This window comes from Halomicrobium zhouii, from assembly GCF_900114435.1.
GTDB classification, from domain to species: Archaea; Halobacteriota; Halobacteria; order Halobacteriales; family Haloarculaceae; genus Halomicrobium; species Halomicrobium zhouii.
Genome location: NZ_FOZK01000003.1, coordinates 496,357 through 552,882 on the forward strand (window position 1 = coordinate 496,357; position 56,526 = coordinate 552,882).

General features: G+C 67.4%; 51 protein-coding genes and 2 pseudogenes (2 of these 53 cut by a window edge). 24 read left to right on the plus strand and 29 right to left on the minus strand.

Annotation, left to right across the window (positions count from 1 at the left end; all coding sequences use genetic code 11):
- Positions 1–574, plus strand: the 3' end of a protein-coding gene (gene glyA / locus BM337_RS16220) for a serine hydroxymethyltransferase (protein WP_089817809.1). The gene continues 674 nt to the left of window position 1, outside the view; 574 of the gene's 1,248 nt are visible here — the last part of the coding sequence; its start codon lies off the left edge, out of view; it ends in the stop codon at positions 572–574.
- A 128-nt stretch (positions 575–702) separates the two neighbouring features.
- On the opposite strand, the gene BM337_RS16225 is transcribed toward glyA, so the two are convergent.
- Together BM337_RS16225 and BM337_RS16230 are read right to left on the minus strand one after the other, a co-directional pair.
- Positions 703–972: a HalOD1 output domain-containing protein gene (locus BM337_RS16225; RefSeq protein WP_089817811.1), complete on the minus strand. Its 270-nt coding sequence runs from the start codon at positions 970–972 to the stop codon at positions 703–705.
- A 211-nt stretch (positions 973–1,183) separates the two neighbouring features.
- The gene (locus BM337_RS16230; protein ID WP_089817813.1) at positions 1,184–3,370 is read right to left on the minus strand and encodes a bacterio-opsin activator domain-containing protein; all 2,187 of its coding nucleotides are present in this window, start codon (positions 3,368–3,370) and stop codon (positions 1,184–1,186) included.
- A gap of 268 nt (positions 3,371–3,638) precedes the next feature.
- Here BM337_RS16230 and BM337_RS16235 point away from each other — a divergent pair, with 268 nt between their 5' ends.
- The gene (locus BM337_RS16235; protein WP_089817815.1) at positions 3,639–4,532 is read left to right on the plus strand and encodes a bifunctional methylenetetrahydrofolate dehydrogenase/methenyltetrahydrofolate cyclohydrolase; all 894 of its coding nucleotides are present in this window, start codon (positions 3,639–3,641) and stop codon (positions 4,530–4,532) included.
- A 17-nt stretch (positions 4,533–4,549) separates the two neighbouring features.
- On the opposite strand, the gene BM337_RS16240 is transcribed toward BM337_RS16235, so the two are convergent.
- Positions 4,550–5,260 (minus strand): DUF7117 family protein, encoded by a 711-nt coding sequence (locus BM337_RS16240; RefSeq protein ID WP_089817817.1) that lies wholly within the window; start codon positions 5,258–5,260, stop codon positions 4,550–4,552.
- A gap of 59 nt (positions 5,261–5,319) precedes the next feature.
- Here BM337_RS16240 and BM337_RS21245 point away from each other — a divergent pair, with 59 nt between their 5' ends.
- The gene (locus BM337_RS21245) at positions 5,320–5,466 is read left to right on the plus strand and encodes a hypothetical protein (RefSeq protein WP_177227575.1); all 147 of its coding nucleotides are present in this window, start codon (positions 5,320–5,322) and stop codon (positions 5,464–5,466) included.
- A gap of 255 nt (positions 5,467–5,721) precedes the next feature.
- On the opposite strand, the gene BM337_RS16245 is transcribed toward BM337_RS21245, so the two are convergent.
- Positions 5,722–6,012 (minus strand): amphi-Trp domain-containing protein, encoded by a 291-nt coding sequence (locus BM337_RS16245; RefSeq protein WP_089817819.1) that lies wholly within the window; start codon positions 6,010–6,012, stop codon positions 5,722–5,724.
- 214 nt (positions 6,013–6,226) lie between these two features.
- Between BM337_RS16245 and BM337_RS16250 the strand changes: the two genes are divergently transcribed.
- Positions 6,227–6,502, plus strand: a complete 276-nt coding sequence (locus BM337_RS16250) for a PadR family transcriptional regulator (RefSeq protein ID WP_089817821.1) — start codon at positions 6,227–6,229, stop codon at positions 6,500–6,502.
- Between the two features lie 54 nt (positions 6,503–6,556).
- Here the strand turns inward: BM337_RS16250 and BM337_RS16255 are convergent, their stop codons facing one another.
- On the minus strand, positions 6,557–7,783 hold the full coding sequence (locus BM337_RS16255; RefSeq protein ID WP_089817823.1) for an AI-2E family transporter: 1,227 nt from the start codon (positions 7,781–7,783) through the stop codon (positions 6,557–6,559).
- An 85-nt stretch (positions 7,784–7,868) separates the two neighbouring features.
- On the opposite strand from BM337_RS16255, the gene BM337_RS16260 reads away from it, so the two are divergent.
- Positions 7,869–9,137 (plus strand): MgtC/SapB family protein, encoded by a 1,269-nt coding sequence (locus tag BM337_RS16260; protein ID WP_245778685.1) that lies wholly within the window; start codon positions 7,869–7,871, stop codon positions 9,135–9,137.
- Positions 9,138–9,253: 116 nt separating this feature from the next.
- Here the strand turns inward: BM337_RS16260 and BM337_RS16265 are convergent, their stop codons facing one another.
- The 7 genes from BM337_RS16265 to BM337_RS16295 all read right to left on the minus strand — a co-directional run bounded on the left by BM337_RS16265 (position 9,254) and on the right by BM337_RS16295 (position 17,124).
- Positions 9,254–10,111 carry a DUF58 domain-containing protein gene (locus tag BM337_RS16265; protein WP_089817827.1) on the minus strand — a complete coding sequence of 286 codons (858 nt, stop codon included), beginning with the start codon at positions 10,109–10,111 and terminating at the stop codon, positions 9,254–9,256.
- A complete protein-coding gene (locus BM337_RS16270; RefSeq protein WP_089817829.1) occupies positions 10,108–11,061 on the minus strand; it encodes an AAA family ATPase in 954 nt (317 codons plus the stop codon). The genes BM337_RS16265 and BM337_RS16270 overlap by 4 nt, the downstream gene beginning before the upstream one ends.
- Positions 11,054–11,911, minus strand: a complete 858-nt coding sequence (locus BM337_RS16275; protein ID WP_089817831.1) for a DUF7502 family protein — start codon at positions 11,909–11,911, stop codon at positions 11,054–11,056. Before BM337_RS16275 ends, BM337_RS16270 begins: the two co-directional genes overlap by 8 nt.
- Complete coding sequence (locus BM337_RS16280) at positions 11,908–12,507, minus strand: hypothetical protein (RefSeq protein WP_089817833.1); 600 nt, start codon at positions 12,505–12,507, stop codon at positions 11,908–11,910. The genes BM337_RS16275 and BM337_RS16280 overlap by 4 nt, the downstream gene beginning before the upstream one ends.
- Entirely contained in the window at positions 12,504–14,852 is a 2,349-nt protein-coding gene (locus tag BM337_RS16285; RefSeq protein ID WP_089817835.1) for a VWA domain-containing protein, read from the minus strand. The genes BM337_RS16280 and BM337_RS16285 overlap by 4 nt, the downstream gene beginning before the upstream one ends.
- Positions 14,852–16,663, minus strand: coding sequence for a DUF7408 domain-containing protein (locus tag BM337_RS16290; RefSeq protein ID WP_089817837.1), 1,812 nt, complete (start codon positions 16,661–16,663; stop codon positions 14,852–14,854). The genes BM337_RS16285 and BM337_RS16290 overlap by 1 nt, the downstream gene beginning before the upstream one ends.
- 131 nt (positions 16,664–16,794) lie before the next feature.
- A complete protein-coding gene (locus BM337_RS16295; RefSeq protein WP_089817839.1) occupies positions 16,795–17,124 on the minus strand; it encodes a ribbon-helix-helix protein in 330 nt (109 codons plus the stop codon).
- 793 nt (positions 17,125–17,917) lie between these two features.
- On the opposite strand from BM337_RS16295, the gene BM337_RS16300 reads away from it, so the two are divergent.
- A complete protein-coding gene (locus BM337_RS16300) occupies positions 17,918–18,853 on the plus strand; it encodes an HhH-GPD family protein (protein WP_089817841.1) in 936 nt (311 codons plus the stop codon).
- Between the two features lie 100 nt (positions 18,854–18,953).
- Entirely contained in the window at positions 18,954–19,961 is a 1,008-nt protein-coding gene (locus tag BM337_RS16305; RefSeq protein WP_089817843.1) for a sodium:calcium antiporter, read from the plus strand.
- Between the two features lie 61 nt (positions 19,962–20,022).
- Here BM337_RS16305 and BM337_RS16310 read toward each other — a convergent pair whose 3' ends face one another.
- Positions 20,023–20,304, minus strand: coding sequence for a DUF7521 family protein (locus tag BM337_RS16310; RefSeq protein WP_089817845.1), 282 nt, complete (start codon positions 20,302–20,304; stop codon positions 20,023–20,025).
- Positions 20,305–20,664 (minus strand): helix-turn-helix domain-containing protein, encoded by a 360-nt coding sequence (locus tag BM337_RS16315; RefSeq protein WP_143117733.1) that lies wholly within the window; start codon positions 20,662–20,664, stop codon positions 20,305–20,307.
- Positions 20,665–20,921: 257 nt separating this feature from the next.
- On the opposite strand from BM337_RS16315, the gene BM337_RS16320 reads away from it, so the two are divergent.
- A complete protein-coding gene (locus tag BM337_RS16320) occupies positions 20,922–22,694 on the plus strand; it encodes a carbamoyltransferase family protein (RefSeq protein ID WP_089817847.1) in 1,773 nt (590 codons plus the stop codon).
- A gap of 132 nt (positions 22,695–22,826) precedes the next feature.
- Positions 22,827–24,566, plus strand: coding sequence for a sensor histidine kinase (locus tag BM337_RS16325; protein ID WP_177227577.1), 1,740 nt, complete (start codon positions 22,827–22,829; stop codon positions 24,564–24,566).
- A 25-nt stretch (positions 24,567–24,591) separates the two neighbouring features.
- Here BM337_RS16325 and mnhG read toward each other — a convergent pair whose 3' ends face one another.
- The 7 genes and pseudogenes from mnhG to mbhE form a co-directional block, all read right to left on the minus strand.
- Positions 24,592–24,927, minus strand: a complete 336-nt coding sequence (gene mnhG, locus BM337_RS16330; RefSeq protein WP_089817851.1) for a monovalent cation/H(+) antiporter subunit G — start codon at positions 24,925–24,927, stop codon at positions 24,592–24,594.
- 115 nt (positions 24,928–25,042) lie between these two features.
- Complete coding sequence (locus BM337_RS16335; protein WP_089817853.1) at positions 25,043–25,339, minus strand: MrpF/PhaF family protein; 297 nt, start codon at positions 25,337–25,339, stop codon at positions 25,043–25,045.
- Between the two features lie 142 nt (positions 25,340–25,481).
- A pseudogene (locus BM337_RS16340) lies at positions 25,482–26,078 on the minus strand (Na+/H+ antiporter subunit E); the annotation flags it as partial.
- Complete coding sequence (locus BM337_RS16345) at positions 26,075–27,676, minus strand: complex I subunit 5 family protein (RefSeq protein WP_089817857.1); 1,602 nt, start codon at positions 27,674–27,676, stop codon at positions 26,075–26,077. The pseudogene BM337_RS16340 and the gene BM337_RS16345, both read right to left, overlap by 4 nt.
- Positions 27,673–28,023, minus strand: coding sequence for a sodium:proton antiporter (locus BM337_RS16350; RefSeq protein ID WP_089817859.1), 351 nt, complete (start codon positions 28,021–28,023; stop codon positions 27,673–27,675). The genes BM337_RS16345 and BM337_RS16350 overlap by 4 nt, the downstream gene beginning before the upstream one ends.
- Positions 28,020–28,484, minus strand: coding sequence for an MnhB domain-containing protein (locus BM337_RS16355; protein ID WP_089817860.1), 465 nt, complete (start codon positions 28,482–28,484; stop codon positions 28,020–28,022). The genes BM337_RS16350 and BM337_RS16355 overlap by 4 nt, the downstream gene beginning before the upstream one ends.
- The gene (gene mbhE / locus BM337_RS16360; RefSeq protein WP_089817862.1) at positions 28,484–30,835 is read right to left on the minus strand and encodes a hydrogen gas-evolving membrane-bound hydrogenase subunit E; all 2,352 of its coding nucleotides are present in this window, start codon (positions 30,833–30,835) and stop codon (positions 28,484–28,486) included. Before mbhE ends, BM337_RS16355 begins: the two co-directional genes overlap by 1 nt.
- A 247-nt stretch (positions 30,836–31,082) precedes the next feature.
- Between mbhE and BM337_RS16365 the strand changes: the two genes are divergently transcribed.
- From BM337_RS16365 to BM337_RS16385, 5 genes are all read left to right on the plus strand, one after another.
- Complete coding sequence (locus BM337_RS16365; RefSeq protein ID WP_089817864.1) at positions 31,083–31,661, plus strand: NADPH-dependent FMN reductase; 579 nt, start codon at positions 31,083–31,085, stop codon at positions 31,659–31,661.
- 21 nt (positions 31,662–31,682) lie between these two features.
- Complete coding sequence (locus BM337_RS16370) at positions 31,683–32,300, plus strand: YIP1 family protein (protein ID WP_089817866.1); 618 nt, start codon at positions 31,683–31,685, stop codon at positions 32,298–32,300.
- A gap of 82 nt (positions 32,301–32,382) precedes the next feature.
- Complete coding sequence (locus BM337_RS16375) at positions 32,383–32,646, plus strand: hypothetical protein (RefSeq protein ID WP_089817868.1); 264 nt, start codon at positions 32,383–32,385, stop codon at positions 32,644–32,646.
- A 120-nt stretch (positions 32,647–32,766) separates the two neighbouring features.
- Positions 32,767–35,013: an OB-fold nucleic acid binding domain-containing protein gene (locus BM337_RS16380; RefSeq protein ID WP_089817870.1), complete on the plus strand. Its 2,247-nt coding sequence runs from the start codon at positions 32,767–32,769 to the stop codon at positions 35,011–35,013.
- A 120-nt stretch (positions 35,014–35,133) separates the two neighbouring features.
- Positions 35,134–35,628 (plus strand): cupin domain-containing protein, encoded by a 495-nt coding sequence (locus BM337_RS16385; protein ID WP_089817872.1) that lies wholly within the window; start codon positions 35,134–35,136, stop codon positions 35,626–35,628.
- Between the two features lie 176 nt (positions 35,629–35,804).
- Here the strand turns inward: BM337_RS16385 and BM337_RS20730 are convergent.
- Positions 35,805–35,900, minus strand: a pseudogene (locus BM337_RS20730) (IS6 family transposase); the annotation flags it as partial.
- Positions 35,901–35,997: 97 nt separating this feature from the next.
- The gene (gene dgoD, locus BM337_RS16390; RefSeq protein WP_089817874.1) at positions 35,998–37,125 is read right to left on the minus strand and encodes a galactonate dehydratase; all 1,128 of its coding nucleotides are present in this window, start codon (positions 37,123–37,125) and stop codon (positions 35,998–36,000) included.
- Positions 37,126–37,662: 537 nt separating this feature from the next.
- Here dgoD and BM337_RS16395 point away from each other — a divergent pair.
- A complete protein-coding gene (locus BM337_RS16395) occupies positions 37,663–39,354 on the plus strand; it encodes a tRNA uridine(34) 5-carboxymethylaminomethyl modification radical SAM/GNAT enzyme Elp3 (RefSeq protein ID WP_089817876.1) in 1,692 nt (563 codons plus the stop codon).
- 175 nt (positions 39,355–39,529) lie between these two features.
- Here the strand turns inward: BM337_RS16395 and BM337_RS16400 are convergent, their stop codons facing one another.
- A complete protein-coding gene (locus BM337_RS16400) occupies positions 39,530–39,970 on the minus strand; it encodes a DUF6653 family protein (RefSeq protein ID WP_089817878.1) in 441 nt (146 codons plus the stop codon).
- Between the two features lie 129 nt (positions 39,971–40,099).
- Between BM337_RS16400 and BM337_RS21925 the strand changes: the two genes are divergently transcribed.
- Together BM337_RS21925 and BM337_RS16405 are read left to right on the plus strand one after the other, a co-directional pair.
- The gene (locus tag BM337_RS21925; protein WP_177227579.1) at positions 40,100–40,462 is read left to right on the plus strand and encodes a DUF5615 family PIN-like protein; all 363 of its coding nucleotides are present in this window, start codon (positions 40,100–40,102) and stop codon (positions 40,460–40,462) included.
- Between the two features lie 64 nt (positions 40,463–40,526).
- Positions 40,527–41,216, plus strand: coding sequence for an MBL fold metallo-hydrolase (locus BM337_RS16405; protein WP_089817880.1), 690 nt, complete (start codon positions 40,527–40,529; stop codon positions 41,214–41,216).
- 52 nt (positions 41,217–41,268) lie between these two features.
- Here the strand turns inward: BM337_RS16405 and BM337_RS16410 are convergent, their stop codons facing one another.
- Positions 41,269–41,898 (minus strand): dTMP kinase, encoded by a 630-nt coding sequence (locus BM337_RS16410; RefSeq protein WP_089817883.1) that lies wholly within the window; start codon positions 41,896–41,898, stop codon positions 41,269–41,271.
- A gap of 186 nt (positions 41,899–42,084) precedes the next feature.
- Between BM337_RS16410 and BM337_RS16415 the strand changes: the two genes are divergently transcribed.
- Both BM337_RS16415 and rqcH read left to right on the plus strand, forming a co-directional pair.
- A complete protein-coding gene (locus BM337_RS16415; RefSeq protein ID WP_089817885.1) occupies positions 42,085–43,137 on the plus strand; it encodes an NAD(P)/FAD-dependent oxidoreductase in 1,053 nt (350 codons plus the stop codon).
- A gap of 58 nt (positions 43,138–43,195) precedes the next feature.
- The gene (gene rqcH / locus BM337_RS16420) at positions 43,196–45,400 is read left to right on the plus strand and encodes a ribosome rescue protein RqcH (protein WP_089817886.1); all 2,205 of its coding nucleotides are present in this window, start codon (positions 43,196–43,198) and stop codon (positions 45,398–45,400) included.
- A 30-nt stretch (positions 45,401–45,430) separates the two neighbouring features.
- On the opposite strand, the gene BM337_RS16425 is transcribed toward rqcH, so the two are convergent.
- The gene (locus BM337_RS16425) at positions 45,431–45,796 is read right to left on the minus strand and encodes a 1,4-dihydroxy-2-naphthoate octaprenyltransferase (protein WP_089817888.1); all 366 of its coding nucleotides are present in this window, start codon (positions 45,794–45,796) and stop codon (positions 45,431–45,433) included.
- A 254-nt stretch (positions 45,797–46,050) separates the two neighbouring features.
- On the opposite strand from BM337_RS16425, the gene BM337_RS16430 reads away from it, so the two are divergent.
- The 4 genes from BM337_RS16430 (at position 46,051) to BM337_RS16445 (ending at position 51,488) form a co-directional block, all read left to right on the plus strand.
- Positions 46,051–46,764: a DUF4013 domain-containing protein gene (locus tag BM337_RS16430; RefSeq protein ID WP_089817890.1), complete on the plus strand. Its 714-nt coding sequence runs from the start codon at positions 46,051–46,053 to the stop codon at positions 46,762–46,764.
- Positions 46,765–46,817: 53 nt separating this feature from the next.
- Complete coding sequence (locus tag BM337_RS16435) at positions 46,818–47,882, plus strand: mRNA surveillance protein pelota (RefSeq protein ID WP_089817892.1); 1,065 nt, start codon at positions 46,818–46,820, stop codon at positions 47,880–47,882.
- Positions 47,883–47,970: 88 nt separating this feature from the next.
- Positions 47,971–49,128: a sensor histidine kinase gene (locus tag BM337_RS16440; RefSeq protein ID WP_089817894.1), complete on the plus strand. Its 1,158-nt coding sequence runs from the start codon at positions 47,971–47,973 to the stop codon at positions 49,126–49,128.
- A gap of 167 nt (positions 49,129–49,295) precedes the next feature.
- Positions 49,296–51,488, plus strand: a complete 2,193-nt coding sequence (locus tag BM337_RS16445) for a sensor histidine kinase (RefSeq protein ID WP_089817896.1) — start codon at positions 49,296–49,298, stop codon at positions 51,486–51,488.
- Here BM337_RS16445 and BM337_RS16450 read toward each other — a convergent pair.
- The 3 genes from BM337_RS16450 to BM337_RS16460 all read right to left on the minus strand — a co-directional run bounded on the left by BM337_RS16450 (position 51,473) and on the right by BM337_RS16460 (position 54,447).
- Positions 51,473–52,264 carry an MBL fold metallo-hydrolase gene (locus BM337_RS16450; RefSeq protein WP_089817898.1) on the minus strand — a complete coding sequence of 264 codons (792 nt, stop codon included), beginning with the start codon at positions 52,262–52,264 and terminating at the stop codon, positions 51,473–51,475. The two genes, BM337_RS16445 and BM337_RS16450, sit on opposite strands and share 16 nt — an antisense overlap.
- Positions 52,265–52,547: 283 nt before the next feature.
- On the minus strand, positions 52,548–53,378 hold the full coding sequence (locus tag BM337_RS16455; protein WP_089817900.1) for an ArsR/SmtB family transcription factor: 831 nt from the start codon (positions 53,376–53,378) through the stop codon (positions 52,548–52,550).
- A gap of 193 nt (positions 53,379–53,571) precedes the next feature.
- Positions 53,572–54,447, minus strand: a complete 876-nt coding sequence (locus BM337_RS16460) for a dihydrodipicolinate synthase family protein (RefSeq protein ID WP_089817902.1) — start codon at positions 54,445–54,447, stop codon at positions 53,572–53,574.
- An 89-nt stretch (positions 54,448–54,536) separates the two neighbouring features.
- On the opposite strand from BM337_RS16460, the gene BM337_RS16465 reads away from it, so the two are divergent.
- Positions 54,537–56,526, plus strand: the 5' portion of a protein-coding gene (locus tag BM337_RS16465; RefSeq protein WP_089817904.1) for an ATP-dependent helicase. It continues 764 nt past the right edge of the window; 1,990 of the gene's 2,754 nt are visible here — the first part of the coding sequence; it begins with the start codon at positions 54,537–54,539; the stop codon falls past the right edge of the window.

A 56,526-nucleotide genomic window follows, 5' to 3' on the forward strand; every position in this document is an offset into this window, starting at 1 on the left:
GACGCACAAGACCATCCGCGCCGGCCGCGGCGGCATCATCATGTGCGACGAGCAATTCGCCGACGATATCGACTCCGCCGTCTTCCCGGGCATGCAGGGCGGTCCACTCATGCACAACGTCGCCGGCAAGGCCGTCGGCTTCGGTGAAGCCCTCGAACCCGAGTTCGAGGCGTACGCCGAACAGACCGTCGCCAACGCGAAGGCCCTGGCCGACCAGCTCCATGAGCGCGGCCTCGAGCTCGTCTCCGGCGGCACCGACAACCACCTCGTGCTCGTCGACCTGCGCCCCTCCCACCCGGATACGACCGGCAAGGAGGTCGAGGAATCGCTCGAAGACGCCGGCATCGTCCTCAACGCCAACACCGTCCCCGGCGAGACGCGCTCGGCGTTCAACCCCTCGGGCATCCGCGCCGGCACGCCCGGCCTGACGACGCGAGGCTTCGACGAGGACGCCTGCCGCGAGGTGGCGGACCTCATCGCCGAAGTCGTCGACTCCCCCGACGACCAGGACGTCTTCGCCGAGGTCGCAGAACGCGTCGACGAGCTCACCGACACCTACCCGCTGTACGACTGACGCGCGACGGCGCGCGCTTCCGGGAGACCCGTGCGGGGCCGGTCGCCGTTTCTACCGGTACGCTTACCCGGAGACCGCCGAGCGAGGTCGCTGTCTGCGCCCAGCTGAGGAGGCATTCGTCCTCGCGTTCACTCGGTATCCTGCCGGTCCTCGACGACGAGCCGGTCGCCCTCGACGGTGACCGCGTAGGACTCGAACGTGAAGGAGACGCCAACGTCGGCGTCGCCGCCCCACTCCGTCAGGCTGTCGAGCGCGTCCGGGTCGACGACGTCGTGCAGGCACTGTTCGAAGTCGAGCGGGTCTACGTCGGAGAGCCTCGAGACCGCCATAATGACGTCTTCGCTCGGCTGGTTCGAGAGTTGCTGCTGGACGAATCCGTGTGTTGCGGGGGAACTCATCGTGACAACCGTTCGATTGCGGACACGCCAGCATAGCGTTACCTTCGATACACGTAACCGCCAGCCGGCACGCACTTATCATGCTAGAAGCCCTCGTGAAGCGGTTCCACGGCACACGGTGCCTCGCACCCATCCGCTCGACTCCGCTCATCGTCTTCCTCCCATCCCGCCAACCTCGGCCCTACCCACTGCTCCCTGGCCGCGACGACGGTCACTCCTCGCCGAACAGCAGCGAGAGCAGCGTCCCCTGTCCGGCGCGGAGGTGGTGACTGATAGTCGGCTGGGAGACACCGAGCGCGTCCGCGACGTCCTGCCCGGTCGCGTCGCGAGGGGACTGGAAGAACCCCTGGTCGTGGGCCGTCCGGAGGACCTCCAGCTGGCGGTCGGTCAGCGACGATTCGAGCCGCTGCAGGAAGCTCCCTCGTGCCATCGACGCGCTCTCGCGCTCGCGCCGCGCGAGGAGTTCGGTGTCCGGATACCGTCGCGCCAGTCGGTCGAGGAACGTGCGGACGTCGAGACTGTCCGGAACGGTCACGGTCACGACGAGGGACCGACCGTCGGCGGTCACCGTCTGCGTGACGCCGCCCGACGCGGCGACGACCGACCCGACCATCTCGCCGCCGACCACGGCGTCGAAGCAATGGGCGCCGTTCCCGCCGACGTGGGTCACGCTGTGGACGGCGACGAGGCCCGACGTCGCCGACAGGACCGACTCGACGGAGACGTCCGGGGCCGAGAACCGTATCGCCGTCGAACCGTCCGGCCACGGCCGGAGTTCGAGACAGTCGACCGTGGTCCCGACGCTCTCGGCGACGACGTTGAGCACGTCGTCGACGCCCTCGATACGGAGTTCGAGCTCCGTTACGCCCTCCGACAGCATCGAGAGCCGTCGTTCGATGGTGTTGATCGCGTAGGCCGTCGTCTTCCCGACGCCGTCGAGGACCGACGCGAGTGGCTCGGTAGGGCCACCGGGTCGGTTCGCGTAGACCGAGAGGACGCCGTACTGGACACCCTCGTACACCAGCGGAACGCTCAGGACCGAGTGGAAATCGGCCGCGAGGGCGTCCCGTTCCCAGCCGTCGCCGTCGAGCGTCTCCGCGACGTTCCGTTCGGCGACTGGCTGCCACTGTCGTGCCGTTCGACACGACGGTTCGTCGCAGTCGTCGACGGCCAGCGAAAGATCGTCCAGGTACTGCCCCCCACCGTCGGTCCACTCCCGCGGCGTGAGTTCGCCGGTCCTGGCGTCGACGCCGCCGATCCACGCGAAGTCGAACTCGCCGTCCTCGACCAGGCACTCCAGCACGGCCGCCTCGGCGGCCTCGCGCGACTCGGCGTCGACGAGCGCCCGGTCGACCGACGCGACCAGGTCGACAGTCCGTTCGAGGTGCGCCAGGCGCGTCTCCCGTTCGCGGCGACGGCGGTCGCGTCGTCGCAGGTTCTCGGCGCTCTCGACCCGATCGAGCGTCGCCTCGGCGGTCGTCGTGAGCAGTTCTATCACCTCGAGCGAGCGCTCGCTGAACGTCCCGACGGCGTCCGTGGACGCGACCACGACGCCGTGTTCGCCGAAGGGAACGAAGACGCTGCTCCTGGCGTCGGTGTCCTCGTTGACGCAGGCCTCCGACTCCCTGAGGTCGTCGAACAGCAGCGAGTCGCCCGTGACGAACACCCGCCACGTGATGGAGTCGGGCTTGCCGGGGCCGAAGACCGTCTCGCCGCCGTAGTACTCGCACATCTCGTCCGTCATCGCCGCCGGGCGCAGGAGGTTGTCGCGGTCGTCGAACAGGAAGACCGCGACGCCGGGTGCGTCGAGGATTCCCCTCACCGCGTCCGAGATGACCGTCGCGATGGCGTCCCGTTCCTCGGCGTGGCGTATCTCCCGGACGGCCCCGGAGAGAACCGAGATGTGGTCGTCCGTGGGCGCGTCCTCACTACTGGTCTGGTCGTTCGATTCGGCCCCTGACGCGTCGTTCGGCGAGCCACCGGCGCTATCGGCAGGCCGGACGAACTGCCGGATCCGGTTGGCGAGCACCGACGGCGAGACAGACGACGGTGGCGCCTGGACGACGTCGGTCGCGCCTGCCGCCAGCGCCCCTTCGACAAACTCCGGTGATCCGTCGCCCGGCAGCAGTATCACCGGTAACTCGCGGTGACGCTTCCGGAGGGTCGTGACGAACTCGACGGCGTCGACTGCCGGCGGGTCGTGTCCGCAGACGACCGCGTCGATCCGGTCGTCCTCGGCGTCGTTCGCTTCGATCCGTTCGAGTGCCCCGTCGGCCGAGTCGGAGCGTTCGGCGTCGATCATCGGGTCGGCGGCGTCCAGCGACCGATCGCTTCCCGGTAGCAGCCCGCTCGACGACACGAGGAGGACCGTCAGTGGCTGCAGTTGTGGTGAAGACATGGATAGTGTCCGGCGTCCACGGCAGCGCCGGGGCAGTTTGCGACGGGTAATAGCCCGAGAGCCAAATACCCGGTTTGCGTGGTACGGGTCACTTGGTTCCGGCGGGTTGCCGTCTTGGCTGTCGGATAGATGGTGGTTCGGTACCAGTCGGTCACAAGGGCCAGACTCAGTCGGCAGGTTCAGTCTGGCCGTCGCCCGCAGCCGACCGCGGACTGTGTCGACAGTGTCATAGTGACGCTTTTACCCCGCGGGCATCCCGGTGTACGTAATGACCGACATCATCGACGGTGACGCGGTGGCCCAGGACGTGCGCGACGGTCTCGGCGACGCGATCGAGACGCTCGACGACGCCGGCGTCCGGCCCTCGCTCGCGACGGTGCTGATGAGCGACGACCCAGCCAGCGAGACGTACGTCTCGATGAAACAGCGCGACTGCGAGGAGGTCGGCATCGACGCCGTCGACGTCGACATCGACCCCGACGCCCCCGCCGAGGAACTGTACGACACTATCGACGAGCTGAACGCGGACGACTCCGTCCACGGCATCCTCGTCCAGATGCCCGTCCCTGACCACGTCGACGACCGGGACGTGCTCGAACGCATCGACCCCGAGAAGGACGTCGACGGGTTCCACCCGACGAACGTCGGTCGACTCGTCGCCGGCGACGCCCGCTACAAACCCTGTACGCCCCACGGCATCCAGAAGCTGCTCGAATCGGCGGGCGTTGACACCGAGGGCAAAGACGCCGTCGTCGTCGGCCGCTCGAACATCGTCGGCAAGCCGATGGCGAACCTCCTGCTCCAGAAGGCCGACGGCGGGAACGCGACGGTGACGGTCTGTCACTCCCGCACGGCCGACACGGCCGAGAAGACGCGGGACGCTGACATCGTGATCGCCGCGGCCGGCGTCCCCGAACTCATCGACGGCGACATGATCGGCGAGGGCGCCACCGTCATCGACGTCGGCGTCAACCGCGTCGACGCGGACAACGAGAAGGGGTACGAACTGGTCGGCGACGTCGACTTCGAGAGCGCGAAGGAGACGGCCGGCGCCATCACGCCCGTCCCCGGCGGCGTCGGCCCGATGACCCGGGCGATGTTGCTCTATAATACGGTCAAGGCCGCCGGCCTGCAATCCGGCGTCGACGTCGAACTGCCCTGAGAAGCAGACCGGCTCTTTTATTCGATTCCCTGGAGCCAGTTGTCCGCCGTGACGAGCGCGCTCTCCTCGCCCGAGATCAGGTACTTGCCCAGATCGCGGGTCGCGTGCAGGAGGCGCTCGGCGTCCTTCGGGTCGACGTCGCCGTCCAGCGCCTCGATTCGCTTCCGGTGGTCGCGGACGCTCCCGGAGACCGAGCGAGCATCGGGGTGGGGATGCTCGTCCAGGTACGTTCGCAGGTCACGCTGGTAGTCCCCCACGGCGTCGGCCATCGCGAGGCCGTGCGCACTCCGGAAGGCCTCGGGAACTTCTTCGGCCGGCGGGCGCTCGCCCTCGTCGGCGCCGGCCAGCAGGTCCAGGAAGTACAGCTCCTCGGCCTCGGTCCGGCGGAGTTCGCGAGAGAGTTCCGCGCCGACGTGGCGCAGTTCCGTCGCTGCCACGAAGGTGTCGTCGAGTGGGAGCAACTCGCCGGCGTCGACGAAGCCGCGCTCGCGGACGTACTCCCTGGCCAGGTCCACCGCCGCGCTGGCGACGTCGCGCAGGGGGTCCTCGTCGATCCGGTTCCGGACCGGCGTCAGGTCGAGGCTGGTCGGCGAGTCGGTGTGTCGCGTCCGGTCGTCGAGGCCGACGCTCTTCATCGACCCGCAGTTCGGACAGTGGACGCTCGCCGTCTCGAAGTAGGACCACCGCGTCTCACACTCCTTGCACTCCCGGCGGCCGCGAACTTTCATAGGTGAACCTGTGGGCCAGCGCCTCAAGATAGTTCTGTCGCCGGCTCGAATCTGGGCCCATGCGCACGGAAGCCGAGATACGCGACCAGTACGAGTACCTCTGTGAGCAACTGGAGAGCGAGGAGATGCGCCACGACCGCGTCCGGATGCTGTTCACGCACTACCGGCGCGCCCTGGGATGGGTCCTCGAAGAGGAGCACATCTGAAGAGCGTACCACGTACAGTTCAGCTGTTCGACCGTTGCTGTCTGCTGCCGGTACTTTTAAGTGACTCACATACCACCGATCAACTGACGCTTCGCTTGGAGGGCCGAAGCGTCAGCGGGGACCAATTCAGGGCGGCAAGCGGTCGCGTGGGCTTTTCCCCACGCGACTCGCTTACCACTTTCGAGGAACTATCGACCGTGAGTCGATTCTCCGTCTGTTTCTGCACGTCGAGCCGAAACGGCTCGGGCCACGGGACTACTCGATACTGAGTCCACCACTGCGCTCGTCGCGCTCCCCGCTGGCGTTCTCGTCCCACTCCATCTCGAGTTCGAACCCGAGATCCGTCGGCCCGTCGGCGGGCCCCTCTCGTTCGACCTTGACCTCGAACTCGACGGTCGGCGGGACCGTCACGGAGAGGGAGTCCGCACCCGACTCCAGCGAGACGGGATCGCCGCCCTCGAGCCGGTCGGCGATCGTCCGGAGGTACGAGGCCACTGCGTCGCGGTCCAGCTGCTGTTCGCTCTCGAAGAGAATTTCTTCGGGCATACCCTCCGTTCGATCGGTACGATGATACGTTTTTCGACGTGAACTCCAGCGGTTATGACTGGTCAATGATGTGACGGAACGCGCACTATCATCAGCATAGTTATCTATTCAGTAACCAGTTTCTGCGGGACGTACTGGTTCAGCCGCCGGAATCTCCCCACCAATCCGACATACTTATGCAATTCCGACAGTAACGGGCGTGTAGACATTACCGATGTACGACTTGACAGGTTTCCAGCGTGACTTGCTGTACGTCATCGCTGGCGAAGAAGAACCCCACGGGCTCGCCATCAAGGAAGAACTCGAAGACTACTACGAGAAGGAGATCCACCACGGCCGACTGTATCCCAACCTCGACACGCTCGTGGACAAGGGACTCGTGGAGAAGGGCCAGCGCGACCGCCGGACGAACTTCTACAGCATGACCCGTCGGGGGAGCCGTGAGATCGAGGCTCGTCGGGACTGGGAGAACCAGTACGTCGAGGCGTAACCGCTCGATCGCCGGTCGAGCGCACCGATCCCGCATCCTTCAGTTCTATCCGTCCTAATCCGTCGCCGGCCCGGCGTCGTCGGCGGGCATCCCGTCACCGGCCGCCGCCCCGGGCGGCGAGACGTCGGCGGACCCCGACGAAGCAGGTCCCGGATCGTCGACGGTCCCGTCGACGACGTGCGTCGGATCCACCGAGTACGGTTCTATCGGCGTCCCGGTCAGGAGTTCCGGCAGGACGATTCTGACGAAGTGGACGACCAGCACGAGGAGCATCGGCCCCAGGAAGATGCCGTACCAGCCGAACAGCAGCGGGCCGAGGATGTACGCGAACATGAGCGCGCCGACGTGGAGGCTCCCCCCGGAGACGTACGGGCGGACGACCAGGTCGGGAATGACGTCCACGACGGCGAAGGCGACGGCGACGAACAGACCCACGAACCACCAGCCCTCGCCGTTCACTGCGGCGAGGCCGGCGAGGTAGATCGCGAGCGGGACGTAGACCAGTTTCATCCCGACGATTGGGATCAGGCTAGCGATGCCAGCCAGAAGTCCGGTCAGCGCCGGGTAGGGGACGTTGAACGGGGCCGGCGCGAGGTTCAGCAGGCTGAACGCGATGGCGCCGACAGTCCCGGTGATGACCGCGTTGAGGATGTTGCCGTAGAACACCTTGTCGAGGCTCCTGTCAACTTCGCGGAAGTAGTGGTCGAGGACGCCGCGTCTGTCGGTGAAGGTCGTTCCCCACCGCGCGAGTTGCGGCCCGTCACGCAGCAGGTAGAACGCGAGCGCGCACATGACGAACAGGTGGAGGAGTCCGGTCCCGACGATTCCGATGTAGCCCAGCGCCGCAGTCAGCGTCTCGGAGAGTGCGCCGAGGCCGCCGGCGTCGGTCAGGACCGCCGTCGGGTCCTGGACGACCGCCGAGAGTTCGAGGTAGGGCTCCACGACGTCGAGGTAGGGACCGATCTGGGCCTGCGTCTCCACGTCGTTCAGCCGGTCCGTTGCTCTGGCGAGTTCCTCCAGGGCGATGGCCGCGGTGTAGTAGAGCAGGACGAGCGCCGGCAACGCGAGCAACGTGAGTGAGACGCCGGCCGCCAGACTCGCCGGCCGGACCCGGCGGCGGACCTTGCGGTGGAGCCGACGGGTCGCGTAGTAGAGGAAGAGTCCGAAGACGAACGTGCCGACGAACGAGTGGAGGACGAAGACGACCGCTCCGGCCAGCACGAGTCCGAAGACGATCCAGACCGTTCGTGGCCAGTTGATATCCAGTTCGAACTGGACCATACCCCGAACAGTCCAGCGGGATACAAAAATGTTCCCGCTACGAAATGACGGAACGATTTATGCCGGGGCCGCCTACTGTCCACCAGTGACCGTTCTCGGCCAACTCGGCTCCCTGGCGCTCGAATCCGCCGTCGAGCGCATCGTCCTCGCCGGTGCCCTGGGTCTCTTCCTCGGCCTCGAACGCGAGTGGTCCCAGAAGTCCGCCGGCATCCGAACCTTCTCGCTCGTGAGCCTCCTCGCGGCCGTCTTCACGACGGTCGGCAGCGAGCTGCTGCTCGCCGTCGGCGGGTTGCTGGTCGTCGTACTCGGCGTGTTCCTCGGCGTCGAGGGGCTCATCGACGAGGAGGAAGGGCTCTCACTGACGACGTCCGTCTCGATGCTCGTCGCCTACGGCGTCGGTGCGCTCGTCGCCGACGGCTACGTCCTCGAGGGCGTCACCGTCGCCGTGCTCTCCTCGCTGTTGCTCGTCCTCAAGCGGGAGCTCCACAGTTTCGCGTGGGACCTCACACACGAGGAACTGCGGTCGGCGACGGAGTTCGCCATCCTCGCGTTCGTCGTCTACCCGCTGTTGCCCGCCGAGCCCCTGGACGTCTCCGTCGCCTCGCTCTCGCTCGCGCTCGAACTCCGCATCGTCTGGCTGCTGGTCGTCACCGTCGCTGGCATCGGTATCGTCAACTACGCCGTCGTCCAGTCCTACGGGGGTCGCGGCGTCGCCGTCACGGGCTTTTTCGGCGGGCTGGCGTCCTCGACGGCCGTCGTCGGGACGATGCTGGACCAGGTCGAACAGCGACCGGAGGCCGTCTCGTACGCCGTCGCGGCCATCCTGCTGGCCGACGCGGCGATGGCACTCCGGAACCTCGCCATCGCCGTCGCGTTCACGGTCCAGCGGGGCGTCCTCTTCGAGGCCGTCGTCCCGCTCGGCGCCGTCATCGTCGGGAGCTTCGCCGTCGCCGCCTACACCGCGGACTGGTCCCAGGAGGTCGACATCGACCTCGATAGCCCGTTCTCGCTCCGGAACGCCCTCGTCTTCGGGGCCATCTTCCTCGTCGTGCTCGTCGCCGGCACCGTCGCGCGGGCCGAGTTCGGCTCCGCCGGCCTCTACGTGACGTCGGCGCTGTCCGGGCTGGTCTCCAGCGCGGGCGCGACTACCACCGCGGTCGTGCTCTACCGCGGCGGCGCCATCGGTGCCGACGAGGCGACCATCGCCGTCCTCCTCGCCACGGCCGCGAGCATCGTCGTCAAGGCCGGGCTGACGCTCGCGAGCCCCAACCGCGGGTTCGCCTACCGCGTCGCCGTCTGGAGTCTGGCACTACTGGGTGCCGCGACTGCGGTGACGGTCGTCGTCACGGTCTGACCCCGATTACAGTCCAGCGGGCACGTCGTCGCACCGCTTAAGCAACGGTGTGAAAACGTGCGAGTGGGTCCAGACAGGTCGGCGCGATGCCGCTCGGGGACGACGACTCGAAGAGATTACTCGACCCACGTCCGGGCGAAGGCGTCGAAGAACTCGGCATCGCTCTCGACACGGACGTGGCGAGCGTCCACGTTCCGGGCGCTCTGTGACACCTGCTCGACGTGGCTCTCGAGTCGCTCGGCGTACGTCCGACGCTGTGGCGAACCGAAGTACGTTCGCAACTCCAGGTCCCGCTCCAGTCCGCGGAATATCGTGTCGCCCCTCGTCGGCGGGTCGACCTCCTCGGGTGCGAACACCTGCGCGAGGACGACGTCGTTCCGGGCCAGTGCCTCGACGCCCGCCTCGACGTCGTCGACGTCCGCCAGGAAGTCGCTCGCGACGAGCACGAGCGACCGCGAGTCGATGGTGGCGGCGTACTCGACGAGTGCGTGGTCGAAGTCCGCTTCTCCGACGGGGTCGACGTCGTTCAGCCGGTCGATCAGCGCCAGCACCTCCCCGCGGTTCGACCGGCCGGCGTCGATGCGGTCGAAGCGGTCCGTGAACACGGAAAACCGGAAGTCGTTGTGCTCCGCGGCCGCGAGCGCACAGAAGCCCAGCCCGAGTTTGGCGGCGAAATCGAACTTGTGCGTCTCCTCCCCGCCGACGTCCATCGACGCACTGGCGTCCAGCAGGACGTGGACGGTCAGGTCACGCTCGGCCTCGAACTGCTTGACGTAGCGCTCGCCAGTGCGGGCGTAGAGCTTCCAGTCGACGAGTCGCGTGTCGTCGCCGGGGACGTACGACCGGTAGTCGGCGAAGCGCTGGCCTTCGCCGAGTTCCGTCGACCGCTGCTCGCCGCGCTGGCGGGCGTCGGTCACCTGCGAGAGCGAGCCGTCGAACCGGTCCAGTTCGTCGAGGAACGCGGCGTCGATCATAGCAGGTCGCCGACCACGTCGTCCGGACGCACGCCCTCGCGTTCGGCCCGGAAGTCGACGACGACGCGGTGGCGCAGGACTGGGCGAGCCATCGCCTCCACGTCGTCGGGCGCGACGTGGCTCCGCCCCGCGAGGAACGCCCTGGCCTTCGACGCGAGCACGAGGTCCATGCTCGCTCTCGGGCTGGCACCGTAGTTCAGCCGGTCGGCCTGCCGCGTCTCGCGGACGACGCCGACCGCCCGGTCACGGACGTCGTCGGCGATCGGCAGCTGACGGACGAGTCGCTGGGCGTCCCGGAACGACTCCGGGGTGAGCACCGGCTCGACCGGGATGTCGTCGTCGAGGCGGCGGGTGTAGCGGTCGACGATTTCGGTCTCCGCCTCGTCGTCCGGGTAGTCCAGCAGTATCTTCATCGTGAAGCGGTCGCGCTGAGCCTCCGGGAGCGGGTAGGTCCCTTCCTGCTCGATGGGGTTCTGCGTCGCCAGCACGAAAAAGGGCTCAGGCAGGTCGTAGGTGTCGCCGGTGACGGTGACCTGTTGTTCCTGCATCGCCTCCAGCAGCGCGGCCTGGGTCTTCGGCGTCGCGCGGTTGATCTCGTCGGCGAGCACCACGTTCGCGAAGATGGGCCCAGGGTCGAAGACGAACTCCTGGCCCTCCGCCGTGTCCCGGACGATGTCGGTGCCGGTGACGTCCGACGGCATCAGGTCCGGCGTGTTCTGGACCCGACTGAACGAAAGCGACGTCGCGTCGGCCAGTGTCTGGACGAGCAGCGTCTTGCCCAGGCCGGGCGTGCTCTCCAGCAGGGCGTTACCGTCACAGAGCATGCACGCGAGCAACTGGTCGACGACGGCCTCCTGGCCGACGATCCGTTTTCGCACTTCGTCCCGGACGGCGTCGAGCGCGTCCTGGAGTCGCTGTACCGCCTCGTCGTCGAATTGGTTCTCAGTCATCGTCGTTTGCCTCGTTCATACGGAGCGTGTACTCCCTGACCAGTTCCGGGTCCTCGACCGACCCCGGGTCGTCGTAGCCCGCTCGCTCGGGCGAGATATCCCCGGCCGACGGGTGGCCCGCGTTCTCGTACCGGGCCCGCTCGTCGCCAGCTCCGGACCCCGACCGGTCCGACAGATTCGCCGTCAGCGCCTCGTCGCCTCGCGCGACCTCGCCGGGGTCGCCGAGGACGTCGCTGCCGTCGGTGTTCGAAATCGGGTCCGAGTCGAGGCTCTCGCTCGAATCCGGTTGCGGATCGTCGGGTCCCTGGTCGCTATCGGAACCGTCCGACCCGCCGACGGTTGGGGAATCGGCCAGCGGGTCGAGGGCGACGCCGGCGACCGTGACGTGGATGGATCCCACCGCGAGGACGAAGACGACCGCCATCCGGAGCGCCAGCCGTCGTTCGTCCAGCAGGCGGCCGCTTGAAGCGTCTTTCAGCCGGTCGAGCGCGTCGGCGTAGAGCCGCCGGGCCATCGTGTCGTCGTGCGCCGAGTGGGCCGCATCGCGGGCCGACCGGAGCGCGGCCCCGAGTTCGGGGTTGGCCGCCTCGAAGCGTTCGACCCCGTACCGGCGGGCCCGGACGACGCCGCTCGCCACCCCGACTGCGAGCCCGACGACGGCCGAGATGAGGGCTTCCGTCCCCACGGGGAGAGCCGAGATCGAGGGCACGTCCACGGCGACGACGGTCAGCCCGACGTTGACGACCAGCAGCGCGAGGACGGCGTCCGCCGTCGCGAACACGGCGGCGGCCTTGTACCCCTCCCTGCGGACCTCGTCGACGGCCGCGTCGAGCGTCTCGGGGTCGGTCACGATCCGCCCTCCACTTGCGATTCGAGTTCGTCGATCCGGTCTCTGAGGTCCTCGTTCTCCTGTTCGAGCTGGGTGATCTGTTCTTCCAGCGTCGCGACCTGCGTCTCCAGTTCGGCGTTGCGGGTCTCGACCTCGGTGGCTCGGTCACGCAACTCCTCGTTCTCGGTCTCGAGCGTCCGGCGCTCTTCGCGTTCCGTGACGACGGTCCGCTCCAGTTCGGACACCTCGTCGTCCAGTTCCTCGACTCGGTCCTGGGACTCTTCGAGGTCATCCTGGGCCTCACGTAGCTCTGCGCGAGTGGTGTTCAGCTCCCCTTCGGTCTCGTTGAGCTGCGTGATCAACGTCTGGAGGTCGTCCTGGCGCGTCGACAGGCTCTGATCGAGGTTCTCCAGCCGGGTCTGTAACTCGGTACTGTTCTCGCGCGCGGTGGCGAGTTCGGTCCGGAGCTGTGCGTTCTCCGTCCGGAGTTCCTGGTTCTGTGCCGTCACGTCGCCGACCGACGACTGGTAGTACAGCGTCGATCCGCCGATGGTCGCGGTGGTGAGGACGGCCACCACGACGAGTCCGAGGTTGAGTTTGGTTCCGACGTAGCTCATGAGTCCTGTCTCCTGTGTCTGATCGTCTGGACGCGCCGGGCGCCGACTTCGAGGACGAACAGCGCGAGCGCGGCGGCCAGGAAGAGCCACCCCCACTCGCGCTCGACGGCGCGTTCGCGAACCGAGCGCTGCCGGGCGTACTCGGCGACGGCCGCCGCGTCGTCCGCGTCGAACGTCCGGCCGCCCGTCGTCTGGACGGCGGCAGTCAGTGCCGGCGACTTGCCGAAACCGGCGTGCTCGCGCGGGTAGTCGACGGCGTAGGTCGCCTCCCGCACCGTCTGGTACCCGGCGTCGTCGTGGGTGACCGTCGCCCGGTACTCCCGCGGGCCGGTGCGGACGAACGACGGGTCGTCCGTGCCCGGGCGCTCGGACCCGCGGTAGGTGATGGTCGTCCGCTCGCCGACGCGCGTGTCCGAGACGTCGGTCACGTCCGTCGCGAGGCGCTCCGGGTCGCCGACGGCCCAGTTCACCGAGCGTGTGACGGCGAGTGAGTCCGGGCTGGTCAGGAGCCCGCCGAGGCGGCCGCTCCCGTCGTGGGCCGTGATGGCCACCGACCGGCCGAGCCCGTAGCGCCAGGCCGACATCGCCGGCGTCCCCTCCCCGCTGGCGACGAGGTAGCTCGCGCGGTCGCGAACCGAGACGTCGTTGGCCGACCCCGGCGCGGCAGTGAACCGGACGCCCTCGGTGACGAAGTGAGTCCCGTCGACGACGGTCAGCCCGTCGCCCGAGTACTGGCGCTGGTCGTCGCCGAAGAACAGCCGGAGCCGGTTGGTCTCGCTGGCGCGGAGGTAGGTGCCCCCACCCGCCCGCGCGATAGCGGTCAGCCGCCCCTCTCGAACGTTCCCGCCGACGCCGACGGTGACGACCTCGATCCCTCGTTCGGAGAGCGCCGCCGCTCTCGCCACCGCAGGCTCTCTGTTCGAGTGTCCGTCGGTGACGAGGACGACGGTCGCGTCGCCGTCGTCGACCATCGCCGCACTGCCCGCCAGGCCGACGTCGATGCTCGTCGCACCGCCGCTCTGCAGCCGGCGGATTCTGTCGCGGAGGACGTCCCGGGATCCCCCGAGCTGTCGGGGCTGTGCTATGGCGTGGGAGTTGTGGTTGAACGCGACGACGCCCACCTGGTTCTGGTCGCCCAGTTGCGAGAGGACGTCGAGCGCGAGGCCGCGCTGGACGGCCATCGACTGCTCGGAACTGCCCGAGACGTCGACGGCCAGGATGACCGTCGACTGCCGGTCCCGGTCGTCGTAATCGACCGGCGTCAGGTCGCCGATCGGCGCGTCGCCGTATCCGCCTGCCTCGAACGCCTGCGGGCCGCCGACAGTGACCAGCCCGGTGCCGTTCACGACGGCCCGCTGGAGCGCTGCCTGGTCGCCCAGTTCGTCGGCCGGCACGTCCTGGACGACGACGGCGTAGTAGCCGTCGAGGTCCGAGGGCACCGACTCGGCGCGCTCGACCGTGTATAGCTCCGAGAGGAAGGTTTCGAGCGGATAGGACCCGCGCGAGACGTAGAGGATACGCGGTGGCTCGACGACGCGGACCGTCTTCCGGGCGACGTCGTTGCGCGCGAACCGGTCGTCGCCGTCGATTCTCGCGGTCACCCGGTGGCTCCCCGTCTCGGCGAAGGTGTGTTCGAACTCGACCGACCCCGCGCCGGTGACGGTACGTTCGACGACCGTCTCGCCGTCGACGGTGACTTCGAGCGTCGTCTCGGTGCCGTTCAACTGCGTCCCGTCGACGGTGACGAGGAAACTCTCGTTCACCCCGGCGCTGACCTTGGACGGACCGGTGACGCCGACGTACCGTTCAGTCTCGGCGGCGGTCACGTCCACGCTACTGATCGTGGCGTCGACCTGCCGGCCGAGTTCGGCGGCCTCGCCGAGCGACTGCCCGCCGGTTACCTGCCCGTCCGAGGCGACGACGACCGTCGCGTTCGGGGCGAGCGAACTCGCGACGGCGTCGCCGACCCGCGACTCGGTCGCCGAGCCGACGGTCGTGGTGTCGACGTCGACGCCGCGCTGTTCGAGGGCCCTCGCGAGTTCGCCCGTCTCGTTGTCCGTGACGGCCATGCTCGCCGACCGGTCGACGACAAGCCGGACGGATGGCTCCTCGGAGACGGTCCGGCTCTGGACAGTGTAGGGGCCGGCCAGCGAGACGACGAGGACTGTGACGAGGAACACCCGCGAGCCGAAGAGCAGCCAGCGACGGCGTGAGCGAACCCACCCGGCTTCCGAAGTACGGAGGACGAGCGCGGCGACGACTGCGACGAGCAGTGGGGTGACGACCAGTGCGAGCGGTCGCACCAGCCCGACGCGGACGCCGCCGAGAGTGGTCTCGACGGCCATCAGAGGTCACCCCGCCGGCGGAGGTACGCCAGTTCGAGCAGGACGAGCAGCGTCGCCAGGGCGACGACCGCCGGCGTCAGTTCGACCGGGACCGACGCAGTACCAGTGGAGCCGCCCGACTGTCCGGCCGACCGGACCTCGTCGATTGAGGGCGCCGTCACGTTGGACTCCGCGGGGTCCGCGAGCGCGGCGGCGTAGCGCCGGTCGTCGACGTCGTACGTTCCGACGGCGTCGAGGGTCACGACCGTCGTGGTCCAGTCGCCGCGTGGCCCACTGACCGTCCGCTCGGACTGAAACTGCAACTTCGCGCCCGTCTCGCGGTTCAACTCGGCGACTGTCGGCCGGTCGGCGAGGTGGAACACCGCGCGCTTCCAGAATATCGGGTAGCGGACGCCCCGCTGGAACGACGAGTGGTCGGGGACGTAGCCGTAGTACAGCACCCTCCCCTCGCCGTGGGAAGCAGTGGCCAGGAGCGGCGAGCCGTCGGTGTAGTTCACGAGCGCCCGACCGCGCGTCAGGTTCGCCGCCAGCGCGCGCTCCGGCCGGGGGAACTCGAAGTCCCGGGTGAGGTCGTGGTCCGCCGGCGATTCGACGCCTGGCTGGGCGGTCATCCGCCGTGGCTCGACCGGTGAGACGGGACCCAGTCCGAGGTCGGCGAGGGCTGGCTGGGCGACGACGGCGACGCCGCCGCCGTCGGCTGCGATGGCTCGAACGGTCTCGACCGTGCTGTCGAGCACTTCGCCGGCGTCGACCTGACCCACGATCGCGACGTCGTAGTCGCCGTCGACGGACGCCGGGGGCTGGGCGACGGTGAGGTCGACGCTCCCGATGACGTCCAGCGCCGTCGCGAGGTTGGAGTCGGGTTCGTTCGTCACCAGCAGCACCTCGACGGTGGGGTCCGCCGGTGCCGCGACGGGCGCCGTGTCGTCGGCGGGGAACGAGTCCCCGGGAGAGAGCTCCACGGTGCCGCCGCCGGCCGGTACGCCGAAGGAGAGTTCGCGGACGTCGCCGGGTTCGAGGGTCACCGCCGTCGACTGGTCGCCGAGGCTGACCGTGCGCTCGGCTCGTTCGGTACCGGTGTTGCGGACGGTGACCGACGCGCCGCGCTCGGTGACGTCGTGGCCGACGATCCCGACGTTCGCCGCGCCACCACCGTCGAACTGCCTGAGCCGGACGTCGACGCCGCTTGCCCGGGCCGTCCGCACCGCAGACCGCCAGCCGCTCTCGTCGACGAAGTCGCTGAGAACGACGACGCGGGCGCCGTCGTCGGCCGACGTGGCCGCCGTGGCTGCCCGGGAGATGGCGCCCCGCAGGTCGCCCGACGCGTCGGTGACGGGCACCGTCCGGAGCGCGTCCCGCGCGTCGGCCGGGCCACCGGCGTCGACCAGCGTCCCCGCCGCCGGCGCAGTGGTCACGACGGTCGTCTCGCCGGCGACGGCGTCGCGCGCCGCCGCCCGAGCAGCGTCGAACCGGGTTCCCTCGCCCGTCTCGGTCGCCATGCTCGCACTGGTGTCGAGCACGACGACGGTCGATTCCCCGGCAGTCTGGCGGTCGACCGTCACGTACGGCGAGGCCAGCGAAACCGCCAGCGCCAGCACGACGAGCACCTGGAGCACGAAGAGCAGGTCCCGCGTCAGCCGCCGCAACACGGGGTGGGCGCCGCCGTCGTCGCGCTCCTCGGCGAGGAACTGGACCGTCGGCAGCGACAGCTCCCGCGGGTCGGGCCGCACGAGGTAGAGAATCACGAGCGGCACCAGCGCTACCAGACCGGCGAGTCCGATCGGATCGACGAATCCGAGCTGGAGGGGCATTGGCTGTCGGGACCTGTTAATTCCCCTTGAGATCCACCTACGAATAAAATAAGGGGATGATAAATTCCCGATTTACGCTACCGCAAGCCGGGTGGTCGTCGATTACGCGCCAGTCGTCCGGACGCCAGCGCTCAGAACTGGTAGCGCCGGTCGTCCTTCTCCTGGGCCTGCGGGAACTGGTTCGCCCCCGTCATCTCGTCGAATGTCATCCCCGAGAGGTACTCGTCGTAGGTGCAGTCGTAGCCCGACCGGAGGTGGAAGTCCATGTTTCCGGTCTCGATGGCCGTCTGGAACAGCATGTGCACCGCCCGCCGGACGAGTTCGTCCGTGCTCTCGGGTTCCAGCGCCGTCGTCAGGAGCGCCAGTTCGTTCCGCGTCTCGCGGTCGAGCGAGACGGCGAGTTCGTCGCCGAGGTCCGAGTACTGGTCCGAGACGTCGTCCGAGAGGTCGTCGAGTGTCATACCCGTGGTATTCGCGAGAGCGCGGAAACGAGTTTCGACTGGGAATGTCTGGTTACCACTCCGGTTGTTTGGTGGCGGCGGCGTCGTGGATCTGTCGTAGCCCAGCGACATTTCGTACTCCGCGGTCACTCTGGTTGTGAGTTGAACAGGTGGTTCGTCGCGATCTCGATGGAAGAAACAAGACCGCTACCACCCAGAAAGCCCTCGGCGCGCTCCGGTCCCGGGGCTCGCTGCGCTCCAGTAGGTGCTTGTTCCGGAAGACTCGCTTCGCTCGTCTTCCGACGTTCGCCTCGTTTCACTCGGCTCACCTTCGCCCGGGTTCCCGGACCCCGCCTCGCCCTTTCAGTCCGCCAGGCTCAGCACAGCACTGCAGCCCTGCCCTTCCCCTGGTCGCGCGATGAAACGCGCTCCCGGCCGACCGCCGCGCGGTTGCGGAGCGGGCAGGACGCGTGATTCGCGCCGTCCGGCGCGAATCCGGGGAGGGTTGGCGGACTCAATCGCGAGCGTGTTTTATCGCGCGAGCAAGGTTGTTCCTGGTGGAATGAAAGGGCGAGGTGCGCTGGCCGAAGCACGGACCCGCAAGCACGCGAGGGACGAGCGCGCGCAGCGTGGTCCGCGCGAGGCGAGCGCGCCGAGGGCTTTCTGATTGTTGTCGTCTCCTACTCCGTCACTAACTCGAACCCATCAGATCGCTCACTACACACACTGTACTGATCAGAGCGCACTCTTCGGACCTCGAAACGACCGGAACGAATCGCTAGACCCAAACCGTCCAAACGCCACCTTCCGTTCGATGAGCGAGCTGGCGGGGGAGGTGCCCGACGACGTCGAGGCGGTCCGGGACGCCCTGATCGAGTGGTACGAGGACGACCACCGCGAGTTCCCGTGGCGGGTGACCGAGGACCCCTACGAGATACTGGTCTCGGAGGTGATGAGCCAGCAGACCCAGCTGGGCCGCGTCGTCGAGGCCTGGAACGACTTCCTGGAGCGGTGGCCGACGGCCGCCGACCTGGCCGAAGCGGACCGGGCCGACGTCGTCGGCTTCTGGACAAGCCACTCGCTGGGGTACAACAACCGGGCGAAGTACCTCCACGAGGCGGCGCGACAGGTGACGGAGGAGTACGACGGCGAGTTCCCCGATACCCCCGACGAACTCCAGGAGCTGATGGGCGTGGGTCCGTACACCGCCAACGCCGTCGCGTCGTTCGCGTTCAACAACGGCGATGCCGTGGTCGACACCAACGTCAAACGGGTGCTGTACCGCGCATTCGACGTCCCGGACGACGACGCGGCCTTCGAGCAGGTGGCCCAGGCGCTCATGCCCGCGGGCGAGTCGCGCGTCTGGAACAACGCCGTCATGGAACTCGGCGGCGTGGCCTGCGAGAAGACGCCGGCCTGCGACGGGGCGCAGTGTCCCTGGCGCGAGTGGTGTCACGCCTACGAGACGGGCGATTTCACCGCGCCGGACGTCCCCACCCAGCCGAGTTTCGAGGGGAGCCGCCGGCAGATGCGCGGCAAGGTCGTCTCGGTACTCAAGGAGTACGACAAGCAGGCCCTCGACGACCTGGGGCCGCGGATACGCGTCGACTACGCTCCCGACGGTGAGTACGGCCGCGAGTGGCTTCGGGGGCTACTCTCGGACCTGTCGGACGACGGTCTCGTCGACGTCGAGGAGCGCGACAGCGAAGGCGACGGCGAGGGCGAGGTCGTCGCCCGCCTCCGGCGCTGACCGCCGCCGACCTTCGCCTCCCTGCCGGTCGCGCCGGGTGCGGCGAACGACGGATTCCGGAAGTGAACACGCCTTTCACTGGTCCCGACAACACGAGGCCGTGAACGGTCTTCTCGTCTCTCTCGGGCTGGCGGTCGTCGGCACCGCCGTGATCTGGAAGGGGAGCGTGCTCCTCGAACGCGCCGCCGAGCGGCTCAGCAAGCACTACGGACTCCCGGTGGCCGTCCACGGCGCCATCGTCGTCGCGGTGGGGTCGAGCTTCCCCGAACTCAGTTCCGTCGTCATCAGCACGGTGGTCCACGAGGAGTTCTCGCTCGGCGTCGGCGCCATCGTCGGGAGCGCCATCTTCAACCTGCTGGTCATCCCGGCGCTGTCGGCGCTGGTCAGCGACCGCTTGCGGGCAACCCGGGACATCGTCCACAAGGACGCCCAGTTCTACATCATCAGCGTGCTCGTCCTGTTCATCGTCTTCGCGCTCGGGGCGACGTACGTCCCCGGCGGGACGAACGAGGCGGCGATACTGACCCCGCCGCTCGCCATCCTCCCGCTGGCGACCTACGGCATCTACGTCTTCCTCCACCAGCAGGACGCCAGCGAACACGTGGCCGACGAGTCCGTCGACGTCCGGCCGGGTCGCGAGTGGGCGGCGCTCGTCGTCGCTCTGGTGCTCATCGCCGGCGGCGTCGAGGGCATCGTCCGCGCTGCGCTCTCCCTCGGCGAGATATTCGACACGCCGAGTTTCTTGTGGGGGCTGACCGTCATCGCCGCCGCGACGAGTCTCCCGGACGCCATCGTCAGCGTCCGCGCCGCGCGCAACGACGAGGACGTCACCAGCATCACGAACGTACTCGGGAGCAACACGTTCAACCTCCTCGTCGCCATCCCCGTCGGCGTCCTCCTGGCCGGGTCGGCGACCATCAACTTCCTCGCCGCCATCCCGACGATGGGCTTTCTCGCGTTCGCGACGCTCGTCTTCATCGTCTTCACCAGGACGGACCTGGAACTGACCAACCTCGAGGCCTACGGCTTCCTGGGACTGTACGCGCTGTTTCTCGTCTGGATGACCCTGGAGTCGCTCGGCCTCATCGAGACCGTCCAGGGTATCTAGCTGGCACGGACCGTGAACCTGCTGCCGTCGCTCGAACGCCGTCCGACGGACGACAGTGGACTCACTGCGGCGACGACCCGGGGAGGAACACCGAGAGGAAGATGAGGACCATCCCGACGCCCACGACGCCGCTCTGGACCGTCCCGGAGAGCGGGCGCGACAGCTGAAAAGCGTCGTAGCAGACGCCGCCGAGGACGGACCCGACGCTGAGGAAGGTGAACCCACCGGCGGTGAGCAACATCCGCTGGCTCCGTTCGCGCCGCGCCGCGCGAAACCCCTGGAACGCGACGACCAGCCCGAGGAGGACGATGACTGCTTTCACCGCCAGCAGCCCGGGATACACTCACTCCCACCCCGGTTGCATCGCGTCCCAGATCGTCCGCAACCGGTTGGGCGCGTCGTCGCGCCTGTCCACGGCTACCTGCAACGTCCCGTCGTCGAGGCTCACAGCGAGACACTCCAGGTTGGACTCGAACTTCTTGAAGTGGTTCCCGTCGGCCTGGAACTCCGTCCGCTCCCTGAGCAGGCCCAGTTCCAGCAGGTCCTCGATGCGTCGGTAGATCGTCGCGAGCGACGCGTCGCAGTAGTCGTCGAGCCCCTGGGCAGACGTGGCTCGCTGGTCCGTCACGGTGAGAATCCGCTTGACGACGTCGTCGCTGAGCAGTTCGAGTATCTGGTCGTTTCGCGGGTCGGTTTCTACCACGGCGTGACGGAACGAACCCTCCTGAGCCCTTACTTAGGCGGTGAATAGTCAGGTAGGTTCCGTCGATGGATCAGTGATTCCAGCGCGTTCGCAGCCGCTGCGAACGTGCTACAACGTTTATTCCGGTCACCGACGTCGTATCAGAATAGATGGCTTCATCGATGACACCACATATCTCTCGCCAGTTCGCTCGTGACTCGAACCGCTCGAAACGACCGCACCCCCGGCAGGACGCCGGCGACGGCAACTAACTTCCGATGTCTACGCACGTGCTCACGTTCAAGCCCGCCATCGGTCTCTACGGGCAACACGACCCCAGCGCCGCGCTCTTCGAGGACGGGCAGTTCGTCTACGGCGTCGAGGAGGAGCGGCTCACGCGCGACAAACACGCCGTGAACACGTTTCCCGAGGAAGCGATCCAGGCCTGCCTGGACGTCCGCGACCTCGCGCTCTCGGACGTCGAGAAGGTGATACTGCCCTACGATCCGCGGCTGCAGTCGAAGGTGCTCTCTCACTACCTGCGGGACGCGGTGAGAGTACGCGACCCGGTCCGCAAACTCGCGGCGGTCGAGAACACGGTGAAGACGCAGCTCCAGGCCCAGCTGTTCCCGACGCGCCAGATCGAGTCCAGACTCGCGGCACTGGGCGACGCCGTCCCGCCGATAGAGACGCGCTCGCACCACCTGTGTCACGCCGCGAGCACGTTCCACCCCTCCGGCTTCGAGGACGCCGTCGTCCTCACCGTCGACGCGAAGGGCGAGTACGACGCGACGGTCGTCTGGCGCGGCCACCAGAACGGGCTCGAACGCGTCCGCACCTACGAACATCCCAACAGCCTCGGACTCTTCTTCGCCGTCGTCACCGAGTTCCTCGGCTACCGGATGTTCAACGGCGAGGGGAAGGTGATGGGGCTCGCCCCCTACGGGGACGAGAACCCGGAGATCGAGCGAACGCTCAGGTCCCTCGTCGACACCGGCGTCGACTACGACGTGACCGACCTCACGCAACGGTGGGGGACCGGCTACGGCGTGGAGCGGCTCGAGGACGCCTTCGGCCGCGACCGGAAGGAGAGCCCGAGCGCGTTCACCCAGTGGGAGAAGGACCTGGCCTACACGGCCCAGAAACTCCTCGAAGAGACGGTCGTCCGCATCGCGGAGACGTACACCTGGATGGAGGAGACGAACAAGCTCGCCGTCGCCGGCGGCGTCGCGCTCAACTGCAAGCTGAACAAGCGGCTGGGGGAGTCCGACGCCGTCGACGACCTGTTCGTCCAGCCGGTCGCCCACGACGCCGGCCTCGCCCTGGGTGCCGGGATGCTCGAACGGCCGCCCGGCGACGTGCCGGAGATGGAGACGGTGTACTACGGGCCCGAGTACGACGGCAGCGAGATCCGGTCGTTGCTCGCCACCAACAAGATTCCCTACGCAGAACCCACCGACGTCGCGGAGTACGTCGCCGAGCGACTCGCAGAGGGCGCCCTGGTCGGGTGGTTCCAGGGCCGCCTCGAACTCGGCCCGCGCGCGCTCGGCAACCGGAGCATCCTGGCGGACCCCCGGACGGCGGAGTCACGTGACCGGGTGAACCGGTTCGTCAAGCACCGCGAGGAGTGGCGACCGTTCGCGCCGTCGCTACTCGAGGAAGCGGCCGACGAGTACCTGGCCGATGGCGAAGTCGCGCCGTTCATGATAACTGCGGCCGACGTCGAGCCGTCCAGGCGCGAGGAGATTCCCGCAGTCCTCCACCCGGCGGACGGGTCGACGCGACCACAGACGGTCTCGGAGCGACAGAATCCCAGATATCACGATCTGATATCCGAGTTCGAGTCGATTACGGGCGTCCCGGTCCTCCTGAACACGTCGTTCAACGACCACGCAGAACCGATCGTCACGACTCCCACCGAGGCGCTGAAGGATTTCTTCGGGATGGGGCTGGACGTCCTCGTCCTCGAAGACGTCGTGGTCGAGAAGGCCGAAGCGACCGAACGAGTGGGTGAGGACGCGGCCGATCGGCTCGCAGTCGACGGCGCCTGAGGACGCCACCGGACGAACGATCGGTTCCGGTCAGGACGGTGGAAAACCGCGACCGAATTGCTGCGAGTTCCTCTCTCTCAGACCGGACGTGGCCCGAAGAACCATATGGAAAGACCGGCCTTGGTATCAGCAGTGAATTCGACCGTCGCCGAAACGATGTTCATCATCGCCATGCTCCTCTCGAGCACGTTTATGCTCTCGTTAGCGGCGTGGATACGGTCGTACGCCGAGAACTTCGCCGCGAAACTGATCGTTTACTGGGCAGCAATCTACCCCGTTCTCGGGATCCTGGCCATCGCACACGTCGTGGCCCCGGACCTGCAGTTCGCCCGGACCCTCTACGCCGTGAGCAACGCTATCAGTTCGCTCGTCCCGCTCCTGGTCTTCCTCTTCACGCTCGCCTACACTGGTCGTGCCCGGTGGCTGTCGCGACGCGTGCTCGGTGTCTTCGCCGCCTGGTACCTCCTGCTGGCCGGACTGGCCGTTACCGATCCAGTCCTCGGGCTCGCGTACGGCGAGTTCGTCGTCGTGGACGGCCCCATCACGTACGTCTACGGGATGCCGACCGGCCTCTACAGCGTCCTCTCGCTCCCAGTCTGGCTGTTCATGGTGGCCCCGCCGGCGCTGCTGGGCGCAAGGGCGCTGTCCGACACCGGCGTCACGCGCGCACAGACGGCGTCGCTGTTCGCGGCGTTCACCGTCCCGTTCGTCGTCATGTTCCTCTGGCTGGGCCAGTTAGTTCCGGTCCCGGCCAACGGGGCCTTCCTCTTCGGCTCGGTCCTGTCCGGCCTCTTCGTCGGGCGCGCGGTGGACCGGTACAACCTCTTCGACCTGGTGCCACTCGCTCGCGAGATGGTGTTCGACGAACTGAACGACGCCGTCGTCGTCGTCGACCGGGACCACCGGCTGCTCGACTACAACTACGTCGCCATCGATACCTTCCCCGGACTGGAGGGTGAGATCGGAACGAACGTCACGGAGCTCGTTCCCGCACTCGCCGGCGACGACGACGGCGACAGCGAGGGGCCGTTTCCGTCATCGTTCACGTCCTACAGGGACGGCGAACCGCGCATCTACGACGTGACGGTGTCCCACCTCCCCAGCGAGGAGAACTGTCACGGCTACGGGCTCATCATCCACGACGTCACCGAGAGGCGACGGCGGATCCGCGACCTCGAACAGCAGACAACGCAGCTCGAACGGTTCGCGAGCACGCTCTCCCACGACCTCCGGAACCCGCTGAACGTCGCACAGGGGAACATCCAACTGGCGATGGACACGGGCGCGACCGAGCGGCTCGAACGGGCAGACGACGCCATCGAGCGTATCGAGCAGATAATCGACGACCTGCTGACGCTGTCGCGCGAGGGACGGACGATAGACGACCGGCAGTTCGTCGGCCTGACCGACGTCGCCGAGGCGGCGTGGAAGACCACTGCGACCGCGGACGCGACCCTCGAGGTCGAACTGGACCCCGACACGGGCGTGTTCGCCGACGAGACGCGGTTGCAGAACGTCTTCGAGAACCTGTTCAGGAACGCCCTGTCGTTCGGCGGCGCCGGCGTCACGATCCGCGTGGGCTCCGAGGACGACGGGTTCTACGTCGAGGACGACGGGCCCGGAATCGCCCCGACCGAGCGGGAGAAAGTGTTCGAGTACGAGTACACGACCGACAGCGACGGAACGGGCCTCGGTCTCGCGATCGTCGAGTCCATCACCAGCGCGCACGGCTGGTCGGTCCACGTGACCGACGGCCACGACGGCGGTGCCCGGTTCGTCTTCTCCGACGTCGACCTCGTCGACGGCCCCTCCTCGGCAACCGGGCAGACCGACGGTGTCGGGCCGGTAGCGCCCACGAACACCGAACCCTGACGCGGCGAGTCGAGACCCGGACTGGTCACTCGTCGTCCGATTTCCCCGGCCAGGTGACGCTCCCCAGGAACGGAACCCCCGTCCGCTCCGCCGCACGGGATATCATGTGCGCACCGGTCGGCACCGTCAGGAAGAGGAAGGCGATGCCGACGAGTGACGGCAGGCCGGCGCCCCCGGGACCGAAGTAGACGAATCCCGCGAGGAAGATGGAGACGGTGCCCAGCGTCGTCGGCTTGCTCGTCGCGTGCATCCGGTTGTAGACGTTCGGCAACCGGAGCAGCCCGATGGTCCCGACAGTCAGGAAGAAACAGCCGACGACGATCAGGCCGACCACGAGGAACGATTCGATCTGTCCGGCCATCAGATCCACCCCTCCGCAACCGTCGAACCGCCGATCGTCTCGCTGCCGGTGGCTGCCGCTCGCTCACTGCGCGAACGCGTCGAGGGGTCGTCGAGTGGTGTGTGGTAGTGCATGGTCACTCCTGTCGGACGATGATGTCGCCCTCCGTGACGAACTTCGCGACGGCGACCGTCGAGAGGAAGCCGATGACCGCGAGCACGAGGCTCACAGTCACGAAGAGCCCGCGGCCGGTCCGGAGCGCGAACAGGACGGCGATGGCGACGACGTTGGTCGCGATGGCGTCGAGGCCGACGACGCGGTCGGGCACGGTCGGGCCGCGGACGACCCGGTAGCCACAGAGGAGGCTCAGGAGCGTCACGAGGACGATGGCGACGTCGGCGACGGTAGTCACCAGCCCGCTCTCAGCGACCATCGGCCTCACCTCCGGACTCGGGGCCCGTTTCGCCATCGGCCGGACGGTCGGATTCGCTCTCTTCGCCATCGGCCGGACGGTCGGATTCGCTCTCTTCGTCATCGGCCTGACGGTCGGATTCGCCCGCCTCCGCCGGCGGGGTGTCGGGCCCGCCCCCGGCCTGTTGGAGGACGGGGTGGGTCTGGTCGGGCGGGTAGACGGCGAAGTCCGGCGCGGGGTCGCCCGGCGACAGATCCTCGTCGAAGATGGTCAGCGCGTAGTCCTCCCAGTTTCTGATGGGCCGAACGATCGCCTCGGGGTCGCGGCCGTCGATGACGTGGACGTACAGCGCGTTCTCGGACTCGTCGTAGTCCAGCGTTATCGTCCCGGGCGTGATGGTGATGCTGTTGGCGATGGTGGTCACACCGAGGTCTGTCCGGACCCGGAGGGGGATGAGGATGACCTCCGGTTCGATGGGCTGGGACGGCGCGAGGACGCGGTACGTGACGTCGATGTTACCGACGACGACCTCTCTGGTGAACAGGCTTACGTACAGGAACACGTACGGGATCGACCGCAGCGTCCGCCGGAGGTCGATCCCCTCGCTATAGAGCCGCCTGAACACGAACGCGATCGGCATCCCGACGACGAGGCCGAAGAGGAACTGCCCGAGCATCGGGTCCGGCGAGAGGGGGGCGCCCCGGACGAACACCCAGAGGACGCCGAACAGTACGCCGGCGACCGGCCAGCGGCGCGTCACGCCGCCCCACCTCCGTCGGGGAAGACGACCTCGACGTACTCGCCGCGCTCCGTCGCGGCCGTGGCGGCCGTCTCGGCGAAGCGGTACACGGGGTCGAAACCGACGCCGACGCCGACGACGACCGCCGCGAGCGCGACGAGGACGGCCAGCTGTCTCCCGTCGACGACCGAGCCGTCGACGGCCGACGTCTCGGCGCCCCAGAAACAGCCCGTCCAGGTCCGGGTCGTGTAGACGATAGTGAGCAGCGCGCCTGCCAGCAGCGAGAGGAAGACGACGATGGGAACCCAGCCCGGCGCCGTCGCGTACCACCGGATCGAGACGTCGAAGACGAAGAACTTCCCGAAGAAGCCCGCCAGCGGCGGGAGCCCCACGAGCGACAGGATGCCGACGAAGAACGCGCCGGCGAGCACGGGGGATCGTCCAGCGAGTCCACCGACGTCTCGCACGCGGTTCGTCCCGGTTGCGTCGGAGACGGTTGCGGCCGACAGGAAGAGCAGGCTCTTGGCCAGCGAGTGGTGGAGCGCGTACACGAGCGCGGCGACGAGAGCTATCTGCCGGAGTTCGCCGGTACTGGCGGCCGCGATCGCGACTGGTACGACGATGAAGCCCACCTGTCCCACGCTCGAGTACGCGAAGGTTCCTTCCAGGGTGTCCCTGGAGACGGCGCCAAGGCCGCCGACGACGATGCTCGCGACCCCCATCGCGGCGAGTACCGGCGCCAGGAACGAAAGCGGCGAGTGGCCCGCCACGCCGAGGACGTCGACCTGAATCGCGGCGCCCGCCAGCACGGTGAAGTAGAGGCGGACGATGGCGTAGACGCCCACTTTCTTCGTCACGCCGGCGAGCATCGCCGTCACCGGCAGCGGCGCGGTGGTGTACGCGGCGGGGACCCAGAACTGGAAGGGGACCAGGCCGGCCTTGAGCGCGAAGACGACCAGCAGGAGCGCCGAGAGCCCGACGACCGGTGCCGGGTCGATGCCGTAGGCCGCCGGGTCGGCGAGCCGGCGGGCCATGTCGGCCATGTTGAGCGTCCCCGTCACCGCGTAGAGGCCGCCGATTCCAAGCAACATCAACGCGCTGCCGATGACGTTCAAAACGAGGTACCGGACGGCTGCCGCGGTGTGGCGGGCGCCGCCGTAGAAGGCGACGAACACGTAGCTGGCCATCAGCATCACCTCGAACCAGACGAAGAGGTTGAACAGGTCGCCGGTGAGGAACGCGCCGGTGACGCCCAGGAGGAGGCAGTGAAAGAGCGGGTGGTAGTACACCCGCTGGTTGTCCCGCTCGACGAAGACGACGGCGAACGTTATCGACGCGAGTCCCACGACGGCGGCGACGACGAGCATGAACGCCGAGAGCCCGTCCAGGACGAGCGTGATGCCGAACGGTGCGGGGTGACCGCCGAGCTGGTAGGCCGCCGCACCAGGTGCGTCCGGACCGAGCACGAGCCGCCACACCGCAGTCGCGACGGTCCCGGCGTAGACGGCGCCCGTCGCGGCGCTCGTCGCGCGCTGGACCCGTGGCCACCGGGAGACCAGGAACGCCAGGACGACGCCGGCGATGGCCACCACGATCGGCGCGACGACGAGGAAACTCACTCCGCTTCACCCCACTCCGCGACGTCGATGGACCCGTTCTCCTCGTAGGCGCGGTACGAGAGCGCGAGGGCCAGCGCCGTGGTCCCGAAGCTGATGACGATGGCCGTCAGCACGAGCGCCTGGACGACCGGGTCGGCCGTCTGGGGCACCTCGCTGCCGTGGCCTTCGAGGACCGGGACCAGGTCGTGGGTCGCGGCCTGGACCCCGCCCATCGCGATGAGGTAGACGTTCGCCGCCTGGGTGATGACCGCGATCCCCCAGACGACGCGGACCAGATTGCGGCGCAACAGGAGGAACGTACCGACGGCGAACAGTCCGCCGACGACCGCAGCCAGCGCGACGCTCATTCGGCACCCACCACCGAGAGTATCGTGAGGAGGCCACCGACCACGACCAGATAGACACCCAGGTCGAACACCAGCGCGCTCGCGAGTTCGACCTCGTGGTAGACGGGGACGTCGTGGAGGATAACGTAGTCCTGGGCCAGGAACGACCCGCCGAGTAGCAGTCCGGCGAGACCGCTCCCGACGACGATAGTGAGCCCGAGCACGAACGTCCGCCTGTAGGCGGTGACCGAGCGGTGTTCGAAGATACCGGTCCCCGGGTCGACCTCGCGGTCGAGGACGCCGGCCTCCAGGTAGTCCAGCCCGTAAGCGACGTAGACGAGGACGAACGCGGTCGTCGTCAGCACGCCACCGATGAACCCGCCGCCGGGCAGGTTGTGGCCCTGGAAGAACAGCGAGACGGCAAGCACCAGGATGATCGGGACCGCGATCCGCGCCGTCGTCTTCATGATCGTCGTCGTCACTACGTCTCACCCCGCGTCCGCATCGTCACGAGCACGAGGACCGAGACGGCCGCGATGGTGATCACGACGAGTTCCCCCATCGTGTCGAAGCCGCGGAAGTCCACGAGGATCACGTTGACGACGTTCGAACCGCCGCCCTCCGGAACGGCCTCCGTCGCGTAGTAGCGCGCAAGTTCCGTCGGGTCCGCCGCCGGGTCCGGACTGACGAGCAGCGTCGAGACGAAGGCCATCACGCCGACGGCGAGCGAGAGTACCACGTCGCGGCCGACGACGAACCGGTCCAGGTCCGCGTAGAACTCCGGCAGCCGCTGGAGGACGAGCAGGAAGATCAACAGGACGAGCGTCTCGACGACGAGCTGGGTGAGCGCCAGGTCGGGCGCACTCGCGACGATGTAGAAGATCGCCAGCACGAACCCCAGGATAGAGAGGGTGAGCACGCCCGCGACGTGCGAGGGCGCCGTGGGAACGGCGAACCCGGCGAGCAGCGCGATCAACAGGACGAGCGCGACGATCAGTGGAACGCCGAGGCCGTCGAAGGCGAGAACACTGGCACTGGTCGCGACGTAACCCGCGATGACGAGCGCGCTCACCGTCGCGAGGCACCAGACGACGTAGGTCCTGAGCACGCCGGTGTGGACGAGCGGGCCGACCCGCGCGCCAGCGCGTTCTGTTCCGGAGAGCGCCCGGTCGTACCAGTCGTTCGGCCTGATCAGGACAGTGGAGTCACGGACCGTCTCGATAGCACGGGCAGTGGGGTCGGTGACCGAGTACGCGGCGACACCGCCGACGATGGCGACGCCGGACATCAGGAGCGGTGGCGTGACGTGTTCCGGCGGGAAGTGGACGCTGAATTCCGGCTGCCCGCGGGCAGTGGCGTCGACGGCACCCTGGACGATCAGGTCGACGGCGAACTGCGGGACGGCGCTGACGACCAGCACGCCGAGCCCGAGGACTGCGGGCGGCACCACGAGCGCTGCGGGCGGTCGCGGGACAGTCTTCTGGGGTGCGCGGCGCTCGCCGAAGAAGACGGCGAGGAACTTCAGCGAGTAGACGACGGTGAAGATACTCGCGACCGTAGCCATACCCGGGTAGAGCCACGCCAGTCCCCCGGTCTCGTGGCCGAACTCGTAGGCCGCCTCGAAGAGGAGCTCCTTGGAGTAGAAGCCGTTGAACGGCGGAATCCCGGCCATGCTAAGCCCGGCGACGACCGAAATCGCGGCCGTCACCGGGAGTTCCCGCCGGAGGCCGCTCATGTTGTCGAGACTTCGTGAGCCGGCCTCGTGGGCGAGGATGCCGGCGACGAGGAACAGCGGGGCCTTGAACAGCGCGTGGTTGAGCAGGTGGAACGCGCCGGCCTCCCCGCCAGCGACGGCACCGAACCCGAAGCCAGCGATCATCAGGCCGAGGTGGCTCGCAGTCGAATAGGCGAGCAACTCCTTCGTGTCCGTCGAGGCGACGGCCAGTAAGGCGCCGACCGTCATCGTCACCAGCCCGAGCGTCGCGAACAGTAGCGTCCACTCCGGCCCGGAGAGCAGCGGGCGGAGTCGGCCGACGAAGTAGACGCCGACCTTCACCATCGTCGCCGAGTGGAGGAACGCCGAGACGGGCGTCGGCGCGACCATCGCGTTCGGCAGCCAGAAGTGCAGCGGGACCTGCGCGGACTTGGCGGCGGCGGCGATAGCGATCAGGACCAGCGCGGGGACGAACAGCCCCTGGTCGCGCAGCGCCGTCCGCATCGCCTCGTCGTTGGCGAGCATCGTCGCCAGGTCGAAGGTGGCCGTGCCGAGCGCCTGTCGGGCCGCGAGGGAGAGGACGAGCAGGCCGGCGAGGAGGCAGAGCCCGCCGCCGACGGTGACGAGCATCGCCATTCGGGCTGAGTAGCGCGACTCGCCGTCGGTCGTGTGGTGACCGATGAGGACGAACGAGGCGAGGCTCGTCAGCTCCCAGAAGAGGAAGACGACGACCAGATCCGCGGCCAGCGCGACGCCGAGGATGGAGCCCATGAACGCGAGCAGGGCGGCGTAGTAGCGGCGCAAGCTGTGACCACCGTGCATGTACGCCGCCGAGTAGGTGAAGACGAGCACGCCGATACCGCTGGCCAGGAGTGCGAACAGGAGCGCCCAGCCGTCGACGGTGAATCGCAGTGCGACGCCGAGCGAAGGGATCCACGGGGCGACGACGGTTCCGTACTCCCCGACCTGCGTCGCGAGCAGGCCGAAGCTCACGAGCGCGAGCACGGCGGCCGCGTACCCCGTCCGCTCTCCGAACCAGCGGTAGATCAGCGGCGTGGCTGCAGCACCGACGAACGGGAGGGCGATCGCCGTCGTCACCACCGACAGTTCCGGACTCATCTGAGTGAACTACCGCAGGGGGTTCGATCGCAGACAGTTTTCACCTCGAGGGCGCTCAGGCCGCCTGTCCTCGGTGGCAGGTCGCTATGGCCATCGGCGTGAGCGAACGTTGATTGTATGCTAATTGAGGGTTCCAGGGTTGAATAACTGCTGCAATCGGCGGTGTGGCCCGGTAACCGACTCGACAGAGCAGGCCGCCGGTACGAAGTGGTCGGGCTTTTATCCCGGCGCGCCCTCGGTCGACGTAATGACCGAGACGCACGTCGTGGCCCTCTGCGGGAGCCTCCGCGACGACAGCCACACGCGAAAGGCGCTCCGAATAGCCCTCGACGCGGCCGAGGAACTCGGCGCGACGACCGAGTTGCTGGACCTGCGCGAGTGGGACCTGCCGGTGTTCGACGCCGACGACGAGGACGCCGGCGACGGCGAGGCGTTCCGCGAAGCGGTCCAGGCGGCCGACTCCATCCTCCTCGGGACGCCGGTGTACCACGGCTCCTACTCCGCGCCGCTGAAGAACGCGCTGGACTACAGCGGCTTCGACGAGTTCGAGAAGAAGACCGTCGGCCTGCTGTGCGTCGCGGGCGGGAGCTTCCCCATCACCGCGCTCGACCACCTCCGGTCGGTGTGCCGGGCGCTGGACTGCTGGGTCATCCCCCACCAGGCCGCCATTCCGCGCGCGAGCAGCGCCTTCCGCGGCGAGGAACTGGTCGACGACTCGGTCCGGCGTCGCATCACCACGCTCGGTGAGGAGGCCGTCAAGTACGCCCGAATAACGCCCGACCCGGCGAGCATGGAGAGCGAGGAGAACGTCGGTGCGGACGACTGACCCCGGAGGGACGGACACACTATGACACAGTGGATCGAGGACCCGACAGGCGGACGCGACCGCGGGCCCGTCGCGCTCGTGCGCGCGTGGTTCGAAGTACTCACCCGGCCGCGGCGCTTCTTCGAGCGGGGCGTCGCGCCGGGCGACCAGGCACCGGGCCTCGTCTTCGCCTCGGTCGTCGTCCTCGTGGAGGAGGCCAGTCGGTTCGCCGTCGTCGATCTCGCCTCCCGGGGCGTCCTCTCGACGGGTCCGTTTCCGTACCCCCTCATCGGCGATCTCGGACCGCTGGAATCGCTGCTCGCGCTGCTGGCCGTCGTCGTCTTCGTCGCGCCGGCGGTGTTGCACCTGACGGCCGCTCTCCAGACGCTGTTGCTCGCGCCCTTCGCGCCCGACCGTGGCGGCGTGAGCCAGACGGTCCAGGTCATCGCGTACGCGACCGCGCCGTGCGTGCTCGCGGGCCTGCCGTTCCCGGAACTGCGCATCCTCTGTGCGCTCTGGGGCAGCGCGCTGTACGTCGTCGGGACGAGCGTTATCCACGACCTCTCGTTGCCACGAGCCGCACTCCTCGGGGCCGTCCCCGCGTTGCTCGTGTTCGGCTACGCCTTCCGCGGCGTCGCCGCCGTGCAGGTGCTTTTCTGAGCTGGGTTCCGTGGACGGCCGCCGTGTCTGCGGCGTTCGACCGACGGCCAGCTTTACGGTCGCCCCACGCGCAATCGATACCATGCTCACGCTCGACCTCGACGACTTCACGTTCGAACTCAAGGACGGTGCGATCAAGCACGTCGGCCCCTCGAACCGCACGGCGACGGCGAAACTCTACGACGTCGAGGGCGTCGACGTCCGCGAGTACGGCGACAAGCGGGTGAAGATCGGCTTCACCGACGAGGACGGCTCGGAGATCGAGGTGGCCCTCTTTCCCGAGCAGGCCCGAGAGATCGCCCGCGGCGTGGAGATGCTGGAGGAGGACAGTCCCGTTTTCGAGTGACAGGGGCGATATTCGAGTGACGGAACGGGGATCCCGGCGTCGAATTCGGGCCGAACCTCCCCGCGCCGGCCTCGCGGAGATTCGACAACCGTTTTAGTGGCGGCATTCTTTCACCGTGCAATGGGTTCGTGTATCATCTGCGGCACGTCTGTCGACGGTCACATTTGCGACCTTCACCAGGAAGACGTGCTGTTCGAGTTCCGTGGCGACCACCCGAATCAACTGACGAACAACCGCTACTATCGTGGCTCCGTGGACGGCTTCGCCGAGTTCGGCGTCTTCGTCGACATCGGTGACAGCGTCACCGGCCTGCTTCACCGGAGCGAACTGGACCGCCGCCTTGACTCCCTCGACTGGGACCCGGGCGACGAGGTGTTCGTGAAGGTCAAGAACGTCCGCGACAACGGCAACATCGACCTGGGCTGGTCGATCCGACAGGACGAGCGCGAGTTCCGCGGCGTCCTCGTCGACGACCCCGAGTTCGACCACGCCCGTCTCGCCGACGAGGTGGACGGAGCGGGAAACGGGAGTGAGGCGGCTGGCACGGACGCGTCGGAGGACGACGCCAGCCAGGTAACGGTCACCCAGTCGTCGCCCCCCGAGCAGTCCGAGCGCGACGACTCCCGGCAGGGGTCGACTGACGCTGGCGAATCCGGCCAGACCGCTTCGACCGGCGCGGCCGACGTGGAGGACGGCGCAGTCGACGACACCGACGACGAGCGCGTGGAGCAGGCCGCGAGCGCCATCGCCGAGAGCAGTACCGGCGACGCCGCGAGCGAAGGCGCCAGTTCGGCCGACGACCGGAACGGCTCCGACGTCGCCGAGACCGCAACGGCCGGCGGCGCCGTCGTCCAGGAGCGCGAGTACGAGCGCGTGCAGATCGGCGACCTCGAGGACCGCGTCGGCGACGACGTCCGCCTCGAGGGCGAGGTGACCAACGTCCGCCAGACGAGCGGCCCGACGGTGTTCGAGGTCCGCGACGAGACGGGGACGGTCGACTGCGCCGCCTTCGTCGAAGCCGGCGTGCGCGCCTACCCCGAAGTCGAGGAGGACGACGTCGTCCGCCTGGACGGCGAGGTCCGCGACCGGCGCGGCGAACTGCAGGTCGAGACCGAGTCGCTCGAGGCGCTCGAAGCCGACGAGCGCGAGACGGTCGAAGAGCGGATGGCCGACGCGCTCGACGCGCGGGCCCGCCCCGACGCCGTCGACCCGCTGGCCGACGACCCGGCCATCGAGGGACTGAGCGACAGTCTCGTCGAGGCCGCGACGGCCATCCGCAAGGCCGTCATCACCGACCGCCCGGTCATCGTCCGCCACTCCGCGACGGCCGACGGCTACGTCGCCGGCGTCGCCATCGAACGCGCGACATTGCCCCTCGTCCGCGAGGAGCACCGCCGCGCCGACGCCGAGTACCACTACTTCGACCGGCGGCCCCTGGAGGGCGGCGTCTACGACATGGACGACGCCACCAAGGACGCCACCCAGATGCTGGAGAACCGCGAGCGACACGACGAGAAGGTGCCGCTGTTCGTCTTCGTCGCCGCCGGCGGCACCCGCGAGAGCCTCGACGGCTTCGAACTGCTGGACGTCTACGGCGCGCCGCGGGTCGTCCTCGACGACGCCGACGCCGACGACGAGGTGGTCGAGTCCGTCGACACCATCCTCAGCCCGGCGCTCTCGGACTCGCCGGAGACCACCGCGACGGCGCTGGCCGCCAACGTCGCCGCCCACGTCAACGAGGACGTCCGGGCCGACCTGGAGCACCTCCCCGCCGTGAGCTTCTGGGACGACACGCCCGAGGCGTACCTCGACGCCGCCGCCGACGCCGGCTACGACGCCGACGCGGTCCGCCAGCTCCGTGAAGCCGTCGCGCTGGAGGCGTTCTACCAGTCCTACGAGGACAAGCGCGAACTCGTCATCGACCTGCTGTTCGGCGACGACGAGACGGACGTCGGCGGCCTCGCCGCCAACATCGCCGAGCAGTTCCGGACGAAACTCGACACCGAGGTCGAGACGGCCAGCGCGAACCTCGACGTCGACACCGTCGGCGACGTCGACGTCGCCATCCTCGACACGGCGGCGTTCACCCACGGCTACGACTTCCCGCCGTCGACGCTCCTGCTCGACGAACTGTACCGTCAGCAGAGCGACGACGTGGACGTCCTCGTCGGCCTCGACACGGACACGCTATACGTCCGCACCGACGACCACGTCGACGTCCACCAGGTCGCCTGGGACGTCGCCGAGCGCGTCCCCGACGCGGGCGTGAGCGCGCGAAGTGCGCGCGAGCAGAGCATCCGGTTCCTCGCCGGCGAGCGCGACGACGTGCTGGACGCGACGCTCGACGTCGTCGCCGGCACGCAGTAACGGACCACCTTCCTCCGGCTCGCTTCGCTCGCCAGTGACGACGCTCACGGTCGTTTCCGGATGTGAACGCCTCCCAGCCCGGGGAATGATTCAAGGGGTACTGCCGGGTACCGTCGCGGCATGTCAGACGACCAGCTCGTCGACGAGGCAGACCTGGAGTGGAGCGACGTGGAACACGGCGACCACGAGTTCCGGCGGAAGCAACTCGGCGCGGCGACTGCCGGCGACGAACTCGGCTGTAGTCTGTACGAACTACCCGAGGGCAAGCAGGACTGGCTCCGCCACTACCACGAAGGCAACGAAGAGGCACTCTTCGTGCTCTCCGGGACTGGGACTATCTCTCTCGGGCCCGACGCCGAGGAACACGACCTCTCGGCAGGGGACTACGTCGCGCTCCCGCGCGGCGAAGCGGGAACCCACGCCATCGAAGGCGGCGAGGGCGGCCTGCGCTACCTGATGATGTCGACGATGAACGAGCCCGATATTACTGTCTATCCCGACGACGACAAAGTGGGACTGTACGCCGGGAGCGCTCCGGGCGGAGCGAAGGACGAGCGGACGCTCTCGACGTACCTCGACCGCAACGCGGAAGTGGCGTACTGGGACGAAGAGTGACTGGGGACGTAGCGCGTGGATCGATCGGTCAGCAGGTGAAGGCGTCTGCGGAGGGGTAGTACTACAACGGGATTGCTGGGGAAAACAGCCTGAAAGCCCTCGCCTTGCTTGGCGGCGGAGCCGACCTCCCGCTCGCGATCGCTGAGCGGGATACCCTCACGTCCGTTCGGGTAGGGCTCGCTGATCGACAGCCCCGTCGTGTGGAGACGCGCCCCAAACCGCCGGATTGGTGTCGGTGTACGCTCGTTCTCCCAGACGTCCTGGCTGTCCATTACCAGGGTTCTCCGAGCAGGTCTGCGAGTGACGTGAACACCTCTCGCAACGGCCTGCTCACTTCTCAATCCCTTCAACTACACAGTGGTCCCCGGGTTACCACTCGGAAATACTACCGTCCTTCCGGCGCACGACCGGCGCATCCCACGCGTCCTCGGTCGCCATCTCACGCACGAAGTCTTCGTCGACCTCGATGCCTAGTCCGGGGGCGCTGGGGAGGTCGACGTACCCCTGGTCGTCGTGCTCGAAGACGCTCATATCCGTGAGGTAGTTCGGGACGTCCTCGTTCAACACGATCTGCTCCTGGATGATCGCGTTCTGCGTGCAGGCGTCCACCTGAAGGCTTGCTGCGAGCGCGACCGAACTCAGCGGCGAGTGAGGCGCGAGCGCCACGTCGTACGTTTCGGCCATACTCGCTATCTTCCGGAGTTCCGTGATTCCACCGGCGTGGGAAATGTCTGGCTGGATGACGTCGACGGCGCCGCTTTCGAGGAGGGTTTTGAACTCCCAGCGTCCGTACAACCGCTCGCCGGTCGCGAGAGGGACGTTTGTTCGCTCAGCGAGGTCCGGGAGCAGGTCGTTCTTTTCCGGGCCGAGGAGTTCCTCGTAGAACATCGGGTCGAACTCTTCGAGCTCGCCGACGAGTCGCTTTGCCATCGGTTTCGACGGTTTGCCGTGGAAGTCCAACATCAGGTCCACGTCGTCGCCGACAGCCTCGCGCATCGTTCGCACGTTCTCGCGGGCCTCCTCGACGGCCGGAGTCCGGTCGATGTGTTCGAGATCGACGCCGGGTCCGCTTTTGATCGCACTGAACCCCTCCTCGACACGGCTGCGCGCAGCGTCTCCGAGGTCATCCCCGCTGACGTGGGCGTACAGTTTGATCCGCTCGCGGGCCTTCCCGCCGAGTAATTCGTAGACGGGTTCCCCCAGCGCCTTCCCTTTGATGTCCCAGAGCGCCTGATCGATGCCCGAGAGCGCACTCATCAGGACCGCACCGCCGCGGTAGAAGCCGCTGCGGTACATCTGCTGCCAGAGCAGTTCGATGTCGTAGGGGTCAGCACCGACAATGTAGGTGTCCATCAGCTCCCGAACCGCCTCAGCGGCCGTCTGCGCCCGTCCTTCCAGGACTGGTTCGCCCCATCCGACGAGGCCATCGTTCGTCTCGACCTTCAACAGCAATGAGCGCGGCGGTACCTCAAACAGCTCGTAGTCGGTTACTTCCATACATCGGCTCCAGAGTGAACCCTCAAATAGATATGTGCAGGTGAAATACTGAGCTGCTGGCTGGTTCGTACTTCTCGCAGCGAGCACAGACGCAAACACGTCGATAGCCCTCGGCGCGCTCGCGGTGAAACGCACTCGCGATTGGACCGCCACCCTCCCCGGTCGCTCGCCGTCCGGCCAGCGACACGCTTCCTGACCGCTCGGCAACCGCCCGGCCGGGAGCGGCGTTCATGCCGCGACCGGGGGAAGGGCAGGGTTGCGGTGCGGGACCTGGAGGACTGAAAGGGCGAGGTGGGCTCCGGGAACCCGGGCGCAGTAAGCACCGCAACGGAGTGAGGAGCGCAGCAAGCCCCGGGACCGGAGCACACCGAGGGCTTTCTGGTTGTTTGCGGTCTCGTTTCTTCCAGCACCAGCCCAGAAGAACCACCCCCTCACTACACACACTCAACTAAACGATTCGAGCTGACTCTGAGAACACCTTTCCTCGGAGCGATACCCTTATTCGCGCGAAACGACCACATCCAGGCAACCGAACCGATGAGTACCGAGACGACAGACCCCACGGAGACGGAGGCATTCGAGCAGGTCTGTGAGGAACTCGTCTCGCGAATCCTCGCGGGCGACCTGGAACGCGACGACGTCGAGAGCGCGAAGATGGAGGTGTGCTCGGAGTACTCCGCGCCCAAGGTCCCCAAGAACTCGGAGCTGATGGACTACGTCCCGAACGAGCAGCGCGAAGAGTTAGAGGAGGTCCTCCAGCGCAAGCCCGTCCGGACCGCGTCGGGCGTCTCTCCCATCGCCATCATGACCTCGCCGAAGCGGTGTCCCCACGGGAAGTGTCTCTACTGCCCCGGCGGCCCCGACTCGGAGTTCTCGTCGTCGCAGTCCTACACCGGCCACGAGCCCGCGGCCGCGCGCGGCGAGCAGAACGACTACGACCCCTACGGCCAGGTGACGCTGCGGCTCAACCAGTTGCGACAGATCGGTCACCCCGTCGACAAGGCCGAGTTGATCCTGATGGGCGGGACGATGACGGCCCGGTCACACGACTACCAGGAGTGGTTCGTCAAGCGCGCGCTGGAGGCGATGAACGACTTCGACGTCGACGCGCCGCCCGAACCCGCCGAGGGCGTCAGCTTCGCCGAGGACCCCGACGAGTACGAGTTCCGCTACCTGGAGGACGTCGTCGCGGAGAACGAGACGGCCGACGTGCGCAACGTCGCGACGACGTTCGAGACCAAGCCCGACTGGTGCGACCCCGAGCAGATCGACCGGATGCTCGATCTGGGGGGCACCAAGGTCGAGGTTGGCGTCCAGACCACGTTCGAGCGGATCAACCGCGAGATGCACCGCGGCCACGGTACGCAGGACTCCATCGACGCCAACCGACGGCTCCGGGATTCGGGGTTCAAGGTCGGCTTCCACATGATGCCCGGCCAGCCCGGGATGTCCAAGGAGATGTGCCTGGAGGACTTCCGGCGCATCTTCGAGAACTCCGACTGGCGGCCCGACTACCTCAAGATCTACCCGACGCTCGTCGTCGAGGGCACCGTCACCTACGACTGGTACCGCAAGGACGAGTTCCAGCCCCTGGAGAACGAGGAGGCCGCCGAACTCGTCGCCGAGATCAAGGACATGATCCCCCGATACACGCGCCTCCAGCGCGTCCAGCGCGACATCCCCGCGGACTTCATCGAGGGCGGCGTCTGGAAGTCCAACCTCCGCCAGCTGGCCCGCCAGCGCATGGCGGAACACGGCTGGACCTGCGACTGCGTCCGCTGTCGCGAGGTCGGGATGAACGACGAGGACCCGGAGAACGTCGAACTGGACGTGATGACCTACGAGTCCGGCGGCGGCACGGAGCACTTCATCTCCTTCGAGGACTTCGAGAAGGACCTCCTGGTTGGGTTCTGTCGACTCCGGTTCCCGAACGACCCCGTGCGACGGGAACTCGACGACGCCGCAATCGTCCGCGAACTCCACGTCTACGGGAGTCAGGTCGGCGTCGGGAGCGTAGCACAGAGCGCCGAGGACCAGTCCGGCGACGACGCCGTCGGCCAGCACCAGCACCGCGGCTACGGCCGCCGCCTGCTGGCGACGGCCGAGGAGCTGGCGGCCGACGCCGGCTACGCGAAGCTCGCCGTCATCTCCGGTATCGGCGTGCGCGAGTACTACCGGGAGAAGCTCGGGTATCGCCAGGACGGGCCGTACGTCTCGAAGCGGTTGTGAGCGGATGCTTGTATCGCGGGACGGGCTAATTGGACGTAATGGCTCAGATCCTCCGTAGCGAAGGGACCCTCGGCGGAGATCCCAGAATCGAGGGGGATCCGCATCGGGGTGCTACAGTAGACGCACGTATGCATCGACGAAATGTGAGAGTGCACCCCGGTCGGCTTGCGCAGGTTCAGTCCTCTACGGGGGCGTGTTCGTCGTAGTACCGCACGAGGACGTCGAGGTAGACGAGTTTACACGAGAGTGCGATCCCACTGCCAAGCGCTGTCACTCGTGGATTATGTTTGTACGCTCCATAGAGACCGTAGCAGTACGCGATGGCGTTCAGCCCGTTGAGAAGACCGGGCAGATTGGCCTCGAATACCTCGTGGCCGTCTTCGAGCCAGAGTTGCTCTCCCAGGACGCTCCGGCTTATCCACGCGTCCTTGCTTTCGGGCTCCGGGAAGAGAATCGGATTGAGAAGAACGTAAAGCAGCGTCAGGCCGACCATCCGCCAGTCCCGACGGTACAGACCGAGCAGTAAGACTGGCCCCATCGGGAGGCGAGTATAGCCACTCCACGGATTCGTATGCCGAGCCCAGAAATCCTCTCCGAGAAGGTCGGTTAGTGCCATAGTGGAGGTGGACGAACGCCTCCCATTAATTTGTTGCACACACGTTCTGTGGTGAACGAGGCGTGCTTTCCCTGTACTGACTGAACCAGGTGAGAGTATATCATCTGCCACAGGTTTCGACAGAACCGAATGCAGTTTCTGACCGACGAGCACGTTCCGAGAGTATTCATCTCGGCGCTCTGTTCGAACGGTCACGAGGTGCTGAGGGCTAACGGCGCTCTCGGCGAGGGGACTGACGACGAGCAACAGATCGAATTCTGCGCCGACGACGGTCGAATCCCGGGACGAACGACAAGAAGAATTTTGCGGGACCCCTGTCCGAGTCCGTCGACTACGACGGAATCTTTGTCTACACAGAGCCGGCCTGCTCCGCGACGACCCAGAAAGCGTCGTTCGCGCGGTCGAGCGAGGACTGTCACAGAACCCGCCGACAAAATTCACGACCGAACTGGTCTGGCTCGACCAGTGGTTATCGTAGTCGAGGCAGGGTGACAAGGGGACGTTCAGCGCCACAATACGCCGCCGTTTTGACCCTTGACCCGCTAGTCAGCCAGTAATGGCACGGAAGCTGGCGGACGGGGCCTGGTACCTGGACCTTGGGCTGATCCCGCCGTTCGCCTCGAACTCCTTTCTCGTCGACGACGGCGACCTCACACTGGTCGACGCCGGCCTCTGGTGGAATGAGCCCTCCGTGCGCGACGAACTCGCCGACGCGGGCTACGCCGTCGGTGATCTGGACAGGGTTCTCATCACCCACTACGACCTCGACCACGTCGGCGGGCTGAAGCGCCTCCTCCCGGAGTTCGACGGTCCAGTCTACCTCGGCCGGCCCGATTACGACTTCCTCAATCACGACTCACACCCCCAGTGGGCCCACCACAAGGGCCTGTTCCACCGCGTGACGCGTCGGCTGTTCCCGCTCCCCGGCGAGATGGACGTCCGCCCCGTCGACGACGGCGACCGCGTCGGAAAGTTCACGGTCTACCTGACGCCAGGGCACAACCCGGGCCACGCCGTCTACGTCCACGACAGCGGGGTGGCATTTCTCGGTGACCTCGTCTGGGAGGACGAGGGCGCGCTCACCCCACCGTTCTGGCTCGACTCGTACGATATGCGAGAATTACGGGAGAGCATCCGTGACCTGGCCGAGCGGACGGGTCCGTTCGATATCGCCGCGATGGCCCACGGCGAACCGATTCGATCCGGTGGGGACGATGCCCTGCTCGCGCTGGCCGAACGTCTGTGATTCGTGTACAGAGATAGAGTGCATCTCTTCCGGATCGACGTAGTTGACCTGCCTACCGTTCGCGGTTTATTTCCTCGGCTAACGTGGCGGCAGCGGTTTCGAGGGAGTCGTCGTTTTCGAAAATTAACACGTCATCACGTCCGGCGAGTCGTTCTCGAAACCGGGCTTGCCGCTGGGAAAACCGGTCTGGAACAGACCCCTGTTCCAGTAATTCCGGCCGGTCGTTCCGGAAGCGCTCCCGCCTCGTTTGGTCGTTCATCGTTAACAGGACGGTTAGGTCGGGAGAGACTGGCAGAGCTCGATCGGTAGCGTCGATAATTGGTGGAAATGTACTCCCCGAACGTTGTTCGACCAGCGGCAGATTGTAGACGGCTACCGAGTCGAGGTATCGCTCGGTGAGGACGATCTCGTTGGTCTCGAGTGCATCATTTATCACTGTCTCAGCCTGGTAACAGCAGTTAGCGAGCATTCCTGCACTCAACGAACACGCTCGTTCCTGGAACTGCTGACCGTCACCCCTATCAAGTTCATCCGCCACGAACTCTCCAACCGATGCCTCCGCGAACTCGGGGACGGTTTCTATCGAAATACCCCTTCGGGTGAATTCACCAGAAAGCGCATCCAAGAGGGCCGACTTGCCGGTTCCAGCACCCCCCTCAAGCACGACGAATGTTCCGGCCATACTGTGTAAGGAAGACGTGTCACTACAAATCCATAACAGTTCGACCCGAGCTTCGAGTAGAATGTGGTTCGCTGTGGTAGATTCCCGTATGCACCGAGAAATAGCGACCACACCTTTCCGTCGAATCCCCGTTCCAATACTCGAATAGAGGGGGTATTTTAGTGAGACCAGGCCGTCGTCGGGCACATGAGTTCCACGGTGGCCGTCGTCGGCGCCGGAGCGGCGGGCGCCGCGGCGGCGTACGCGTTGCGCGATGCCCCGGTCGACGTGACGGTGTTCGAGAAGAGCGGCGGCGTCTGCGGGCGGGCCGCGACGCGCCGTGCCAGCGGCTGCACCTACGAGTACGGGGCGAACTACCTGAAGAGCGACGACGACAGGGTGAGCGAACTCGTCACGGAGGAGCTATCGACCGACGGACTCGTCGACGTGACAGAGCCGGTGTGGACCTTCGACGACGACGGGGAGATAGCGGAAGGAGACGGGGACGCTGCCGACCACAAGTGGACCTACGAGTCCGGGCTGACGCAACTCGCAAAGCGGCTGTTCGCGGCGACGGACGCGAGCGTCCACCGCCACACCCGCGTCGAGACGCTCGAACGCGACGACGAGACGTGGCGCGTCGTCGACGACGAGGGGGACGACCGGGGGACGTTCGACGCGCTCGTGCTGACGCCGCCGGCGCCGCAGACGGCGGACCTGCTGGGACAGGCGGCGTGGGAGCACGGCGACTGTCGCGACCTCCGGAAGTCCATCGCGCAGGTCCCGTTCCGGACGATCATCTCCGTCGTCCTCCACTACCCCTTCGAACTCGACGTGCCCTACTACGCGCTCGTGAACGAGGGCAAGAGTGAGGGCGAGGGTCACGACGTCGGCTGGGTGGCCCGGGAGGAGTGCAAGCCGGGACACGTCCCCGACGGCGAGAGCCTGCTGCTCGTCCAGATGGCGCCCGACTGGTCGGCCGAGTACTACCACCAGCCGGCGCCCTCGATCGTCGACGCCGCGTCGGAGAAGACCGCGGCGCTGCTGGACGACGAGCGACTCGGCACCCCCGACTGGACCGACCACCAGCACTGGCGGTACGCGCTGCCGAACGGCGGGCCCGCCGTGGGAGCGCTCGACGACGCCACCGACCACGACCTCTTCTTCGCCGGCGACTGGGTCGCGGGCGACGCGCGACTCCACGCGGCGGTCCGGAGCGGGCTGGAGACCGGCGACGCGGTCGCGGAGCGGCTCGGGTAGCGGCCGGCTGCTGAGCGGGCTTCGAAGCGGTTTTGCGTCGCGCACCGTAGGACCAAGCATGGACCAGAAGCGGGAGCTGACGAGCGTCGACCTCGCGGCGCTGGTCGGCGAGTTGCGACGGTACGAGGGGGCCAAACTCGACAAGGCCTACCTCTACGAGGACGACGAACTCCTCCGGCTGAAACTGCGGGACTTCGACGAGGGGCGGGTCGAACTGCTGATAGAGGTCGGCGAGACCAAGCGCGCCCACGTCGTCGCCCAGGAACACGTCCCCGACGCGCCGGGCCGGCCGCCCAACTTCGCGATGATGCTCCGGAACCGCCTGTCGGGCGCCGACCTCGTCGGAATCGAGCAGTTCGAGTTCGACCGGATCGTCCAGTTCCACTTCGAGCGCGAGGACAACTCGACGACGGTCGTGGCCGAACTGTTCGGCGACGGCAACGTCGCCGTGCTGGACGAACACGGCGAGGTCGTCGACTGCCTGGAGACGGTGCGACTCAAATCCCGGACCGTCGCCCCGGGCGCGACCTACGAGTTCCCGTCGGCGCGGTTCAACCCCCTGACGGTGGACTACGAGGGGTTCGTCGCCCGGCTGAAGCAGTCCGACGCCGACGTGGTGCGGACGCTCGCGACCCAGCTCAACTTCGGCGGCCTCTACGGCGAGGAGCTGTGCAGCCGGGCCGGCGTCGAGTACAACCAGGCCGTCGAGGACACCACCGACGAGGAGTTCGAGGCGCTGTACGACGCCGTCGACGGGCTCGCGACGCAACTGCGGGAGTCCGACCTCGACCCGCGGGTCTACTACGAGATGGACGACGAGGACGGCGGCGAAGATGGGGCGGAAGCCGCCGGGAGCGACAGCGAAGGGAACGACGGCGAGGATGGAACTCCCGGCCGGCGCGTCGACGCGACGCCCATCGCCCTGGAGGAGTACTCGCACCTCCGGAGCGAGACGTTCGAGACGTTCACCGCGGCGCTGGACGACTACTTCTACAACTTCGAGACGGACGCGGCCGAGAGCGGTGGCGGCGGCCGCGACCGCCCCGACTTCGAGGCGGAGATCAACAAGTACGAGCACATCATCCGCCAGCAGCAGGAGGCCATCGACGACTTCGAGGAACAGGCCGACGCCGAGCGGGAGAAGGCCGAACTGCTGTACGCGCGCTACGACCTGGTCGCCGAGATCCTCTCGACGATCCAGGGTGCCCGCGACGAGGACGTCCCGTGGGAGGACATCGAGGCGAAGTTCGAGGCGGGGAAAGAACAGGGCATCCCCGAAGCCGAGGCCGTCGTCGGCCTCGACGGCAGCGAGGGGACGGTCACCCTCGACATCGACGACACGCAGGTCACGGTCGACGCCTCGATGGGCGTCGAGAAGAACGCCGACCTGCTCTACCAGGAGGCGAAACGCATCGAGGGCAAGAAGGAGGGCGCCCAGGCAGCCATCGAGGACACGCGCGAGGACCTGGAGGACGCCAAAGCGCGGCGCGACCGGTGGGAGGCCGCGGACCAGGAAGCGGGGAACGGCGCAGCCGAGGGGGACGGCGAGGACGCGGACGGAGAGAACGAAGACGTCGACTGGCTCGGGATGAACTCCATCCCGGTCCGCCAGACCGAGCAGTGGTACGAGCGGTTCCGCTGGTTCCACACCAGCGACGGCTTCCTCGTCATCGGCGGGCGCAACGCCGACCAGAACGAGGAACTCGTCAAGAAGTACCTCGACAACGGGGACAAGGTGTTCCACGCGCAGGCCCACGGCGGCCCCATCACCGTGCTCAAGGCCACCGGGCCGAGCGAGGCGGCGAAGGACGTCGACCTCCCCGACTCCAGTCTCGACCAGGCGGCCACGTTCGCCGTCTCCTACTCCTCCGTCTGGAAGGACGGCAAACACGCCGGCGACGTGTACATGGTCGACCCCGACCAGGTGTCGAAGACACCCGAGAGCGGCGAGTACCTGGAGAAGGGCGGCTTCGCGATTCGGGGCGACCGGACGTACTTCCGCGACCAGGAGGTGGACGTCTCCGTCGGCATCACCTGCGAGGACGAGACGCAGGTCGTCGGCGGGCCGACGCCCGCCATCGAACCGAAGGCCGAGACGACCATCCGCGTCGAACCCGGCCAGTTCGCCCAGAACGACATCGCCAAGCGCCTCTACCGCGAGTTCAAGACGCGCTTCGCGGACGACTCTTTCGTGCGCAAGGTCGCCAGCCCGGACCGCATCCAGGAGTTCCTGCCGCCCGGCGGCAGTCGGTCGGTGGAGTGAGCGAACGCGAGAATTACGGCGGACCAGTCCTCACTCGTCGCCGCGATCAGACAGGTACGGCCACCCGACGAACGCCGCTGCGACTGCGAACCCGAGCCCGAACTTGCCGAGCAACGCACGGTTCACGCGCTCGCCGGTGCTAATCGCGTTCACGAGGACCATCCCGAGGACCAGCAGGAGCAACAGCGCCAGGGCGATTCCCCCCTGCGATGTGGAGAGCTCCGCCTCGGTCGCCTTGAAGACGAGAATCGCGACTATGATAATCGCGACCGCTGCGGCTTCGAACGGGTCCCACGGTCCACCCTTCGCGAGTCCTGCACGCATGATCACGACGACGATCGGTATCGAAACCACTCCGACCAGACCGAGTTTGACGCGAAACAGCGACTCGCCCATAGTTTGATTCCATATCGAGTTGTCATTAATTTTCACATGAGCGGGCGTCGGTGGCCTCCCTCCCGACGAGCTGGCAGGCCAAACGACTGAGCCCCTGCCCGGACGGCAATCACTCGGCGAAGCGAGACAGCGCCACCCCACACAGACCAGCTAGCTTTATCTCCTCACCGAACCTATCACTAGACGTTAATTACTGGTCGGCAGCAACGCCACCGCGGTCGGTGACGGCCTCCCGGGGTTAACGGAGACACACAATGTTCGAAGAAGCCATTCGCTATCCGTGGAAGGGAGCAGACAACGTCAAGAACGTCGCCATCGGAGGGATTCTCACGCTCCTGGGCGTATTCGTCCTGCCGATGTTCTTCGTGCTCGGCTACGGGCTCGAAGTCATCCGGCGGGTGAGCAGGGGCGACGTCGCAGAGCCGCCGGCCTGGGAGGACTGGGGGACGCTGTTCGTCGACGGCCTGAAGGTGTTCGTCATCTCGGTCGTCTACTCGCTGATCCCGGCCGCTCTGGTCGCCTTCGCGGTGTTCAGCTGGTTCGTGCCGGTAGTCGCGTCGAACGGCGGTGAACCCAGCGGCGGCCTGGCGGCCCTCGGCTTCCTGGTCGGCCTGGTGGTGTTCCTGCTCTCCATGCTCGTCGCGCTCGCGTTCGCGTACGTCGTGCCCGCTGCCGTGGCGGCGTTCGCCCGGACCGACCGACTCGGGGCGGCGTTCTCGCCCTCACAGCTCCGGTCCATCGGTGGTCACCGCGGGTTCGCCGTCGCCTGGGTCGTCGCCTTCGCGGTGACGCTGGTGGCCTCGGCGATCAGCGGCGCCCTCTCCGCGACCGGCATCGGCGCCATCCTCGGTGCGTTCGTCGTCTACTACGGCACCATCGCGGCCGCCTACGCCATCGGCGAGGGGATCAGCGATCTGCCCGTCGTGGCCGAGCGAGAGGAAGTCGCCATCGACGAGTCGGCCGCGTGAGAGCGCGGTCCGAATAACAGCACACTTGTTTTGCGAACCGGAAGTCACAGTATATGCGTATCCAGGGCCGGGAGCAGACGGAGCAGGGTCGCGAGCGCGTCGAACTCGTGCCGGAGACGCTCGACGACCTCTGGCACCTCACCTACGTGCTCGAACCCGGCGACACCGTCTCCGGCGACACTACCCGGCGCATCCAGCGCAACGACGACCAGATGCGCGACACCGGCGGGGAGCGCGAGCACATGTGGGTCGCCCTCCGCGTCGAGGACGTCGAGTTCGCGAAGTTCGCCAACCGGCTGCGGGTGAGCGGCGAGATCGTGGGCTGCTCCCGAGAGGACCAGCTCGGCTTCCACCACACGGTCAACGTCGAACCCAACACCGAAATCGAGGTCGAGAAGTGGTGGAAACCCGACCAGGAGGAGCGCCTGCAGGACGCCGTCGAGGCGACGGAGAACCCCGACGTCGCCATCGCCACCGTCGAGGAGGGCGAGGCGCACCTCCACACGGTCGCCCAGTACGGGACGGAAGAGCGAGCGACCATCACGGCGACGACCGGCAAGGGCGACTACGCTCGCCCGCGCGACGAGTTGTTCGCCGAACTGACCGACGTGCTCCGCCGGCAGGACGTCGACGCCTACATCCTGGCTGGGCCGGGCTTCACGAAGCAAGACGCACTCGACTACATCGAGGACGAGGCGCCCGAGGTCGCAGAGAAGATGAGCGTCGTCGACACCAGCGGCGTCGGCGACCGCGGCGTCCACGAGGTGCTCAAGCGCGGCGCCGTCGAGGAGGTCCAGGCGGAGACTCGCATCGCGGAGGAGGCCGACAAGATAGACGAACTGACCAAACGCATCGCGGAGGGAGCCAAAGTGGCCTACGGGCCGGAATCCGTCGCCGAGGCGGCCGACTTCGGCGCCATCGAGGAACTGCTCGTCCTCGACGAACACCTCCGGCGCGAGCGCTCGGCGGCGGAGTGGAGCGTCGACGTCGACGAGATAATCGAGACGACCGAGCAGAAGGGCGGGGAGGTGGTCGTCTTCTCCGGCGAGTTCGACCCCGGGCAGCAACTCGCCAACCTCGGCGGCATCGCCGCGCTGTTGCGCTACCGGATCGAGTAGTTCAGTTTCTGATACCGGCGCCGAAACCGTTTTTTACCGGTACGGCTTCGTTCAGGTAATCCGGGCCATCGGGGAGCCACGCCACCACATGACATTCGAAGACCAGGCGGATTTCGCGAGCCAGGTAGCCGACCTCAACACGTACGGCCAGGCGCTCAACCGGTGCGAGACGGTCGAGGAGGTCGTCTCACTCACCCTCGAGGCGATGTCGCTCCTGTTCGGGACGGCTCACTCCACCTTCGTCGAGGTGAGCGACGGCGACCTCAGCGTGAGTCACAGCACGAACCCGGCCCTCTCGCCCGGCGACGAACCGAGCGAGATGGCCGTCGAGGCCTTCGAGACTCACGAGACCGCCGTCCGCGAGGGGGCCGCGGCGCGCGTCGACCCCGACTCCGGCGTGACGGCGGCGATGGCAGTGCCGGCGCAGATAGTCGACGAGGTGACCGCAGTCCTCGTGATGCGGTCGACCTCCCACGAAGCGTTCGGCGACGCGCACGTCCGGCCGATGGGCATCCTCGCGTCTCACGCGGCCACGGCGATCAGCAACATCCGGTCCCGGGAGCGCCTCCAGCGGGCCCACCAGGACCTGGAGAGCCGCAAGGAGATGATCGAACTGTACGACCGGCTGTTGCGCCACGACCTGGGCAACGACCTCCAGGTCATCACGGGGTTCTCGGACGCGCTCGTCTCCGATCTCGACGGCGAGGCTCGCGAACACGCCGAGCGCATCCACCGCGCGGCGGAGAGTTCGGCCGACCTCATCGACCGCGTCGGCGACCTCGTCTCGACGCTGGAAGCCCAGGACGAACCCGAACCGCGGGACCTGCGGGCCATCCTCACGAAGGTCGTCGAGGACAATCGGTCGCAGTTCGACGACTTCACCGTCGAGTTCGACCCGGCGGCCGCCGAGTACCGGGTCTACGGCGGAGAACTGCTCGAATCGGTGTTCAGTAACCTCCTCTCGAACGCGGCCGTCCACAACGACGGGCCAGTGACCGTTCGAGTGGCCGTCGACGAGACCGGGCCCAGTGACGTGGTCGTGAGCGTCGACGACGACGGGAGCGGCGTCCCCGACGGGGTTCGAGACGACGTCTTCGCGATGGGCGCCAAGGGCTCCGAGAGCACGGGGACCGGGTTCGGGCTGGGCTTCGTCCGCGCGCTCACCGAATCCTACGGCGGCGGCGTCAGCGTCGGGGACAGCGACCTGGGCGGAGCGGCGTTCAGGGTCCGGTTAGAGCGAGTCTGAACGGAAGCCGATTCGCGTCGGACTGAACGGGGCTCGATGGAGAGCGGCGCGTCCAGAAACGCGGTTCGGAGGTGGTCGCGATATTATTCTCCGGCGTCAGGCCGTGTAACAAGAGTTAATACCGAGACGCGTGCCCTTGTGCGTAGCATCCGCCAGCCCGCGTTCCGATGAACGTCATACTCCAGCAACCGTCGTCCGTCCTCGTCGTCAGCGAGAACGTGGAGACGGTAGCGACGGTTCGAACGGCACTCGCCGACGCGTCCGATACCACCGTCCGACACGAACCAGACCCCGGCGACGCACTCGATACGTTCGTGGACCTCGACGAAATCGGCTGCGTCGTCCTCGACGAGAGCGTGCCCGACGTCGCCTCCTTCCGGACTGAACTCGCCGAGCGGGACGATCTCCTGCCGGTCGTGTACCTCGCTCCCGAGGCCGACCGAGCGCTGCTCAGTCGCCTCTCGCGGTTCGAGTCCACGACGTACCTCCCGCGCCCGGTCGCCGAGTCGGTACTGCGAAAGGTACTCGAGGAGTCACGAGAGCGCTACTACCGAAAGCGCGTGACCGCCGAAGAGAGCGACATGCTGCGGGCGTTCACCTCGGAGCTCGAGATCCCCGTCTTCGTCAAGGACGAGGCGGGCCGCCACCTTCGAATGACGGACGTCCCGGGCGGCGCCGACCAGGACGCCATCGTCGGCAAGACCGACCGCGAGGTGTACAGCTACGACCCGGAGGCCGCCGCCGAGTTCTACGCCGACGACATGCGCGTCGTCGAGCAGGGAGTTTCGATACACCAGCAGGACGAGGCGTCCGGCCCCCCGGGGAACCGACACTGGACGCGCGTCAGCAAGGTTCCCTGGCCAGCCGACGACGGGTCGAACAAGGGACTGATCGGCGTCGCGATGGACGTCACGGACCTCAAGGAGATGGAACGCCGCGCCGAACAGTTGCGCGAGCGCCTCGAACAGTTCGCGAGCTACATCAGTCACGACCTGCAGAACCCTCTCAACCTCGCCAGCGGCCACCTGGAGATGGCCAGAGAGGACGGGGACGAGGACGCCCTCGATACCGCCGCGGCGGCCCTCGACCGCGTCGACGAGATGCTCACCGACCTGGACCACCTCGCCCGCCAGCCGCCGCGAGCCGGAGGCGGGGAGTACGTCGAGGTCCCGTTCGTCGCCCGACAGCTCTGGTCGTTCGTCGCGACCGAGGACGCCGAACTGGTCGTAGAGATGCCCGAACCCACCCGCATCAGGGCGCCCGCACGGGAACTGCGGCCGTTGCTCGAGAACCTCCTCAGGAACGCCGTGGAGCATAGCTCCACGAGCCCTCCTTCGCACGCTCGGGAGGACGCCGCCGGACGACAGCCGTCCGGCGAGCCCGCTGTCGCTGACGCTCCAGCGGACGCCGTGGAGCATAGCTCCACGAGCCCTCCCTCGCACGCTCGGGAGGACGCCGCCGGACGACAGCCGTCCGGCGAGCCCTCTGTCGCTGACGCTCCAGAGGACGCCGTCGAACACGGCAGCGCCGACGTCACCGTCCGGGTCGGCGCCCTCGACGACGGGTTCTACGTGGGCGACGACGGGCCCGGCATCCCGCCGTCGGAGCGGGAGACGGTCCTCCAGCGGGGGTACACGACGGCCGAGGACGGGAGCGGAACCGGGCTCGCACTGGTCGCGGAGGTCGCCGAGCGGAACGGCTGGTCGATACGGATAACCGAGAGTGCCGACGGCGGCGCCAGGTTCGAGTTTCGCGACGCCCTCGTCGTTACGGAGCCCGAGAGCGCACACCAGACCGGCCCCAGCATTCGCCTCACCGAGGAATCGGCCGTCCCCGGCGGCGACGTCGCTGGGAGTGCAGATTACGATCCGAGTTCCGATACGTGGACGGTCCGGTGCGACACGGCCGGGGAGACTGGACCGCGGTCCTGCTACGTCGCCCACGCCGTGACTGACGGCTCGGTCCGGATCCAGGCCCGACTGCGGACCGTCGACCACGTCCACGACAGGAGCAGCGCCGGCCTGTGGATGGGCGACGGTCTCGGTGAGACAGACGCGTTCGGGTCCATCGGGCGCACGGTCGGCGGGCAGACGGAACTCGTCTACCGGCCCGAACCCGGTGGCGACCTCGCGCGGACGGTGCTGGTCGAGAACGAGCCCCACGAGTGGTTCCGCCTGGAACGCACCGGGGAGACACTCACCTGTTCCGTCTCCGTCGACGGGACGGACTGGGTGGCCCTCGACCAGCGACGGGTCGCACTCGCGGACCCGGTGCGTCCCAGCCTCGCCGTCTCCAGCGCCGTCCCCGGTGACCCGTGCGAAGCGACGTTCTCGACGGTCAGAACCTACGAGCTGGAGTGAGAACGGTCGGCCTCGTCGACGGCCTCGTCGAGCGTGACGGTGAGCCCGTCCTCGGCGAACCGCACGTCCCCATCGTAGTGGTCGCCCACGGAGTCCAGCATCTCCTCGTGCCGGCCCTCCGTGTGCGGATAGAGGTGGGTCAGGTAGACGCGTCCCAGGTCGGCGTCCGCCTCGGCCAGGGCCCCGCCGAGCTGGGACGGCGTCGGGTGGTTCGACACGTCGACGTCGTCGGGGAACGAGCAGTCGTGGGCGAACACCGCCGCTCCGTCAGCGAACTCGACCAGTTCCGTGAACGCCTCGGTGTCGCCGCTGAAGACGAACGGGGGCCCGCCCTCAGCGCCGACGAACCTGTAGGCGAAACACTGCATCGAGTGGCGAACCGCCATCGAGTCCACGTCGAACCCGGCGAGGGAGAACGAGCCCTCGACGTCGCGGACGGTCAGGTCGAGGCGGTCCCGCATGTACTCGTGGAGGTCGAAGATCCCCTCGACCAGGTCTTCCGTTCCGGGCGGCCCGGCGACGGTCAACTCCGTCGCCCCGGCCAGCCAGCGGGCCTTGAGGAGGACGTCCAGATCCGACACGTGGTCGAGGTGGTGGTGGGTCAGGAGGACGGCGTCGACGTCCTCGTAGCCCGTCTCCGTCCGTTCGAGCGCGTGGAGGACGCCGCTGCCGCAGTCGACGAGCAGGCTGTGGTCGCCGGACTCGACGAGGAGACCCGTCTGGAAGCGGTGGCCAGTCGGCATCGCGGAACCAGTGCCGAGAAACGTGACGCGCATACGGGGACCGACTCGTGGGAGGGCCAAAGCAGTTGGCGTCAGCGGGAACCGAATTCAGGGACCCACGCCGCCGGTGGGCGCAGGTGGCCGGCCGCGGGCCGCGGTGTCAGCGACCGACAGACCCAGCGGGCAGTCTGGGTCTGGGGGAGGGCCCACGGTGGCGCGATTCAGTGTACACACCGGCATATCAAAACACCGCGCAAGACTCAAAACGGATTTTTAGCGACCGGTAGCGGGGTGCGTCGAACGGTGATCCGGACGAGAGACGCCGGAAGAATGCAATTCAGCGGCCGTAGGTCCGGTAGCCCCACCAGCCGACCAGCAGGGCAACGACGAGCAGACCGCCGAGGAAGAAGGCGACCCCGGGCGAGATGCCGGCGCTCCCGGCGACGGCCTCGGTCACTTGCGTGGTGGTGTCGAGCGACTCGCCGACGGGCGTCTGCGTCGGCGCTTCGGTAGCGGTCTCCGCCGCGGTTTCGGTCGTCTCTGCGTCCTGAACGGAGAAGTTACTGCCGCCGTCGCCGGAGTCGGCGCTGAACTCCGGCTGTGTCGACGTCGCCGCCTCGGTCTGGGTTGCAGCCTGGTCCTGGGCCTCGTAATCGGCGTCGAGATCGTTCCCGTCCCCCGAGTCGGCCCCGCCCGCTCCCGACGACAGCGAGACTGGTCCACCACCGCCGTCGCGGCCGAGGAACCGCTGGACGGCGACGCTCGCCAGGGCGAGGATACCGACCGTCGGCAGCAACCGCTTGACCATCGTCCGGAGCGAGTCCTTGCGCTCGCGGGTCCCGACGAAAAGCACCAGCGGGTCCTCCGGCGGCTCGTACACGTTCATCTCCTGACCCTTCTCGGAGTAGCGGGTGCCGGCGACGGCGATGAGCTCCTCGTCTTCCAGTTTCTCCAGGTGGTAGGAGACCTTCTGGATCGACATGTCGAGCCGGTCGGCTATCTCGGAGGGGGTCCCGGGGTCGTCGTAGATCGCGTTCAGCACGGCCCTGGCGGTGTTGGAGGCGAGAGCGTCGAGTACGCCGTCGACGTCCTCGTCGACGCCGATCACCTCCATCTCGCCCTCCTGGGCCGTGCTGACGTCCGGACCTCGCGAGGGCAACAGCGACATACAGCAGTAGAGGAACGTCCGCCGTTAAGTATCTCGTGGACGCTCAGTCACGATTTGACCTTTGTCGTCCGTCGAGTATCGGGCCCTAGTGTCAGCTGTGGTTTGTTTTCCATGGTTCTCCGCCATCAGTTAGTGCAGCCCCGAAACGCCCCCGGTGGCGTGTGGCTCCTGAAAAGCGGGACAACCGATACTGTCAGTCGAGCACCGTGACGAGTTCGTCGAACGCCTCGCCGCGCAGGGAGTCCAGGGGTGGCCGGACCGTCCCCGAATCGACGAGGTCGCGGTGGGCCAGCGCGGCCTTCACCGACGGCGCGAACCCGTGGTCCCGGCAGAACTCGAAGACCGGATCGATGGTCTCCCGCTGGTGGCGACGGGCGCGTTCCAGGTCACCCCCGGCCACCGCCTCGGCCACCTCGTGGAACGCGTCGGGGCAGACGTGAGAGAGGGCGTTGATCCCGCCGTCGGCCCCCATCGCCAGCGACGGCAGGTACGCGGCGTCCCAGCCCTGGTGGACCTCGAAGTCGTCGGGAGTCCGCCGCAGGAGGTCGCCGAAGTAGGTCAGATCGCCCCCCGAGTCCTTGATCCCCACCACCGAATCGTGGTCGGCGAGTTCGGCGACGGCGTCGACCTGTAGCTCCTGACCGACGGTCTGGGGAATGTTGTACAGGTACGCCGGCAGCGGCGAGTCGTCGAGGACGGCCCGGAAGAACGCCTCGTTGCCGTCGGCCGAGGACTGGCCGCCGAAGTACGGGGGGACGACGAGCACCGAGTCCGCGCCGACCGCCTCGGCCTCCGAGACGTGCCGACGGACCTCACCGACCGCAGTGCCGCCCACGCCGGCCATCACCGGGACCCGTTCGGCGGCGGCGTCGACAGTCGTCTCGACGACGGCGCGACGCTCCTCGTCGGTGAGCGCCGAGAACTCGCCCGTCGTCCCGCAGGGCACCAGGCCGTCGATGCCCGACGAGACGAGATAGTCGACGAGCGTTTCGAGGCCGTCGAGGTCGACGGACCCGTCCTCGTTCATCGGCGTCACGACCGGACAGCGCAGGTCGAAGGAATCGGCCATGGGAGCGATTGCGTGCCCGTGCGGTTATCGTTTCACTTTCACTCCGGGGACCAAACCCACTTGACTGCGCGGCCCCTTCGACGTAGCAGATGGGAGGACGCGAGCGACTCGCGGCGGTCGAACCCACGTTCGATCCCAGCGACGTCGCCATCGACGACGCGGACGTGCTCGAACTGCTGGAACCGGTGGTCCAGGAGTGGTGGACCGAGCGCTTCGGCGAGTTCGTCCCCGACAACGGCGGCTTCTTCACGCCGCCACAGAAGGAAGCCATCCCGCTCATCCACGAGCGGGAGAACGCCCTCATCGCCGCGCCGACGGGGTCGGGCAAGACGCTCGCCAGCTTTACCGGCATCATCAACGAGCTGTTCTGCAAGGCCCGGGAGGAAGAGCTAGAGAACAGCGTCTACTGTCTCTACGTCTCGCCGCTGAAATCGCTGGCCAACGATATCCACCGGAACCTGGAGGTGCCCCTGGACGGCATCACCGAGAAACTCGACGGACGGGGCGAGGACGTCGAGATCCGACACGCCATCCGCCACGGCGACACCAGTGACGCAGAGCGGTCCAAGATGCTGGAGACGACGCCCCACATCCTCAACACGACGCCGGAGACGCTCGCCATTTTGCTCAACAGCCCGAAGTTCCGCGAGAAGCTCCGGACCGTGGAGTACGTCGTCGTCGACGAGATCCACAGCCTCGCCGAGAACAAACGCGGCACCCACCTCTCTGTGTCGCTTGAACGGCTCGAGGAGATGGCCCACGGCTCGCCCACCCGCATCGGCTGTTCGGCGACCGTCGAGCCGCTGTCGACGATGGCGGAGTACCTGGTGGGCCAGGAGGAGCCGGGTGAGGGAACCAGAGATTACGAAATCGTCGACGCCCGCTTCGCCCGCGAGTTCGACGTGGAACTGACCTGTCCGACGGACGACCTCATCGACACGCCTCGCGACGTCGTCCAGGGCCGCTTTTACGGCCAGCTCCACGACCTGATCCAGCGCCACACGAACACGCTCGTCTTCACCAACACGCGTTCGGGCGCCGAGCGCGTCCTGCACAACCTCCGTGAGAAGTACGATGGCTACGACGAGGAGAACTCGGGCTGTCACCACGGCAGCCTCTCGAAGGACCGGCGCCAGGAGATAGAGGAGCAACTGAAGGAGGGAAGCCTCGACGTGGTGACGACCTCCACGAGTCTGGAACTGGGCATCGACATGCCCCACATCGACCTGGTTGTCCAGGTGGGCTCGCCGAAGTCCGTCGCTGCGTTGCTCCAGCGCATCGGCCGTGCCGGCCACCAGCTCGGCCAGACGGTGACAGGGAGAGTCGTCGCGCTGGACCGCGACGAACTCATCGAGTGCGCCGTGATGCTGAAGAAGGCCCACGAGGGGTTCGTGGACCGGGTGTTCGTCCCGGAGAACGCCCAGGACGTCGCCGCCCAGCACGTCTACGGGATGGCGATCAACGATGTCCGCCGCGAGGAAGACGTCAAGGCGACCCTCCAGCGGGCCTATCCCTACCGGAACTACGACGAGCACGACTGGGAGCAGTTGATGCGCTACCTGACGGCCGACTACGCCGGGATGGAGGACAAGAACGTCTACGCCAAGGTCTGGCGCGACGATAACGACGCGCCCGACGGCGAGTTCCACTACGACCAGTTCCCCGTCGGCGAGCCACTGATCGGCAAGCGCGGCCGGCTCGCCCGGGTCATCTACATGACCAACATCGGCACCATCCCGGACTCGTTCACCTGCGACGTCTACACCCGGGGGAGCGACGACTGGGTCGGGCAACTGGACGAGGAGTACCTCGACACGCTGGAGAAGGGCGACGTCTTCGTCCTCGGCGGCGACCACTTCCAGTACAGCTACCGCCGCGGGTCGAAGGTGTACGTCGACCGGACGAGCGCCCGGCCCACGGTTCCCTCGTGGTTCTCCGAGCGTCTCCCGCTCTCCTACGACCTGGGCCAGGAGATACTCCAGTTCCAGCGGGAGTTCCTCGACAAACTGGGTGAGGGCGGTCCACCGGCAATACGTCACTGGCTCCGGGAGTATCCCCTGGACGAGAACAGCGTCCGGG

What these genes read in the sequence shown, in the direction of transcription:
- BM337_RS16225 (WP_089817811.1), bottom strand. Translation starts at nt 972, where the DNA reads ATGAGTTCCCCCGCAACACACGGATTCGTCCAGCAGCAACTCTCGAAC.
- BM337_RS16230 (WP_089817813.1), bottom strand. Translation starts at nt 3,370, where the DNA reads ATGTCTTCACCACAACTGCAGCCACTGACGGTCCTCCTCGTGTCGTCG.
- BM337_RS16235 (WP_089817815.1), top strand. Translation starts at nt 3,639, where the DNA reads ATGACCGACATCATCGACGGTGACGCGGTGGCCCAGGACGTGCGCGAC.
- BM337_RS16240 (WP_089817817.1), bottom strand. Translation starts at nt 5,260, where the DNA reads ATGAAAGTTCGCGGCCGCCGGGAGTGCAAGGAGTGTGAGACGCGGTGG.
- BM337_RS21245 (WP_177227575.1), top strand. Translation starts at nt 5,320, where the DNA reads ATGCGCACGGAAGCCGAGATACGCGACCAGTACGAGTACCTCTGTGAG.
- BM337_RS16245 (WP_089817819.1), bottom strand. Translation starts at nt 6,012, where the DNA reads ATGCCCGAAGAAATTCTCTTCGAGAGCGAACAGCAGCTGGACCGCGAC.
- BM337_RS16250 (WP_089817821.1), top strand. Translation starts at nt 6,227, where the DNA reads ATGTACGACTTGACAGGTTTCCAGCGTGACTTGCTGTACGTCATCGCT.
- BM337_RS16255 (WP_089817823.1), bottom strand. Translation starts at nt 7,783, where the DNA reads ATGGTCCAGTTCGAACTGGATATCAACTGGCCACGAACGGTCTGGATC.
- BM337_RS16265 (WP_089817827.1), bottom strand. Translation starts at nt 10,111, where the DNA reads ATGATCGACGCCGCGTTCCTCGACGAACTGGACCGGTTCGACGGCTCG.
- BM337_RS16270 (WP_089817829.1), bottom strand. Translation starts at nt 11,061, where the DNA reads ATGACTGAGAACCAATTCGACGACGAGGCGGTACAGCGACTCCAGGAC.
- BM337_RS16280 (WP_089817833.1), bottom strand. Translation starts at nt 12,507, where the DNA reads ATGAGCTACGTCGGAACCAAACTCAACCTCGGACTCGTCGTGGTGGCC.
- BM337_RS16285 (WP_089817835.1), bottom strand. Translation starts at nt 14,852, where the DNA reads ATGGCCGTCGAGACCACTCTCGGCGGCGTCCGCGTCGGGCTGGTGCGA.
- BM337_RS16290 (WP_089817837.1), bottom strand. Translation starts at nt 16,663, where the DNA reads ATGCCCCTCCAGCTCGGATTCGTCGATCCGATCGGACTCGCCGGTCTG.
- BM337_RS16295 (WP_089817839.1), bottom strand. Translation starts at nt 17,124, where the DNA reads ATGACACTCGACGACCTCTCGGACGACGTCTCGGACCAGTACTCGGAC.
- BM337_RS16300 (WP_089817841.1), top strand. Translation starts at nt 17,918, where the DNA reads ATGAGCGAGCTGGCGGGGGAGGTGCCCGACGACGTCGAGGCGGTCCGG.
- BM337_RS16320 (WP_089817847.1), top strand. Translation starts at nt 20,922, where the DNA reads ATGTCTACGCACGTGCTCACGTTCAAGCCCGCCATCGGTCTCTACGGG.
- mnhG (WP_089817851.1), bottom strand. Translation starts at nt 24,927, where the DNA reads ATGGCCGGACAGATCGAATCGTTCCTCGTGGTCGGCCTGATCGTCGTC.
- BM337_RS16335 (WP_089817853.1), bottom strand. Translation starts at nt 25,339, where the DNA reads ATGGTCGCTGAGAGCGGGCTGGTGACTACCGTCGCCGACGTCGCCATC.
- BM337_RS16350 (WP_089817859.1), bottom strand. Translation starts at nt 28,023, where the DNA reads ATGAGCGTCGCGCTGGCTGCGGTCGTCGGCGGACTGTTCGCCGTCGGT.
- mbhE (WP_089817862.1), bottom strand. Translation starts at nt 30,835, where the DNA reads ATGAGTCCGGAACTGTCGGTGGTGACGACGGCGATCGCCCTCCCGTTC.
- BM337_RS16365 (WP_089817864.1), top strand. Translation starts at nt 31,083, where the DNA reads ATGACCGAGACGCACGTCGTGGCCCTCTGCGGGAGCCTCCGCGACGAC.
- BM337_RS16370 (WP_089817866.1), top strand. Translation starts at nt 31,683, where the DNA reads ATGACACAGTGGATCGAGGACCCGACAGGCGGACGCGACCGCGGGCCC.
- BM337_RS16375 (WP_089817868.1), top strand. Translation starts at nt 32,383, where the DNA reads ATGCTCACGCTCGACCTCGACGACTTCACGTTCGAACTCAAGGACGGT.
- BM337_RS16380 (WP_089817870.1), top strand. Translation starts at nt 32,767, where the DNA reads ATGGGTTCGTGTATCATCTGCGGCACGTCTGTCGACGGTCACATTTGC.
- BM337_RS16385 (WP_089817872.1), top strand. Translation starts at nt 35,134, where the DNA reads ATGTCAGACGACCAGCTCGTCGACGAGGCAGACCTGGAGTGGAGCGAC.
- dgoD (WP_089817874.1), bottom strand. Translation starts at nt 37,125, where the DNA reads ATGGAAGTAACCGACTACGAGCTGTTTGAGGTACCGCCGCGCTCATTG.
- BM337_RS16395 (WP_089817876.1), top strand. Translation starts at nt 37,663, where the DNA reads ATGAGTACCGAGACGACAGACCCCACGGAGACGGAGGCATTCGAGCAG.
- BM337_RS16400 (WP_089817878.1), bottom strand. Translation starts at nt 39,970, where the DNA reads ATGGCACTAACCGACCTTCTCGGAGAGGATTTCTGGGCTCGGCATACG.
- BM337_RS21925 (WP_177227579.1), top strand. Translation starts at nt 40,100, where the DNA reads ATGCAGTTTCTGACCGACGAGCACGTTCCGAGAGTATTCATCTCGGCG.
- BM337_RS16405 (WP_089817880.1), top strand. Translation starts at nt 40,527, where the DNA reads ATGGCACGGAAGCTGGCGGACGGGGCCTGGTACCTGGACCTTGGGCTG.
- BM337_RS16410 (WP_089817883.1), bottom strand. Translation starts at nt 41,898, where the DNA reads ATGGCCGGAACATTCGTCGTGCTTGAGGGGGGTGCTGGAACCGGCAAG.
- BM337_RS16415 (WP_089817885.1), top strand. Translation starts at nt 42,085, where the DNA reads ATGAGTTCCACGGTGGCCGTCGTCGGCGCCGGAGCGGCGGGCGCCGCG.
- rqcH (WP_089817886.1), top strand. Translation starts at nt 43,196, where the DNA reads ATGGACCAGAAGCGGGAGCTGACGAGCGTCGACCTCGCGGCGCTGGTC.
- BM337_RS16425 (WP_089817888.1), bottom strand. Translation starts at nt 45,796, where the DNA reads ATGGGCGAGTCGCTGTTTCGCGTCAAACTCGGTCTGGTCGGAGTGGTT.
- BM337_RS16430 (WP_089817890.1), top strand. Translation starts at nt 46,051, where the DNA reads ATGTTCGAAGAAGCCATTCGCTATCCGTGGAAGGGAGCAGACAACGTC.
- BM337_RS16435 (WP_089817892.1), top strand. Translation starts at nt 46,818, where the DNA reads ATGCGTATCCAGGGCCGGGAGCAGACGGAGCAGGGTCGCGAGCGCGTC.
- BM337_RS16440 (WP_089817894.1), top strand. Translation starts at nt 47,971, where the DNA reads ATGACATTCGAAGACCAGGCGGATTTCGCGAGCCAGGTAGCCGACCTC.
- BM337_RS16445 (WP_089817896.1), top strand. Translation starts at nt 49,296, where the DNA reads ATGAACGTCATACTCCAGCAACCGTCGTCCGTCCTCGTCGTCAGCGAG.
- BM337_RS16450 (WP_089817898.1), bottom strand. Translation starts at nt 52,264, where the DNA reads ATGCGCGTCACGTTTCTCGGCACTGGTTCCGCGATGCCGACTGGCCAC.
- BM337_RS16455 (WP_089817900.1), bottom strand. Translation starts at nt 53,378, where the DNA reads ATGTCGCTGTTGCCCTCGCGAGGTCCGGACGTCAGCACGGCCCAGGAG.
- BM337_RS16460 (WP_089817902.1), bottom strand. Translation starts at nt 54,447, where the DNA reads ATGGCCGATTCCTTCGACCTGCGCTGTCCGGTCGTGACGCCGATGAAC.